The sequence below is a fragment of the Microbacterium sp. CJ77 genome (assembly GCF_002911615.1).
Classification (GTDB): domain Bacteria; phylum Actinomycetota; class Actinomycetes; order Actinomycetales; family Microbacteriaceae; genus Microbacterium.
Genome location: NZ_PQBR01000018.1, coordinates 1 through 56,617, shown reverse-complemented (window position 1 = coordinate 56,617; position 56,617 = coordinate 1). Strand labels below are relative to the sequence as shown.

48 protein-coding genes are annotated in these 56,617 nt (G+C 66.4%); 26 read left to right on the top strand and 22 right to left on the bottom strand.

Annotated features, from left to right (window positions below; all coding sequences use genetic code 11):
• The first annotated feature begins 34 nt into the window (after nucleotides 1-34).
• Nucleotides 35-1,006, top strand: coding sequence for an IS481 family transposase (locus tag C2868_RS10590; RefSeq protein WP_103663303.1), 972 nt, complete (start codon nucleotides 35-37; stop codon nucleotides 1,004-1,006).
• Between the two features lie 91 nt (nucleotides 1,007-1,097).
• Here C2868_RS10590 and C2868_RS10585 read toward each other — a convergent pair whose 3' ends face one another.
• Together C2868_RS10585 and C2868_RS10580 are read right to left on the bottom strand one after the other, a co-directional pair.
• The gene (locus C2868_RS10585; RefSeq protein ID WP_103663302.1) at nucleotides 1,098-2,840 is read right to left on the bottom strand and encodes a phospho-sugar mutase; all 1,743 of its coding nucleotides are present in this window, start codon (nucleotides 2,838-2,840) and stop codon (nucleotides 1,098-1,100) included.
• A complete protein-coding gene (locus C2868_RS10580; protein ID WP_103663301.1) occupies nucleotides 2,837-3,670 on the bottom strand; it encodes a purine-nucleoside phosphorylase in 834 nt (277 codons plus the stop codon). The genes C2868_RS10585 and C2868_RS10580 overlap by 4 nt, the downstream gene beginning before the upstream one ends.
• A gap of 171 nt (nucleotides 3,671-3,841) precedes the next feature.
• On the opposite strand from C2868_RS10580, the gene C2868_RS10575 reads away from it, so the two are divergent.
• Nucleotides 3,842-5,296 (top strand): NAD(P)H-quinone dehydrogenase, encoded by a 1,455-nt coding sequence (locus C2868_RS10575; RefSeq protein WP_103663307.1) that lies wholly within the window; start codon nucleotides 3,842-3,844, stop codon nucleotides 5,294-5,296.
• Between the two features lie 242 nt (nucleotides 5,297-5,538).
• Here C2868_RS10575 and C2868_RS10570 read toward each other — a convergent pair whose 3' ends face one another.
• Entirely contained in the window at nucleotides 5,539-7,305 is a 1,767-nt protein-coding gene (locus C2868_RS10570) for a biotin carboxylase N-terminal domain-containing protein (RefSeq protein WP_100810196.1), read from the bottom strand.
• Nucleotides 7,306-7,383: 78 nt separating this feature from the next.
• Nucleotides 7,384-8,031 (bottom strand): nucleoside triphosphate pyrophosphatase, encoded by a 648-nt coding sequence (locus C2868_RS10565; protein ID WP_103663300.1) that lies wholly within the window; start codon nucleotides 8,029-8,031, stop codon nucleotides 7,384-7,386.
• Nucleotides 8,032-8,090: 59 nt separating this feature from the next.
• On the opposite strand from C2868_RS10565, the gene C2868_RS10560 reads away from it, so the two are divergent.
• The 4 genes from C2868_RS10560 to C2868_RS10545 are packed head-to-tail and all read left to right on the top strand — an operon-like array spanning nucleotide 8,091 to nucleotide 12,485.
• Nucleotides 8,091-9,413, top strand: coding sequence for a class I SAM-dependent RNA methyltransferase (locus tag C2868_RS10560; protein ID WP_103663299.1), 1,323 nt, complete (start codon nucleotides 8,091-8,093; stop codon nucleotides 9,411-9,413).
• A gap of 9 nt (nucleotides 9,414-9,422) precedes the next feature.
• Nucleotides 9,423-10,088, top strand: a complete 666-nt coding sequence (locus C2868_RS10555) for a response regulator transcription factor (protein WP_100810199.1) — start codon at nucleotides 9,423-9,425, stop codon at nucleotides 10,086-10,088.
• Nucleotides 10,078-11,463, top strand: coding sequence for an ATP-binding protein (locus tag C2868_RS10550; protein ID WP_103663298.1), 1,386 nt, complete (start codon nucleotides 10,078-10,080; stop codon nucleotides 11,461-11,463). The genes C2868_RS10555 and C2868_RS10550 overlap by 11 nt, the downstream gene beginning before the upstream one ends.
• On the top strand, nucleotides 11,460-12,485 hold the full coding sequence (locus C2868_RS10545) for a hypothetical protein (RefSeq protein ID WP_100810201.1): 1,026 nt from the start codon (nucleotides 11,460-11,462) through the stop codon (nucleotides 12,483-12,485). Before C2868_RS10550 ends, C2868_RS10545 begins: the two co-directional genes overlap by 4 nt.
• 228 nt (nucleotides 12,486-12,713) lie before the next feature.
• On the opposite strand, the gene C2868_RS10540 is transcribed toward C2868_RS10545, so the two are convergent.
• The 3 genes from C2868_RS10540 to C2868_RS10530 all read right to left on the bottom strand — a co-directional run bounded on the left by C2868_RS10540 (nucleotide 12,714) and on the right by C2868_RS10530 (nucleotide 15,559).
• Entirely contained in the window at nucleotides 12,714-12,929 is a 216-nt protein-coding gene (locus tag C2868_RS10540) for an acyl-CoA carboxylase subunit epsilon (RefSeq protein WP_103663297.1), read from the bottom strand.
• Complete coding sequence (locus C2868_RS10535) at nucleotides 12,926-14,512, bottom strand: acyl-CoA carboxylase subunit beta (RefSeq protein ID WP_181003440.1); 1,587 nt, start codon at nucleotides 14,510-14,512, stop codon at nucleotides 12,926-12,928. Before C2868_RS10535 ends, C2868_RS10540 begins: the two co-directional genes overlap by 4 nt.
• Before the next feature lie 219 nt (nucleotides 14,513-14,731).
• Entirely contained in the window at nucleotides 14,732-15,559 is an 828-nt protein-coding gene (locus tag C2868_RS10530; protein ID WP_103663295.1) for an endonuclease domain-containing protein, read from the bottom strand.
• A gap of 231 nt (nucleotides 15,560-15,790) precedes the next feature.
• Between C2868_RS10530 and C2868_RS10525 the strand changes: the two genes are divergently transcribed.
• From C2868_RS10525 to C2868_RS10505, 5 genes are all read left to right on the top strand, one after another.
• Nucleotides 15,791-16,603, top strand: coding sequence for a biotin--[acetyl-CoA-carboxylase] ligase (locus C2868_RS10525; protein WP_103663294.1), 813 nt, complete (start codon nucleotides 15,791-15,793; stop codon nucleotides 16,601-16,603).
• 61 nt (nucleotides 16,604-16,664) lie between these two features.
• Nucleotides 16,665-17,243 (top strand): PH domain-containing protein, encoded by a 579-nt coding sequence (locus C2868_RS10520; RefSeq protein WP_103663306.1) that lies wholly within the window; start codon nucleotides 16,665-16,667, stop codon nucleotides 17,241-17,243.
• A gap of 84 nt (nucleotides 17,244-17,327) precedes the next feature.
• Nucleotides 17,328-18,461: a 5-(carboxyamino)imidazole ribonucleotide synthase gene (locus C2868_RS10515; RefSeq protein WP_103663293.1), complete on the top strand. Its 1,134-nt coding sequence runs from the start codon at nucleotides 17,328-17,330 to the stop codon at nucleotides 18,459-18,461.
• A 141-nt stretch (nucleotides 18,462-18,602) separates the two neighbouring features.
• The gene (gene purE, locus C2868_RS10510; RefSeq protein ID WP_100810354.1) at nucleotides 18,603-19,070 is read left to right on the top strand and encodes a 5-(carboxyamino)imidazole ribonucleotide mutase; all 468 of its coding nucleotides are present in this window, start codon (nucleotides 18,603-18,605) and stop codon (nucleotides 19,068-19,070) included.
• Nucleotides 19,067-20,506 carry an LCP family protein gene (locus C2868_RS10505; RefSeq protein ID WP_100810207.1) on the top strand — a complete coding sequence of 480 codons (1,440 nt, stop codon included), beginning with the start codon at nucleotides 19,067-19,069 and terminating at the stop codon, nucleotides 20,504-20,506. The genes purE and C2868_RS10505 overlap by 4 nt, the downstream gene beginning before the upstream one ends.
• A gap of 201 nt (nucleotides 20,507-20,707) precedes the next feature.
• Here the strand turns inward: C2868_RS10505 and C2868_RS10500 are convergent, their stop codons facing one another.
• The 4 genes from C2868_RS10500 to C2868_RS10485 form a co-directional block, all read right to left on the bottom strand.
• A complete protein-coding gene (locus C2868_RS10500) occupies nucleotides 20,708-21,850 on the bottom strand; it encodes a glycosyltransferase family 2 protein (protein ID WP_100810355.1) in 1,143 nt (380 codons plus the stop codon).
• 105 nt (nucleotides 21,851-21,955) lie between these two features.
• Entirely contained in the window at nucleotides 21,956-22,702 is a 747-nt protein-coding gene (locus tag C2868_RS10495; RefSeq protein ID WP_103663292.1) for a hypothetical protein, read from the bottom strand.
• A 121-nt stretch (nucleotides 22,703-22,823) separates the two neighbouring features.
• Nucleotides 22,824-23,381 carry a hypothetical protein gene (locus C2868_RS10490; protein WP_100810356.1) on the bottom strand — a complete coding sequence of 186 codons (558 nt, stop codon included), beginning with the start codon at nucleotides 23,379-23,381 and terminating at the stop codon, nucleotides 22,824-22,826.
• Between the two features lie 144 nt (nucleotides 23,382-23,525).
• On the bottom strand, nucleotides 23,526-25,292 hold the full coding sequence (locus C2868_RS10485) for a DUF4012 domain-containing protein (protein ID WP_181003439.1): 1,767 nt from the start codon (nucleotides 25,290-25,292) through the stop codon (nucleotides 23,526-23,528).
• 381 nt (nucleotides 25,293-25,673) lie between these two features.
• Between C2868_RS10485 and C2868_RS10480 the strand changes: the two genes are divergently transcribed.
• A complete protein-coding gene (locus C2868_RS10480) occupies nucleotides 25,674-26,516 on the top strand; it encodes a glycosyltransferase (RefSeq protein ID WP_181003438.1) in 843 nt (280 codons plus the stop codon).
• Nucleotides 26,517-26,545: 29 nt separating this feature from the next.
• Here C2868_RS10480 and C2868_RS17230 read toward each other — a convergent pair whose 3' ends face one another.
• Complete coding sequence (locus C2868_RS17230; protein ID WP_146048042.1) at nucleotides 26,546-27,016, bottom strand: hypothetical protein; 471 nt, start codon at nucleotides 27,014-27,016, stop codon at nucleotides 26,546-26,548.
• Nucleotides 27,017-27,252: 236 nt separating this feature from the next.
• On the opposite strand from C2868_RS17230, the gene C2868_RS10465 reads away from it, so the two are divergent.
• On the top strand, nucleotides 27,253-29,634 hold the full coding sequence (locus tag C2868_RS10465; RefSeq protein ID WP_258034431.1) for a hypothetical protein: 2,382 nt from the start codon (nucleotides 27,253-27,255) through the stop codon (nucleotides 29,632-29,634).
• A 26-nt stretch (nucleotides 29,635-29,660) separates the two neighbouring features.
• Here C2868_RS10465 and C2868_RS10460 read toward each other — a convergent pair whose 3' ends face one another.
• Both C2868_RS10460 and rfbB read right to left on the bottom strand, forming a co-directional pair.
• The gene (locus C2868_RS10460; protein WP_103663287.1) at nucleotides 29,661-31,070 is read right to left on the bottom strand and encodes a bifunctional dTDP-4-dehydrorhamnose 3,5-epimerase family protein/NAD(P)-dependent oxidoreductase; all 1,410 of its coding nucleotides are present in this window, start codon (nucleotides 31,068-31,070) and stop codon (nucleotides 29,661-29,663) included.
• Nucleotides 31,070-32,068, bottom strand: a complete 999-nt coding sequence (gene rfbB / locus C2868_RS10455) for a dTDP-glucose 4,6-dehydratase (RefSeq protein ID WP_103663286.1) — start codon at nucleotides 32,066-32,068, stop codon at nucleotides 31,070-31,072. The genes C2868_RS10460 and rfbB overlap by 1 nt, the downstream gene beginning before the upstream one ends.
• A 68-nt stretch (nucleotides 32,069-32,136) precedes the next feature.
• Here rfbB and rfbA point away from each other — a divergent pair, with 68 nt between their 5' ends.
• The 6 genes from rfbA (at nucleotide 32,137) to C2868_RS10425 (ending at nucleotide 40,145) form a co-directional block, all read left to right on the top strand.
• Nucleotides 32,137-33,009, top strand: a complete 873-nt coding sequence (gene rfbA, locus C2868_RS10450; protein ID WP_103663285.1) for a glucose-1-phosphate thymidylyltransferase RfbA — start codon at nucleotides 32,137-32,139, stop codon at nucleotides 33,007-33,009.
• A gap of 163 nt (nucleotides 33,010-33,172) precedes the next feature.
• Nucleotides 33,173-35,035 (top strand): rhamnan synthesis F family protein, encoded by a 1,863-nt coding sequence (locus C2868_RS10445; RefSeq protein ID WP_181003437.1) that lies wholly within the window; start codon nucleotides 33,173-33,175, stop codon nucleotides 35,033-35,035.
• Entirely contained in the window at nucleotides 35,032-36,975 is a 1,944-nt protein-coding gene (locus tag C2868_RS10440) for a rhamnan synthesis F family protein (RefSeq protein WP_103663283.1), read from the top strand. The genes C2868_RS10445 and C2868_RS10440 overlap by 4 nt, the downstream gene beginning before the upstream one ends.
• Before the next feature lie 11 nt (nucleotides 36,976-36,986).
• Nucleotides 36,987-37,907, top strand: coding sequence for an ABC transporter permease (locus C2868_RS10435; RefSeq protein WP_103663282.1), 921 nt, complete (start codon nucleotides 36,987-36,989; stop codon nucleotides 37,905-37,907).
• A 13-nt stretch (nucleotides 37,908-37,920) separates the two neighbouring features.
• Nucleotides 37,921-39,120, top strand: a complete 1,200-nt coding sequence (locus tag C2868_RS10430) for an ABC transporter ATP-binding protein (protein WP_103663281.1) — start codon at nucleotides 37,921-37,923, stop codon at nucleotides 39,118-39,120.
• Nucleotides 39,121-39,149: 29 nt separating this feature from the next.
• A complete protein-coding gene (locus C2868_RS10425) occupies nucleotides 39,150-40,145 on the top strand; it encodes a glycosyltransferase (RefSeq protein ID WP_181003436.1) in 996 nt (331 codons plus the stop codon).
• Here the strand turns inward: C2868_RS10425 and C2868_RS10420 are convergent.
• Nucleotides 40,030-41,613 (bottom strand): DUF2142 domain-containing protein, encoded by a 1,584-nt coding sequence (locus tag C2868_RS10420; RefSeq protein ID WP_181003435.1) that lies wholly within the window; start codon nucleotides 41,611-41,613, stop codon nucleotides 40,030-40,032. The genes C2868_RS10425 and C2868_RS10420 overlap by 116 nt on opposite strands.
• Before the next feature lie 107 nt (nucleotides 41,614-41,720).
• Here C2868_RS10420 and C2868_RS10415 point away from each other — a divergent pair, with 107 nt between their 5' ends.
• The 4 genes from C2868_RS10415 (at nucleotide 41,721) to C2868_RS10400 (ending at nucleotide 46,032) form a co-directional block, all read left to right on the top strand.
• Nucleotides 41,721-43,571: a hypothetical protein gene (locus C2868_RS10415; RefSeq protein ID WP_146048041.1), complete on the top strand. Its 1,851-nt coding sequence runs from the start codon at nucleotides 41,721-41,723 to the stop codon at nucleotides 43,569-43,571.
• A 61-nt stretch (nucleotides 43,572-43,632) separates the two neighbouring features.
• Complete coding sequence (locus C2868_RS10410) at nucleotides 43,633-44,364, top strand: glycosyltransferase family 2 protein (protein ID WP_103663277.1); 732 nt, start codon at nucleotides 43,633-43,635, stop codon at nucleotides 44,362-44,364.
• Nucleotides 44,361-44,798: a DUF2304 domain-containing protein gene (locus tag C2868_RS10405; RefSeq protein WP_103663276.1), complete on the top strand. Its 438-nt coding sequence runs from the start codon at nucleotides 44,361-44,363 to the stop codon at nucleotides 44,796-44,798. The genes C2868_RS10410 and C2868_RS10405 overlap by 4 nt, the downstream gene beginning before the upstream one ends.
• Complete coding sequence (locus C2868_RS10400) at nucleotides 44,785-46,032, top strand: hypothetical protein (RefSeq protein WP_103663275.1); 1,248 nt, start codon at nucleotides 44,785-44,787, stop codon at nucleotides 46,030-46,032. Before C2868_RS10405 ends, C2868_RS10400 begins: the two co-directional genes overlap by 14 nt.
• Here the strand turns inward: C2868_RS10400 and C2868_RS10395 are convergent.
• From C2868_RS10395 to C2868_RS10370, 6 genes are read right to left on the bottom strand one after another with little or no spacing between them, the layout of a single operon-like run.
• A complete protein-coding gene (locus C2868_RS10395; RefSeq protein ID WP_181003434.1) occupies nucleotides 46,029-46,952 on the bottom strand; it encodes an NAD(P)-dependent oxidoreductase in 924 nt (307 codons plus the stop codon). The genes C2868_RS10400 and C2868_RS10395 overlap by 4 nt on opposite strands.
• On the bottom strand, nucleotides 46,949-47,959 hold the full coding sequence (locus C2868_RS10390; protein ID WP_103663273.1) for a GDP-mannose 4,6-dehydratase: 1,011 nt from the start codon (nucleotides 47,957-47,959) through the stop codon (nucleotides 46,949-46,951). The genes C2868_RS10395 and C2868_RS10390 overlap by 4 nt, the downstream gene beginning before the upstream one ends.
• Before the next feature lie 48 nt (nucleotides 47,960-48,007).
• On the bottom strand, nucleotides 48,008-49,105 hold the full coding sequence (locus C2868_RS10385) for a glycosyltransferase family 1 protein (RefSeq protein WP_103663272.1): 1,098 nt from the start codon (nucleotides 49,103-49,105) through the stop codon (nucleotides 48,008-48,010).
• A gap of 49 nt (nucleotides 49,106-49,154) precedes the next feature.
• Nucleotides 49,155-50,240: an acyltransferase gene (locus tag C2868_RS10380; RefSeq protein ID WP_103663271.1), complete on the bottom strand. Its 1,086-nt coding sequence runs from the start codon at nucleotides 50,238-50,240 to the stop codon at nucleotides 49,155-49,157.
• Nucleotides 50,240-51,376 (bottom strand): NAD(P)-dependent oxidoreductase, encoded by a 1,137-nt coding sequence (locus tag C2868_RS10375; RefSeq protein WP_103663270.1) that lies wholly within the window; start codon nucleotides 51,374-51,376, stop codon nucleotides 50,240-50,242. The genes C2868_RS10380 and C2868_RS10375 overlap by 1 nt, the downstream gene beginning before the upstream one ends.
• 55 nt (nucleotides 51,377-51,431) lie before the next feature.
• Nucleotides 51,432-52,322 carry a glycosyltransferase gene (locus tag C2868_RS10370; RefSeq protein WP_103663269.1) on the bottom strand — a complete coding sequence of 297 codons (891 nt, stop codon included), beginning with the start codon at nucleotides 52,320-52,322 and terminating at the stop codon, nucleotides 51,432-51,434.
• Between the two features lie 56 nt (nucleotides 52,323-52,378).
• Here C2868_RS10370 and glf point away from each other — a divergent pair, with 56 nt between their 5' ends.
• The 3 genes from glf (at nucleotide 52,379) to C2868_RS10355 (ending at nucleotide 55,162) form a co-directional block, all read left to right on the top strand.
• Nucleotides 52,379-53,515, top strand: coding sequence for a UDP-galactopyranose mutase (gene glf, locus C2868_RS10365; RefSeq protein ID WP_103663268.1), 1,137 nt, complete (start codon nucleotides 52,379-52,381; stop codon nucleotides 53,513-53,515).
• A 115-nt stretch (nucleotides 53,516-53,630) separates the two neighbouring features.
• Nucleotides 53,631-54,422: an ABC transporter permease gene (locus C2868_RS10360; RefSeq protein WP_103663267.1), complete on the top strand. Its 792-nt coding sequence runs from the start codon at nucleotides 53,631-53,633 to the stop codon at nucleotides 54,420-54,422.
• Nucleotides 54,422-55,162 carry an ABC transporter ATP-binding protein gene (locus tag C2868_RS10355; protein WP_103663266.1) on the top strand — a complete coding sequence of 247 codons (741 nt, stop codon included), beginning with the start codon at nucleotides 54,422-54,424 and terminating at the stop codon, nucleotides 55,160-55,162. Before C2868_RS10360 ends, C2868_RS10355 begins: the two co-directional genes overlap by 1 nt.
• Nucleotides 55,163-55,171: 9 nt before the next feature.
• On the opposite strand, the gene C2868_RS10350 is transcribed toward C2868_RS10355, so the two are convergent.
• A partial coding sequence (locus C2868_RS10350) for a sugar transferase (RefSeq protein ID WP_103663304.1) occupies nucleotides 55,172-56,617 on the bottom strand: 1,446 nt, incomplete at its 5' end.

Below are 56,617 nucleotides of genomic sequence, written 5' to 3'. Positions count from 1 at the left end.
CTAGTTCTTCAGCTCGAACCCACGGAGGTCTCTCTTGTCTCACGCTAATGCCCGGCTGACTCCGGCCGGCCGGTTGATCATGGTCCAGCGCATCCAGTCGGGGCGTGCGGTCGCGCATGTCGCGGCGGAGATGGGCATCTCCCGCACGACCGCGTGGCGGTGGTGGCGGCGGTTCCGGGAGGCGGGCGTCGCGGGACTGCAGGAGCGTTCCAGCGTCGCTCACACCCATCCGCACCAGACGGGACCCTGCCAGGAGACGCGAGTGAGGATCATGCGTGAACTGACCCGTCGCGGCCCGGTCTTCATCGGCGCACGGCTGGGGATGCACGCGTCCGTGGTCGGTCGGGTGCTGCGCCGCCATCATGTTCCGCTGCTGCGGGACCTCGACCCGGTCACCGGCGTCGTGATCAAGGCAACCCGGCGGTCCGCGAACCGCTACGAGCACGCCCATCCCGGGTCGCTGATCCACATCGACGTGAAGAAGCTCGGCCGGATCCCCGACGGCGGCGGATGGCGCGCTCACGGTCGCAGCGAAAAGGTCCGCGGCCGCGGGATCGGCTACGACTACATCCACACCGCGATCGATGACCACTCCCGCGTCGCTTACGCCGAGACCCATGACGATGAGAGGGGCGTCACCGCTGCCGGGTTCCTCGAACGGGCGATCGCGTTCTACGCCACCCTCGGCGTCACGGTCGAACGCGTCATCAGCGACAACGCGTTCGCCTACCGAAAGTCTGCAGCATTCCACCGCGTGATCGACGCGCACCACATCACGCAGAAGTTCATCAAGCCACACTGCCCCTGGACCAATGGGAAAGTCGAGCGCCTGAACCGCACCCTCACCACCGAGTGGGCCTACGCCCGCCCCTTCACCTCGAACGCCGAACGCCGCGCCGCCTTGCGGGCCTGGCTCGACTACTACAACCTAGACAGAGCCCACCTCGGCATCGGAGGCCGAACCCCATCGACCGAATCACCAACGGTCGAGGTCAGTACAGCCTAGCGCAGCCCCGCCCGTTGAGCGAGCACCGCCCCGCCCGTTGAGCGAGCGCAGCCCCGCCCGTGGAGCGAGCGCAGCGAGCCGAAACGGGGCGTCAGTCCCGCAGCCGGGCGACGAGGGCCCGCGAGGCATCCTCGAGCGCCGCGGTACGCGCCGCGGCATCCTCGGCGGAGTCGCCCCGAACGTCGATGTACACCTTCAGCTTCGGTTCGGTGCCGCTCGGGCGCACGATGAGCCGCGATCCGTCGTCGAGCCACAACCGCACGACATCGCCCGGCGGAAGGGCTGCCGTGCCGTCCAGCAGGTCGTCGATGCGCGAGACATGGATGCCTGCGATGTCGGTGGGATGCTCGGCCCGCAGCCGCGCCATGATCCGCCCGATGACGGAGAGGTCATCGACCCGCATCGACACCTGCGCACTGGCGAAGTGCCCGAACTGCGACGCCAGATCGCTCAACATCCCTCCGAGCGACGACCCCGCCGCGCGCGCCTGGGTCGCGAGCTCGAGGACGGCGAGCGCGGCCGAGAGCCCGTCCTTGTCGCGGACGACGTGCGGATCGACGAGGTATCCGAGGGCTTCTTCGAAACCGAAGACCATCCCGGGCGAGCGCGAGATCCACTTGAATCCGGTCAGCGTCTCGTGGAAGTCCAGGCCGTAGTGGCCCGCGATCGCGGCCAGCCCGGGCGACGAAACGAGCGAGCAGGCAAGGGACGAGCCCTCGGGCGCCCCGGCGGCGCGAGCCCGACGAGCCGCCCGCCAACCGAGCAGCAGGCCGACGTCGTTGCCGCTCAGGCGTCGCCAGGCTCCCGATCCATCGGGGACGGCGACGGCCAGGCGGTCGGCGTCGGGGTCGTTCGCGAGGATCAGTTCGGCATCCGTTGCCGCGGCGGCCTCGATCGCAAGGTCCATCGCGCCCGGCTCTTCAGGGTTCGGGAACGCGACGGTCGGGAAGTCCGGGTCGGGCAGGATCTGCGCATCCACCGTGATCGGTGCCGGATACCCCGCCGCAGAGAGCAGACGGTCGAGTGTGTCGTGCCCGACCCCGTGCATCGCGGTGTACACCCAGCGCAGCGCACCGGTGTCACCCGCGTCCACGGCGCGCGCCGGGGCCGTGGCCGCGGTCTCGGCGACATAGGCGTCGACCACGTCCTCGCCCGCAATCTCGAACCCGAGCGATCGCGGTATGCGCGACACGGGGACGTCGGACGCGACCTCGTCGATCCGCCCTGCGATCTGCGCATCCGCCGGGGACACGATCTGCGCGCCGTCGTCCTCGCCGCCGAGGTAGACCTTGTAGCCGTTGTCCCGCGGCGGGTTGTGGCTCGCCGTCACCATCACACCGGCATCGGCGCCGAGGTGCCGCACGGCGAACGCCAGCACCGGCGTGGGCAGCATGCGGGGGAGCAGGATGGCGCGCAGGCCGGCGCCCGCGAAGATCTCGGCCGAGTCGCGCGCGAACACCGCGGAGTTCTTGCGTCCGTCGTACCCGATCACGATCGTCGCCGTGTCGTTCGCACCCGTCGAACCCGCTACGCGATCGCTGACGAACGCAGCGAGGCCCGCGGCGGTCTGGGCGACCAGCACCCGGTTCATCCGGTTGCTTCCCGCTCCGAGCTCGCCGCGAAGACCCGCCGTGCCGAATGCCAGCCGGGTATCGAAGCGATCGTGCAGGTCGGCGGATGCCTCGGCATCGCCGTCCTCCGCGCGCTCCACGAGCTCGGCCAGCTCGGCGCGGGTTTCGGGGTCCGGATCCTCGGCCAGCCACGCGCGCGCGGCCTCGAGTGTCGGGTCCGGCGGCGACACGGCATCCGAGTCTGTTGCGACGATCTCGGTCATAGTTCGCCGATCACGCGGGCGAGCAACGACGAGATGACCGGCTCGGCTTCACGGCCGGCCTCGATGACCTCTTCGTGGCTGAGCGGGGTCTTCTGGATGCCGGCGGCGAGGTTCGTGATGAGCGAGAAGCCCAACACCTCCATACCCGCCTGTCGGGCGGCGATGGCTTCGAGGGCAGTGGACATTCCGACGATGTGGCCGCCGATCGCCTTCGCCATCTGCACCTCGGCGGGGGTCTCGTAGTGCGGGCCGCGGAACTGGCAGTACACGCCCTCGTCGAGGCTCGGGTCGACGGTGCGCGCGATGTCGCGCAGGCGCGATGAGTACAGGTCGGTCAGGTCGATGAACGTCGCACCCTCGAGCGGCGAGTCCGCGGTGAGGTTGATGTGGTCGCTGATCAGGACGGGCTGGCCGGGGGCCCAGGTCTCGCGAATCCCGCCCGCGCCGTTGGTGAGCACCATCGTGCGGGCCCCGGTCGCGGCGGCCGTGCGGACGCTGTGCACGACGCGGCGGACCCCGTACCCCTCGTAGTAGTGGGTGCGCGCGCCGATCACCAGCACGTGCTTTCCGCCCGGGGTGCGGACGCTGCGGAGTGTTCCGGCGTGTCCCTCCAGCGCGGGCTTGCTGAATCCCGTGACCTCGGTCGCCGGGAAGGAAGCGACGGTTTCGCCGATGAGTTCGGCTGCTCGACCCCAGCCCGACCCCAGGGTCAGGGCGATGTCGTGCGTCTCGACGCCGGTCAGCCGCGCGATGTCGGCGGCAGCGTCGGCGGCGATCGCGAACGGGTCCGCTGCGGGGTCGTCGAGCGGGTGGGGGGTATGCGTTGACATCCCCCCACTCTAGGAAGCTCGGGCCCGGTCGGCCACACGCGGCGCGAGAGAGACCGGCTCGCCTGGCAGGAGGCGCGTTGTCGCGTCGCGGGAGATGGCATCCGCGGCCAGGCGAGCCGGCCTCTCGTGCGTGTCATCGGGCGGGAGGTGGCGGATGACACAATGGGGACCATGTCCGGTGAGTTCGAACGTACGCAGAGAATCGCAATCATCGGCGGCGGGCCCGGTGGCTATGAGGCGGCGCTCGCCGGCGTCCAGCTGGGAGCCGAGGTCACCCTGGTCGAGCGCGCGGGCGTCGGAGGTTCGGCGGTCATCACGGATGTCGTGCCGTCGAAGACCCTGATCGCCACGGCCGACGCGGCCAAGGCGATCTCCGAGGCATCCGATCTCGGCGTTCAGTTCTTCGCGCGGAACTCGGACGGCAAGCCCAGCCGTCCCGAGGTTGCGATCAATCTCGCGGCGGTCAACAAGCGCCTGCTCTCCCTCGCGCGCCAGCAGTCCGAGGACATGCGTCAGACGCTGCTCGACGCGGGCGTCCGCATCATCTCGGGTCACGGCCGACTGGAGGGCGCGGGCGCCGTCGTCGTCTCGACCGGACCCGGTGGCACCGACTTCGACCGTGTCGAGGCCGACACGCTGGTCATCTCCGTCGGCGCCTCGCCGCGAGAGCTCCCGAGCGCCCAGCCCGACGGCGAGCGCATCCTGACGTGGACCCAGCTCTATGACATGCCCACGCTTCCCGAGCACCTGATCGTGGTCGGATCGGGTGTCACGGGTGCGGAATTCGCCTCGGCGTACATGAACCTCGGTGCCAAGGTCACGCTCGTCTCGAGTCGCGACCAGGTTCTGCCCGGCGAGGACGCGGATGCCGCGGCCGTGCTCGAGAAGGTGTTCCGCCGTGGCGGTATGACCCTGCTCTCGAAGGCGCGTGCCGAGTCGGTCGTCCGCGAGGGCGGCGGCGTCGTGGTGACGCTCGGTGACGGTCGCCGCATCGAGGGCAGCCACTGTCTGATGGCGGTCGGGTCGATCCCGAACACCGCCGGGCTCGGCCTCGAAGAGGCCGGGGTGCAGATGACATCGTCGGGCAACATCCGCGTCAACCGCGTCTCGCGCACCTCCGTCCCGAACATCTACGCGGCCGGCGACTGCACGACGTTCGTTCCGCTCGCCTCGGTGGCGTCCATGCAGGGTCGCACCGCGGTGTTCCATGCCCTGGGCGACATCGTGATCCCGATCGAGCGTCGCCGGATCGCGGCCAACATCTTCACGGCCCCCGAGATCGCGACGGTCGGATGGTCCGAGCAGGACATCATGGACGGCAAGATCGAGGGCGTCGTGCACAAGCTGCCGCTCGCCGCGAATCCGCGCGCGAAGATGATGGGCATCACGGACGGGTTCGTGAAGCTCATGGCCCGTCGTGGATCGGGGACGGTGCTGGGCGGCGTGATCGTCGGGCCCAAGGCATCCGAACTCATCTACCCGATCGCCGTCGCCGTCGATCGTCGCCTGAGCGTCGATCAGCTCTCGCGCGCCTTCGCGGTGTACCCGTCACTCGCGAGCAGCATCACGGATCTGGCGCGCTCGATGCACGTCGTCGATCGCGGTCCGGACCTCGACGAGGGCTGAGCCCCCCGTTCGGGTTGAGTCCCTCGCCCCGGGGTGGGTCACTTCGCGCGCGCTCGATCGCTCTGCCCTGTCCGCGCCGCCCTCCCGGACGTCCGGCACCAGGTTGGCGCCACTTCGCGACATCCGCGCCACAGATCGATGTAGCGGATGCCGGGATGTGCAGCCGGCGTGGGGTTCATGCGCGCGCGACGGTGGGCCCGGTTCGCGGATCGGACCGACTCCGCAGAGAGAAGCCCCAGGACTCAGCTGATGGTGAGCAGCTGGTGACCGGCCGAGACCGTCGTTCCCGGGTTCGCGTCGATCCCGCCGACCACGCCGTCCTTGTGCGCCTGGATGGGCTGCTCCATCTTCATCGCCTCGAGCACGACGACCAGGTCGCCCTTGACGACCAGCTGCCCGTCCTCGACCGCGAGCTTGACGATGGTCGCCTGCATGGGGGCCTTGACGGCGTCACCGGATGCTCCGGAGAGCACGGTCTTCGCATGATCGCGGCGTGAGGGCGGCACGGCGACCGGGCGTCCGGCAGTTGTCGAGGACGACACGATCCGGTCGGGCAGGCTGACCTCGAGGCGCTTGCCCGCGACCTCGACGACGACCGTGTGGCGTGCCTCGGGGGGCGTCGGATCGCTCAGTTCGCCATCCCACGGCGCGATGTCGTTGGCGAACTCCGTCTCGATCCACCGGGTGTAGACGCCGAAGTTGCCGTCCTCGGCCGTGAAGGCGGGGTCGCGGACGACCTTGCGGTGGAAGGGCAGCACGGTGGGCAGACCCGCGACCTCGAACTCGTCGAGCGCGCGGCGGGCCCGGCTGAGCGCCTCGGCGCGGTCGCGACCGGTGACGATGATCTTCGCCAGCAGCGAGTCGAATGCGCCGCTCACGGTGTCGCCCGCGGTCACGCCGGAGTCGAGGCGGATGCCGGGGCCGCCGAATGTCTTGAAGACGTGGATCGGACCGGGCTGCGGCAGGAACCCGCGGCCCGGGTCTTCGCCGTTGATGCGGAACTCGATCGAGTGGCCGGTGACCTCGGGGTCGCCGGCCTCGAGCAGACCACCCGCGGCGATCCGGAACTGCTCGCGCACGAGGTCGACGCCCGTGACCTCTTCCGAGACCGGGTGCTCGACCTGGAGGCGGGTGTTGACCTCGAGGAACGAGATGGTGCCGTCCGCGCCGATCAGGAACTCGCAGGTTCCGGCGCCGACGTAGCCGACCTCGCGCAGGATGGCCTTGGACGACTCGTAGAGCGTGCGCGTCTGCTCCGGCGTGAGGAAGGGCGCGGGCGCCTCTTCGACGAGCTTCTGGTGGCGGCGCTGCAGCGAGCAGTCGCGTGTCGAGACGACGACGACATTGCCCGCGGAATCCGCGAGGCACTGGGTCTCGACGTGACGGGGCTTGTCGAGGTACTTCTCCACGAAGCACTCGCCGCGGCCGAACGCGGTCACGGCCTCGCGGGTCGCGGACTCGAAGAGTTCGGCGATCTCATCGAACTCGCGGGCCACCTTCAGCCCGCGCCCGCCGCCGCCGTACGCGGCCTTGATCGCAACGGGAAGCCCGACCTCGCGAGCGAAGGCGATGACCTCGTCGGCGTTCGAGACGGGGCCCGGAGTGCCGGGCGCCAGGGGGGCGCCGACGCGCTCGGCAACGTGACGCGCGGTGACCTTGTCTCCGAGGGCGTCGATCGCCTCGGGCGGCGGGCCGATCCAGACGAGGCCCGCGTCGATGACGGCGCGGGCGAAGCCGGAGTTCTCGGCGAGGAAGCCGTAGCCCGGATGCACGGCGTCGGCGCCCGAGCGGCGCGCGATGGACAGGATCTTCTCGATGGAGAGATATGTGTCGGCGCTCGTCGTGCCCTCGAGGGCGTAGGACTCGTCGGCCAGGCGCGAGTGCAGCGCGTCACGATCCTGATCGGCGTACACCGCGACGGAACCGAGTCCGCTGTCGCGGGTGGCTCGGATGATACGGACAGCGATCTCGCCACGATTGGCGATGAGGACTTTGCCGAATTCGGGCATGGTCGCCAGCCTACCGACGCTCCGGCCCCGGGATTTGACAGGTACCGACAAGAAGCCGCCGGGAACGTGGGCGAACGTCTACAACACCCTCCAGAGGCTCGTCCATTCCACGCCCAGTTCGCGAGCCAGGCGGCGCAGAGTGGGAAGCGACATCCCCACCACGGTCGACGGGTCGCCCTCGATCCGCGTGATGAACGCGGCGCCGAGGCTGTCGATCGTGAACGCCCCCGCGACATGCAGGGGTTCGCCGGTGGCGACATAGGCCGCGATCTCGGCGTCCGCCACGTCATCGGCGAACGTCACCGAGGCGTAGGCGACGGCGTGCGCCTCTCGGGGCTCGAGTCCCGGGACGACGCGGAAGACGCTGTGGCCCGAGTGCAGCACGCCCGTCTTCCCGCGCATCGCGTGCCACCGGGCGGTCGCGTTCTCGGCGGTGTACGGCTTGCCGAGGATCTCGCCCGCCAACTCGAACATCGAGTCGCCGCCGATCACGAGCCCATCGAAGGCCGGGTCGTCCCGGGCGACCCGCGCCGCGACATCCGCAGCCTTCCGTCGTGCCAACAGGAGGACGTGCTCGTCGGGCGAGAGCGTGCGGGCCTGCGCCGTCTCGACGGCGCGGATGACCTCGTCTTCGTCGACGTCGGGCGCCATCGTCAGGGGTTCGATACCCGCCTGGCGCAGCAGCATCAGACGGGCGGGAGAGGTCGAGGCGAGGCAGACGCGCATGCTCCCACGCTAGCGAGCGGCGCGACCGGGTATTCACCCGACTGTGAAATGCTCGGGACGTGGATACCGCCCAGACAGTCGACCTCGAGATCACCGGAGTCGCGCACGGCGGCATCTTCGTCGCCCGCCACGAGGGCCGCGTGATCTTCGTCCCCGACGCGATTCCGGGCGAGCGGGTGCGAGCTCGCATCACGGATGACTCGCGCCCCGCGTTCTGGCGTGCCGAGGCCCTCGAGGTGCTCGAACCTGCCGAGACCCGACGTCCGCACATCTGGGCCGAGGCCGACATCGCCCGGCCGCCGCACGTGCGCCCGGGCGGCGCGGACTTCGGGCACATCCGCCTCGATGCCCAGCGTGAGCTCAAAGCACGCGTGCTGCGCGAGGCGTTCGAACGCTTCGCCCACCTGCCGATCGACGTGACCGTCGAGCCCGCGGGCGCCGACGAGAGCACGGACGGCACGGGCTGGCGCACGCGCCTGAGCCTGCATGTCGGCCCGGACGGCACGGTCGGGCCCTTCGCGGCGCGCTCGCACGACATCGTCCCCGTCTCGTCGCACCCCCTCGCGGCGCCCGCGCTGGCCGAAGCCGCGCTCGGCCTCGGCACCCGGGGCGGCGATCGGGTCGATCTCGTGCTGCCCGCAGACGGACAGGTGCGTGTCATCGAGCGGACGGATGCCTCGGGCCCGCGCCGTGGTCAGCGTGGCGGTGTCCGCCGGGGCGCCGATGCTGCCGACCGCGAGGTCGTCGTCGAGACCGTACGGGGGCGAACGTTCCGCGTCGACGCCGGCGGGTTCTGGCAGGTGCATCGGCTCGCCGCGACGACGCTTGCGGACGCGGTCACGAAGGCTCTCGCGAGTACGGGATTCGATCCGGATGCCCCGAACCTCGACCTGTACGGCGGAGTCGGCCTGTTCGCGGCCGTCCTCGGCGAGGCCGGCGGGCCCGCGACGCGCGTCGCGACGGTCGAATCCGCGTCCCGGGCTACCCACCACGCGGCGCGCAACCTGCGTGAGTGGGGCAACGCCGAGGCGATCACGGCGCGCGTCGACCGTTTTCTCGCGGCCGAAGTGGCCGAGCTGGCCGAGGCATCCGCTCCTCACGCATATCGTGACGCCACGGTCCTGCTCGATCCGCCGCGTGCCGGGGCGGGTGCCGGTGTGGTCCGTGCGATCGCGGCGCTGGCGCCACGGACCGCGATCTATGTCGCGTGCGACCCGGTGGCGCTCGCGCGCGACACCGCCACGTTCCTGACCGAGGGGTACGCGTTGCGTGATCTGCGGGCCCTGGACCTCTTCCCCAACTCGCACCATGTCGAGGCCGTTGCGGTCTTCGAACGCGACGCGCACCGCGCTGCCGCGGGTTCGGCAGGCTCGCGCAGCTAGGCTGTCCCCATGACGCGGGTTGCCCTGATCGACGATCACGAATCGGTACGCCTGGGGCTGGAAGCGGCCCTCGATCGTGCGGGCAAGGAACTCGTCTTCTCGGGTGCCACTGTCGCCCAGTATCTGGGGTGGCGTGCTGGCTCGCGCTCGGCCCCGGCGGACGTCGTGGTGCTGGATCTGACGCTCGGCGACGGCACGACCGCGACCAGCAACGTGAGCCGCCTCGTGTCCGACGGTTCGAGCGTCATCATCCACTCGGTTGCCGATCGCCCGGCAGCCGTCCGCGAGGCGCTCATGGCCGGAGCCGCGGGCGTCGTCAGCAAAAGTTCCCCGATCGGTGACGTCATCTCCGCGATCCGGACCGTGGCGGCGGGCGAGCACCTCGACAACGTGGAGTGGGCGAGCGCCGTCGACGGTGACCGTGCGTTCGCCGATGCGCAGCTCTCGGCGCGCGAACGCGAGGTCCTGCGTCTGTACGCGGCCGGATTGCCGCTGAAGGTCGTGGCCGACCGATTGGGTGTCGCCTATTCGACGGCGAAGGAGAACATCACCCGGGTCCGCGTCAAGTACGTCGAGGTGGGCAGGCCCGCACCGACGAAGGTCGACCTGTTGCGTCGAGCGATGGAGGACGGAATCGTCGAGCAGGCGTCGGAAGATCCGTCCGGTGGCTCCTGAGGTCGATGTCGTGAACGCCGCACCGGAGCCGGCGGCTGCGTGGGACCGGGCATGGGGTCAGATCCCGCAGGGCCGATTGGCTTCCGCCTGGCAGGGAACCTTCACCCGTCGGCGCATCGAACGCATCGCTGCGATCGCCGCGGCGGTGGGATGCTTCGTGCTGGGAATCCAGGCGTTCTTCATCGCCCTCGGAAACAACGCGGGGCTGCGACCCGGGTGGACCGTTCCGCTTCTGACGATCGTCTTCGGCTCTCTCGTCATCATGTGCGGCGCCTGCTTCTTCCGTGCGACGGCCCGGGTCGCCACCGGCGCTTTCGCCGTCATCTACATCGTGATGCTGGCCATTTGGCCGCTGGCCACGGCCGGGGCCGTGCCCGCCGCGACGCCGGAGCCGTGGCCGTGGTACCTGATCAACGTCGCGACGATCGCTGCGGTCATCGCGTTCCCCTTCCCCCTCCAACTGGCGTGGACGATCGCCACGCCCGTGCTGTACGGGATCGTGCGCGTCGTCCAGGGCGGCTTCCAGTTCGAGTATCTGCTCGCCGCGGTCTTCGAAGTGCCTTACTCCCTGATCCTGGGCGGCCTGCTGATGACGCTCGTGACGATCTTCCGGCGCATGGCCTCTGGCGTCGACCGCGAACGTGCGCGCACCGTTGCGGCATACGCGCAGGCCGCCGAGGCGCAGGCTGCCCAAGAGGAGCGGGTCGCCGTCTCGGCGCTCATGCACGACAGCGTGCTCGCGGCCCTGATCGCGGCGGAACGCGCCGACGGCCCGCGCGCTCGGTCGCTCGCCATGTCCATGGCGCGTGAGGCGCTCGAGGGGCTCGCCGACACCGGCACCCCGAGCGGCGGGATCGACCCGCAACCGGCGACGATGAAGTCTCTCGCCCGTGGCATCCAGGCATCTCTCGCCGACCTCGGCTTGCGACTGCAGGTCCGCGTCGAGGCGACGGATGACGAGCCGACGATACCGGGCACGATTGCCGCAGCGATGATCCGCGCGGCGACCCAGGCCGCCGCCAACGCGATCCAGCACGCCGACGGCGTCGGACTCGAGGCGATCGTGCGTCGGCCGGTCGACCTTCCGCGCGAGCCCGTGCTCGGCACGGAAGCTCCGCGATCCATCGACGGAGAGTCGGGCGAGGATGCCTATGCGCCGTCCGACGTCGCCGATGACCTGCCCCGCCTGGCTGCGGTCGAGGTCGTGGTGTCGGACAAGGGGCCGGGATTCGATATCGACGCCGTACCCGACGATCGCCTCGGGATCAGCGCATCCATCCTCGCGCGCATAGCGGCGATCGATGGAGAGGCCGTCATCGATTCCGGACCGCACGGTACCGTCGTGACGCTCCGGTGGCGTGAGGTGCGTCGATGACCGTTCGTACCGTGCTCGCGGCCCTCGCGCTCGCCTTCGCCATCTACCAGGCGGCGCGTGGCCTGCTGTGGACTGTCTGGCCCCAGAATCCGGGCCTCCTGCTCGCCGCGGTCATCATCTACCTCGCGGCGACGGTCGTGACGATCTTCGCCGTACCTCGTCCGCTCGCAGGGTCCGATTCGCCTCGCGAACCGATGCCCCTCTGGGCTGCGCTCGTCGCGGCCGGCACCGTCGTGATCATCCCCTCGATGACCGGCTTCGCGGTGGCAGACGCCGACGGCATCGCCCGCACGGCGACCTACGCAACGTGGTACGTCGGGGGCGGCGGCGCGCTGATGGTCGTGCTGATGGTGCGGCGCAGGACGTGGATCGCCTGGGCAGGCACGGTCGTGCTCTCGATCGGCGCCATGATCTGGATGGGTCCGGTTCAGGCGCTGAGCCAGGGGCTCGTGGGCTCGATCGTCTGGGTCGGTGTCGCGCACCTGTTGGTCTTCTTGATCGATCGTGCCGAGCGCGACGCGGATCAGCTCGCGGAGCTGCAGGCCGTCACGTCCGCGTGGGAGGCCGCGCAAGAGGGGCGTGAGCGCGAGCGGCGTGTGCAACTTCAGCGCGCTCTGGCCGTCGGCGGCCCGGTTCTGGCCCGCGTGATCGCGATGCACGGTCTGCTCAGCGAGGCCGAGCGTCGCGAGGCCGGGATGGCCGAGGCGCGTCTGCGGGACGAGCTTCGCGGCCCACGCCTGCTCGACGATCGCGTGCGAGCCGAGATCGACGCGGCGCGCCGCCGAGGTGCGCAGGTGAGTGTGTTCGACGAGGGTGGCCTCGAGGGTGTGTCCGACGACGACCTGAGCCAGATCCGCGCCGAGCTGGCCGAGGCGCTGCGTGACTCGCAGTCGAACAGGATCATCATCCGAACGTCGCCGGACGACAGCGTCGCGGTCACCGTGGTCGGTCGACTCGTGGTCGAGCAGACCGACGAAGACTCGGTCGACCTCTGGCGCGAGATCCGGCACCCCGGTCGCTGATCGAACTCGTCCGCAGATGAGAGGAGAGGGGCGGCGAAGTCGCCCGCCCCTCTCCGTTGCGGAACGATTACCCGAAAATCGTCCGCGGAGCCGCTGTCCCGAGAATCGGGGGTCGCGGCCATACGCATGAGCGTGTCACGCATATTCAGTATGCGGTGGCCGAAAGATCCATGTCTGTAGGTACTTTGGGGGACAGTTTTGCCGGTTTTCCAGGGTTTTCGACGCGGGTCAGCCCGACCGTCCCCAGGGGAGTCCGCGCTCGAGCGGGGGGCGCAGGCCGCGGGCGCTGCGTGCCCAGGCCGACATCGCCGAGTCGTCTTCGGCGACCACGGCATCCGCCTCTCGGACGTACGCCTCGGTCACGACGGCGAGCAGCGCCGCGAGCTCCTGCTCGTCGGCCGCACCGCGCAGAACCTCGACCGATACGGGCTCGGATGTGCTCACAGCGGGATGTTCCCGTGCTTCTTCGGCGGCAGGCTCGCACGCTTGGTGCGGAGCGACCGCAACGCCTTGGCGACCATCACGCGTGTGGATGCCGGCTCGATGATGCTGTCGAGCTCGCCGCGCTCAGCTGCGAGGAAGGGGGACGCCACGTTGTACGTGTATTCGTTGGCGAGGCGCGTACGAACCGCCGCGACATCCTCGCCCGCCTCCTCCGCGCGCTTGATCTCGCCGCGATACAGGATGTTCACCGCGCCCTGGCCGCCCATGACGGCGATCTCGGCACTCGGCCAGGCGAAGTTCATGTCGGCGCCGAGCTGCTTCGAGCCCATGACGATGTATGCGCCGCCATACGCCTTGCGCAGGATCACGGTCACCAGCGGGACGGTGGCTTCGGCGTAGGCATAGAGCAGCTTCGCGCCGCGACGGATGACTCCGGTCCACTCCTGGTCGGTTCCCGGGAGGTAGCCGGGCACGTCGACCAGCGTCAGGATCGGGATCGAGAAGGCGTCGCAGAATCGCACGAAGCGGCTGGCCTTCTCACCCGCGTCGATGTTCAGCGTGCCGGCCATCTGGGAGGGCTGGTTCGCGACGATCCCGACCGAACGACCCTCGATGCGCCCGAACCCGATCACGATGTTCGGGGCGAAGAGGGGCTGGACCTCGAGGAAGTCGCCGCCGTCGACGACGCGCGCGATCACCTGGTGGATGTCGTAGGGCTGATTGGGCGAGTCGGGGATGACCGTGTTGAGGGCGCGATCGCCGTCGGTCGTCTCCCACTCGAACCCCGACTCGTACACCGGGACGTCCGTCATGTTGTTGTCGGGCAGGAAGCCGAGGAGAGTCCGCGCGTAGTCGATCGCGTCGTCCTCGTCCTCGGCGAGGTAGTGGGCGACGCCGCTGCGCGTGTTGTGGGTGTACGCGCCGCCGAGCTCGTCCATCCCCACGTCTTCGCCCGTGACGGTCTTGATCACGTCGGGTCCGGTCACGAACATCTGGCTGGTCTTGTCGACCATGATCACGAAGTCGGTGAGTGCGGGGGAATAGACCGCGCCGCCCGCCGCGGGGCCCATGATGAGCGAGATCTGCGGGATGACACCCGAGGCGGCGGTGTTGAGGCGGAAGATCTCGCCGTACTTGCCGAGGGCGACGACACCCTCCTGGATGCGCGCGCCACCCGAGTCGAGGATGCCGATGATCGGCATGCCACCGCGCAGGGCCAGTTGCATCACCTTGATGATCTTGTCGCCCGCGACCTCGCCGAGCGATCCGCCGAAGGTCGAGAAGTCCTGGGCGTAGACGGCCACCGTGCGGCCGTGGATCGTGCCGGTGCCGGTGACCACCGAATCGCCGTAGGGGCGCGCCTTGTCCATGCCGAACGCTGTCGTGCGGTGTCGCACGTACTCGTCGATCTCGACGAAGCTGCCCGTGTCGACGAGCAACTCGATGCGCTCGCGGGCGGTCAGCTTGCCTTTCGCGTGCTGCTTCTCGCGCGCGACGAGCTCGGCAGAGACCACCGCTTCGTCGTAGCGGGCGCGCAGATCCGCGATCTTGCCGGCGGTGGACAGGTCGGGCTCATGACTCACGCGAATCACTCTATCCGGGCACCCCGCGCTCGAACGGTTGACGGTCTCGCACAACGACCCGCGACATCCGTTGTGGATTCTGTCTTGCGCGGTCTGGGGAACTCCTCTCGCGCCTGACCCTGACTCCCGCTCCTTGCCCTCGGCCCTGCCTCACTCGAGGACTTCGGCTCGAGACGAGGAGCGTTTGGCTTGAACTTTCCTCTCACCGCCCCGAAGCCCTCATGCGATGTGCAGGTTCTGAGCGACAGCGGCGAGAATCTGGCGCTCAACGAGTGGCCAGCGATCCATGATCTCGACGTAATCGAAGCGCAGTACGGTGAACCCCGCGAGGCGTAGTCTCCGATCGTGCGCGATATCGGCGCGGCGCTGCGCTGCTCGGTGATACGCGAATCCGTCCAGCTGAATGACGAGTCGCCGCCCGATGAGGAGATCGACATCGTGACCCAGCAGCGGGACCTGTTGCCGGGCCAGGATGCCGAGCCTCGCGAGCCGATGAACGACGAGTGTCTCGAGTCCGGAGTCGGACGCGACACCGGCTTCTGATGCGAGTGCTCGCGCGGCGCGCGTCGTCCACTCAACCGCCTGCAGATGTGCGACGGTAACAAGGCGCTTGTTGAGGGCAGACTCCCAGATCGCCAGCGCGTCCAGGTGCGGCAGGCAGGTCGCCACGCGGGCGAGGACATTTTCCATGGCATCCAATGGCGACCTCGGGAGCGCGTTCACCGGACCGATGCTGCGATGGGCCACGAAGCGCGACACATCCCGCCCGGCATGCGGGTGGACCGCCAGGTGTAAACGGTCGGGCGGACGAGGAACCCAAAGCCCGAGCGTCCGTGCGGCGGATACGCACGTCAGACGCGCGCCGGCGCTCATCGCGGCCAGCAGTTCGTCGTCGATGCCCGGTACGTGCAGCCATTTTCGAGCGGTGACGAGGACGAGAGCCGAGCGTAACGCCTGTTCAATGCGGTAGCGCGTCCATCCCGCCTCGATTGCGTCAGCGCGGTGCGCCCACCCACCGCGCGCGCTGAGCCATGACTGAAGATCCATGCCGACATCGTTGCGCTCGCGCCGGGCTGTGATTGCCCCGCGGATGCGAATGGGGGACGATCGACGTCCCGTCGCGAGGGGGAGGGAGCGTGGGCCACTCCCCGGGGGAGTCGATCGGCGCGTGCGCGAAGGAGTTCGGGGTGAGGGGAGGGCTCTTGAGCTGCGATGCTCCTCGCGCCGCCGCGAAGACCTCCGGCCGCGCCGCGTCCTCTGGGCGCCTAGCCTGAAGCCATGACGCTGCACGCAGAGGACTTCCGACGGGCGGCCACGGTCGCCACGCGTTTCGCCATCGCCGAGCGAACGGGTTCCACGAACGCCGATCTCGTGCGCGACCACGCACTCGACCCGTCCGCCTGGCCGCACCTCTCGGTTCTCGTGACGGACGACCAGACCGACGGACGTGGCCGGTTGGGCCGGGTGTGGTCGGCGCCGCCCGGATCCGCGCTCGCGGTCTCGGTCGTGCTCGATGTGGGAGATCTGCGCCCGGCCGACCGGGGGTGGGTGCCGCTCCTCGCGGGTGCGGCGCTCACACGAGCCGTCGCGGCGCAGCTCACGGCACTCGTCGGCCCCATGCACACGGTCAGGATGAAGTGGCCGAACGATGTGCTCGTCGACGGCCGGAAGATCAGCGGCATCCTCGCCGAGGTCGTCCCGGGGATCCCGGACACCATCGTGGTCGGTGCGGGCATCAACACGGCGATGACGGCCGAGCAGCTACCGGTGCCCACCGCGACGTCATTCGCGACCCTCGGGGTCAGCATCACGCCGGATCTCGTCGACACGGTGCTCGCCGACTACCTCGCCGCTCTCGGCGAGCTCATGGGTGCGCTCCTGCTCGAGGACGGAGACGCCGTGCGCGCCGGAGTCCACGCCGAGGTCGAGGCGCTCTGCGGGACGATCGGGAGCGCCGTCCGCGTCCATCTGCCGGACGGTTCCGAACTCGTCGGCGAGGCGCTGCGGCTCGGACCCCACGGCGAACTGGTCGTCCGCAACGGGCCAGACGAGACATCCGTCGTCGCGGGTGACGTCGTGCAGGTCCGCTGACGAAGCGCACGGCACCGCGTGGGATGCGTCCGCCCGCGCTCGCGACCGGCAGAATGAGCGCATGACCCAGCCGACGACCTACGGCAATCGCCTGCCGGCGCCGCCGCCCGGGATCGCCGCACCCGAACGACTGGTCGCACGCACGCGGGGGAGCGCTCGCCGCCTGGGGTGGTCGGCGCTGCTGCTGATGGCGGTGGCGGGCGCCACGGGCTGGTTCTACGACAACCTTCCGGCGCCGTTCGAGAACTGGATGCTGCTCGCGGCCGCCGGAGTCGTCGTCGTGCTGCTCGCGGTGTTGCCGTGGATCGTCTGGCTGAGTCGGACGTACACGATCACGACGCGTCGAGTCATCGCGCGCCGGGGCATCGTCTCTCGCCGCGCACGTGAGCTCTCGCATGCGCGTGGTTACACGATCGGCCTGCGCCGCGGACCGATCCAACGGATGTGGCGGGCCGGCACCATCACCTTGAGCAACGGGGTGGACGAGCCGCTGCGCCTCGTCAACGTGCCCGATGTCGTGCTGCTGCAAGAGGTACTCGCCGACCAGATCGAGGTCAGTCAGATCCTGGCGCATCGCGATGCCCAGGGCATGGCGATCGACGAATCGGCGGCCCCGCCCCGCCCGCCTCTTCCCGCCTGAACGGCCAGCGGGGCCCTGTCGCGTGACGCGGTCCGTCCGGTGACAGGATGGAAGCGCACGTCGAGCCATCCTCGAGGGGGAACCATGACATACCGCGTCGGAGTCGTCGGCGGTGGGCAGCTGGCACGCATGATGATCGCCCCGGCGGTCGAGCTGGGGGTCGAGATCCGCGTTCTGGCCGAGGCGGAGGGGATGTCTGCGGCCCTCGCCGCGACAGCGGTAGGCGACTACCACGACGCCGACACGGTGCTGGCATTCGCGCGAGGGGTGGACGTCGTCACGTTCGACCACGAACACGTTCCGCAGCCGGTGTTGCGCGCGCTCGTCGACGCCGGTGTCGCGGTGCACCCGGGCCCCGATGCGCTGCAGTTCGCCCAGGACAAGATCCTCATGCGCACGCGGCTGGCCGAGCTCGGAGTTCCGCAGCCCGACTGGGCCGCGGTATCGGACGCCGACGGGCTGCAGGAATTCGTCGACGCACACGGAGGGCGCGCCGTCGTGAAGACCCCGCGCGGAGGATACGACGGTAAGGGCGTGCGCGTCGTGAGTCACGGCACGGAGGCCGCCGACTGGTTCGCGGCGCTCGCCGAAGACGCCCACGGCGGCAGGCTGCTCGTCGAAGAGCTCGTGGACTTCCGGCGCGAGCTGGCCCAGCAGATCGCTCGAAGCCCCCGCGGTGAGATCGTCGCGTACCCCGTGGTCGAGACGATCCAGCGCGACGGGGTGTGCTCCGAGGTCCTCGCCCCCGCACCGGGCGCGGGTGGGCGGCTGGAAGATGTCGCGAGCGCGATGGCCGGCGACATCGCGGAGGGGCTCGGCGTGACGGGCATGCTCGCCGTGGAACTCTTCGAGACGACGGATGACCGCCTGCTGGTGAACGAACTCGCCATGCGGCCGCACAACAGCGGTCACTGGTCCCAGGATGGCGCGCTCACCAGCCAGTTCGAACAGCACCTGCGCGCGGTCCTCGATCTGCCGCTCGGCTTGACCGCGCCGCACTCCCCGTGGACCGTCATGGTCAATGTCCTCGGTGGACCCGCCGAGGGCGGTCTGGCCGAGAGGGTTCCCGCGGCGATGGCGGCGCATCCGGGCGCGAAGATCCACCTGTACGGCAAGGATCCGCGCCCCGGACGCAAGGTCGGTCACGTGAACGTCGCGGGCGACGAGCTCGACGAGGTCGCCTACGAAGCCCGCGCCGCGGCAGCACACTTCGGTTGAGCGCGCGGCGCAGTTCGCTTGAGCGCGCGGCGCAGTTCGACTGAGCGCGCGGCGCAACGGCATTCTTGCAGGAGCGGGGCCTAGCCTGGTCGGGTGACCCGGCCGCTGCATTCCTCCGAGGCGCCCATCGTCGGCGTCGTCATGGGCTCCGACTCGGACTGGCGCGTCATGAGCGACGCCTCCCAGGCCCTCTCGGATCTGCTCATCCCGCACGAGGTCGAGGTCGTCTCGGCGCATCGCACGCCCGACAAGCTCATGTCGTACGGGCGCGCGGCGCGGGCGCGAGGCATCCGGGTCATCATCGCGGGCGCCGGCGGTGCCGCACACCTGCCCGGCATGCTCGCCTCGGTCACGTCGCTGCCCGTCATTGGAGTGCCCGTTCCTCTTTCGACCCTCGACGGACTGGACTCGCTGCTCAGCATCGTGCAGATGCCCGGCGGTATCCCCGTCGCCACGGTGTCGATCGGTGGCGCGAAGAACGCGGGACTCCTCGCGGCCCGCATCCTCGGGTCATCCGATGCCGCTCTGGCCCACGCGCTCGACGACTACGCACGGCGTCTGGAGTCCGAGGTCGAGGAGAAGAACCGGCGGCTGAAGGAATCGTTGTGAGCGTCGCCGCCCCCACCCGGCTGCCACGCGCCACGCCCTCGCTGCCGCCGATCGTCAACCAGCTTCCGCTGAGATACCCGGACTCCGGCTCGGCCGACTACATGCGTCGCCGCGCGTGGTGGCTCGTGGTGTTCAACGTGCTGGTCCCGGGCTCTGCCCAGATACTTGCGGGCAGCAGGAAGCTCGGGCGGTTCGCGCTCGGCGCGACGCTGTTCATGTGGTCGGTCCTGGTCCTCGCGGGCGTCGCGTCGCTCCTCTGGCCGTTCCTGCTCCTGTGGGTCGCGACGAACGGGATCGCCCTGTTGCTCATCCAGGGCCTCCTCATCGCGTACGCGGCGCTGTGGGTGATCCTGGCGATCGACACCTTCCGGTTGGTGCGACTGGTGAAGTTGCGCCCGCTCGCGCGTGTCGGTGTGTCGGCCGTGCTCGCCGGACTGCTCGTCCTCACATCGGGCGGCGCTCTCTGGGCCGCGGATGTCACGGGTACCACTCGAGGCACGTTGGGGTCGATCTTCGGTCTGGGCGGACCCGCCGTGCCGCCGTCGGACGGCTACTACAACATCCTTCTGCTCGGTGCCGACAGCGGCGAGGGACGCGACTCGATGCGCTACGACAGCATCTCGGTCGTGTCCATCAACGCGGACACGGGTGCTGCGACCATCACCGGCATCCCGCGCGACATGCCCGGGTTCCCGTTCGCACCGGGACCGATGCTCGACCTGTACCCGGAGGGGCACACGAACCACCCGGACGCGAAATGCGGCTGGGGTTCGGGAATCAACCAGCTGCGCACCGAGGTCGAGGTCTGCCGGGACGGTGACGCCCTGTACCCCGATGCGCGCGCCGCCGGCTCCTCCCCGGCGATCGAGGCGACGAAGGATGCCGCGGAAGGCATCCTGGGCATCGAGATCCCCTACTACGTCTTCATCGACATGCACGGCTTCGCTGCTCTCGTCGATGCGCTCGGCGGCGTGGACATCACGGTCGAACAGCGTCTGCCGAAGGGTGGCGGACCCGCGTATTCCGGGCAGTCGGCCGAGGACTGGGCGATCGGATGGATCGAGGCCGGCCCACAGCACATGGACGGTGATACCGCGCAGTGGTACGCACGTTCGCGGTACACGACGAATGACTGGGATCGCATGAAGCGCCAGCGCGAGCTGCAGGCCGCGATCCTGGCCCAGTTCACGCCGAGCAATGTCCTGAGTCGCTTCAAGGATGTGGCGGTCGCCGGCACCGCGATCGTCGAGACCGACCTTCCCGAGTCGATGCTGCCGTACTTCGCGGACCTCGCCCTCAAGACGAGAGAGCTTCCGATCACGGCGATCGAGTTGACGCCCGAGGGTGGCGTCGACGCCGAGCAACCCGACTACGCCTACGTGCGCGAGCTCGTGCAGTCGAAGCTGCATCCTCCCACCCCGACGCCGACGCCCTGACTCCGCGCCTGCCGAATTCTCGCCGCGTCACTCGGGCCGAACTTCCTCACCTGGGGCGTCAGCATGACGCTGGGGCGTGGGGCCCCACGCCCCAGCGTGTTTCTGACGCCCCAGGTCGGCGCTGAAGGGGGCGACGACACCGCGGGCGCTGAAGCGGGCGACGACACCGACGACACCGACGCTGTGGCGGAGGGGCTCGGGCTATAGCTCGCCGGGCTGCATCGCCTGTTCGTCGAGCTTCTGCGCGAGTGCGCGACGCCGTGACGGCGCGCCCTCGCGCTGCGGTGCGTAGACGACGAGGGAGTGGAAAGCGAAGCGCGCCACGAAAGCGACGGCGAGAGTGATGGCCGCCGCGAGCACGCTCGAGATATGCCACGTCTCGACCAGGAGCGCCAGCACCGGGATGCGAATGAGCGCCTCGGCATTGTTGAAGCTGAAGGACTTGGCGAACCTCAGCCAGCGCGCGGAGGCGTTCCCGAGCATTTCGCGGAAGACGAACCGCTCCTGCAGGAAGAAGTTGCCCAAGATCGTGACCTCGGCGGCGATCACCGCGGCCCACACGTAACTCATGCCCACATGCGTCAGGCCCGCCATGATGCCGATGTTGGCGACGGCCCCGATGGCTCCGATCAGGGCGAAGCCCGACATCTTGCCGAACTTCAGCACCGAGAGCTGCGTGAGAAAACGCAGTCCCTGACGGACGGATGCCTTCGACGATCCGGCCGATCGCTCGGCGAAGTCGAACGGCACCTCGGCCAGGACGACGTCGTTGCGGGCGAGGATCTCCAGGAGGATCTTGAAGCCCCGTGGGCGGAGGCGGTCGAGGTCGAGCTGGGTTCGGTCGACGAGGAAGTAGCCCGTCATCGGGTCCGTCGAGTTGCGCAGGCGCAGCGGGAACATCGCCTTCGTCAGCAGCGTCGCACCGCGCGAGACCGCCGTGCGCATGGCATCCGCCAGCCCCGTCGCATCGCCACCGCCGGTGTAGCGGGATGCGGCGACGATGCCGGCGCCGGTGCGCTGCCGGGCACGGAGCATGTCGGGAATGGTCTCGGGAGGATGCTGCAGGTCACCGTCCATCACGATGCAGATGTCCGACTCCGCCAGACGCAGGCCTTCGAGGACCGCCCCGCCCAGGCCCGCCGTCGGTGCGTCGCGGTGGACGAGCCGCACTGGTATCTGCGTCGCGGCAGCGACGCGTTCGACCGCCGCCGGGGTGTCGTCGGTGGAGTCGTCGACGAAGAGAATCTCGCGATCGAGCCCGTCGGTCGCGGCTTGGATCCGCCGAACCAGTTCAGCGATGTTCGGCGCTTCGTTGAAGGTGGGAACGATGATCGAGAGGTCCACGGCGCACCCCTCGTTCACTCAGCGATCCCCGGACGGGGCCGTCATCGACGATGCAAGAATATCCCGCTGGAGGGACGCCAAACTGGGTCTTTCGTTTGCGTGGGTTCAGCGTCGTCGGGATGCGATCAACAGGACGATGATCACCACGCTCGCGGCCAGGGCGATGGCCGCGAGAAGCAGGAAGATCGCGGGGAATTCTGCGAGGCCGGGCCATCCGGGGGAGTCCGGGGCACCCCCGGGGATTCGGACCTTTCCCTCCCGGTCGGGCGGGGTGGGATGTCCGGCTTGACCTTGATTGTCGGGCACGGCCTGTGGGGGCGTGGTCGCACCCGGCGTCGCCGCCTGCGTCGCGTGGCTTGCTTCTCCCGGCCCTCCCGCCTGTTCATGGGGCAGAAGGTGGGGGATGCCGGGGGTTCCCGGCACATGGGGAGTACCGGGAATCGTCGGGGGGTGGTCCGGCGGGTTTCCGGTCACGGTGACGACGGCGACGAAGTCGCGCGAACCCGAGAAGGTGAGCACGTACGGGCCCGAGCCGAGCAGGGGGGCGACGAAGACGACCGACATCCCCCCGTCCGCGCGGCTCACGAGCTCGGGCGACCCGGTGGCCATGTCGAAGACGAGAGCATCCTCGGAGCGATGGCCCGTGACCTCCGCCCGCACCGTCTCGTTCGGGGTGAAGAACCCCGCCGAGAACGTCGCCACCGCCCGACCCCCGGGCGCGATGACCGCGGGCGCGATCCAGGCGCCGGGCGAGACCACATAAGAGTCATCAACCACGTGAGCGACGGCCCCACCGCCGGGGGAGGTCAGTGCCGCGAGCGCGAGGGCCGCCGCCACGACCAGCTTGATCATCGAACTCCCCGTGTGGCCCAGCTGTCCGGCCACGCGCCTAGGTCTTGCCGACACGTTCGCGCATGGGGCGTCACGCCCCTGCCCGCCGGACGAGGCCGGGGAGGGGCGTGACGCACCGAGATCAGGCGCGCCGGCGGCGCAGAACCGTGAACGCGATCAACGCGGAGCCGACGACCAGCAGAGCCGCGCCGCCGCCGAAGATCCACGGCGACGTCCCGCCACCGGTGAGCGCGAGCGCCCGGTCGACTCCGGGGTCGTGGTCGCACGACGCGGCCGTGTCCAGGCCGTGACTGACGGTGATGGGCGCCGTGTAGCTCTGCGTCGCGCTGGTGAAGGTGATGTCGTAGACGCCTTCGCCATCGACCGGGGGCAGGAAGGTCGCGGTCAGGCTGCCGTCGGCCGCCGCCTGGACGTTCGGGGTGAAACTCGCGCCGCTGACGCGCAGCCCGGACGCCGAGACCTCGACGGTCTCGCCGCCGAGCCAGTATCCCGCGCCGAACACGATGGTCGACGTGTCGCACGGTCCGATGACCGGATTCTCGATCGTGACCGAGGCCGGCAGAACGTACGGAACGTAGTCGTCGTCGGTCTCTGCAAAAGCGGCGGTGGGAGCGGCGAACGCCCCGACGGCCAGAATCCCCAGTGTCACGGCGAGCGCGACGAACTTATTCTTCAGCATGATATTCCCCAGGCTCACGCGAAGCATCCGCGCGCTTCAGCTCCCCAGCGTCATGCGCGCGTTTCGATCGCTGGTCCGAGGACGGACGATCGAAGACTTCCCCAAATTGGTGTCAACTACCCCAGCTGACACTCACACACTACATCATCCGTCACACGATGCCGAGATAAATTCCACGTTCGTAGACCTGGCCAACGGCGTGCTCACGAGGTCCCACAACCGCTCGGGGTCGGACGCGACCGTTCCCGCGAACTCGACGACGAGGGTGTGCGAGCCACCTGCCGTCGTCACGAATTCCGTCTGCAGCGCCGTGCGATCGTCGTACTGCGCGCTCTGCACGCCGGGGCGGGCATCGTCGAACGAGTAGTCCTGCAGGGTCCATCCCTGCGGCCCGACCACCGTGAGTCTCGTCAACGTCTCGCCGATCGGAGTGTCGGTCAGACCGAAGCCGTTGACATAGCTCGGCAGGCTCGTCGCTGCGTCCGCGGGGATCGTGTTGGTCCAGTTGACCGTGATCCGCGCCGTGGGCGTGGCGCCGCATTCGTCGACCTCGAGCGTGACGTTGGGGTCTGCGTAGTAGTCGAGCTTCGCGCCGGTGAGGTCGTTGAAGAAGACCCCTACCCGCGTGACGTCGTCGTCGGGAAGGAGGATGGTCTCGAGCTCAGACCCTTCGATGCGTTCCTGTTCTTCGGGATGCGCACTCCACACGTGCAGGCGGTGTTCGTCGAGCGCACGCTCCACCGACGTGAGGAGGTTCGGCAGGCCGACCTGTCCTGATGTCACGGATTCGAACAGCCGCAGCGTCACGGCGGAGAAGAAGGCATCCAGCACGGTCGGCTCCTGGATCTCGCGGTACGCGACCGAGAGCAGGATGTCGACGGCGTTGCCGGAGTCGAGCACGACCGGGCCGATGTCGAGGGGTCCCGTCGCCTCGAGGAGGTACCCGAGGCTGGTCGTGTCGATCGCGATGACGCCGTCGACGGCGATTCCGGTCGAGCGCTCGAGGAGGGCAGCGGCCGCGCTCGCCCCTTCCGCGAACGGCAGCGGCGACATCGTGTTCTGGATGTATCGGCCCGGCAGATCGGCGAAGAGGGCGATCGTCGACGGGGAGAGCGGAATGACCGATTCCTTCTCGATCACGTAGTCGCCCGAGCTCAATTGGCGCTCGATGCCGACGCGGCCGTCCTCGACGGTGATGACGGCTCCCGCGCCCGGTATGCCACCGTATGTCCGTGCCTCGGCGTTGTTCAGCATCAGGAGCAGATACGTGCGGGGTCCGTCCGCGCCGAGCATGGCCGGGAGCAGAGCCGCAGCCCGGTCGAGCGCGTCCACGGCCGTGGCAGCGGGCAGGAGTACCTCCGTGAGGCGGTCGACAGCCCCCGCGACGAGCGGCACGGTCGGCTCGGGCAGATCGCGCACCGTGTCGACGGATCGCTGAAACGCGTCGTTCGCCTTTTCCAGCACCGGCGCAGCATCGACCAGGGGTGTGAGGTCCAGTCGACCTTCCGTGAATCCCAGTCGAGCGATATCTATGTCGTCTGCGATCGCGACCAGCGGCGAGATCGCGGAGACCGCCAGGTCGTCGGCGATCTCGCTCACCTCGCGCACAGCGGTGAGGTTCGAACCCAGCCACGGCACGAACTCGGCCAGACGCCAGACCGGATCCGAGGTCGCGTCGCGCGCCGTCCGCGCGTCGGCGGCGAACGCGTCGGCGGCGGCTGTGCTGGCGGCCGGGTCGCCCGCTTCGAGCAGCGCAGGGAAGGTTGCGGCGACCTCCGCCGCCGATTCGAGGCTGTCGCGCGCGACCTGCGCTCGCGACAGGGTCCACAATGCGGCGGCGGCGGTCAGCAGGATGAAGATGCCGACACCGACGAATGTCCAGAGGATGCGTCGGCGAGCGGTAGTGGTCACGCTCAGCATTCAAGCATCCCTGACGGTGAAGTTGCTTCGCATCTGTCGTGGTGTGGATAGCGCGCGCCCGGCGCGCCGGGTCCGCACGGGCTTGCGCGAGGCTCGGCGACTAGAGTCGAACGGGTGACAGTTCGACTGCGGGTGGTGCTCGACCGAGTAGCCGGGAACAACGATCCCGACCTCGTGATCGCGTCCACAGAGCTCGTTGCGGCTCTCGTGCACACGGCTCCTCGAGGATGCCGGGTTGCGGGTATCGATGGCCGAGAAACGCCAGACGCCGTCCCACCTGAGGGTCTGGTCGACGTGTGGCGGGCCCCCGTCGGACGTCGCGAACTCGCTGCCGCCTGGCGGATGGGGGTGTCGCTCGGGGGATCCGGCGGGATGATCCACTCCCCGTCGCTCATGGCGCCACTCGTTCGGCACGATCGGACGCACGATCACGATCAGACTGTCGTGACGTTGTGGAGCCTTGAGGCATGGACACACCCGCAGCACCTCGACCGTGGCCATATTGCGCGGCAGCGTGCGATGCTGCGGCGGGCAGTGCGATTCGCGGATGCTGTGGTGGTGCCCACGCATGCGATGGCGGCCGAACTCAGCGAAATCGCGCCTCTACGTAGCAGAGTTCGCGTCATCGCCGGCGCGGCTCCGAGGGGGTTCGCCGCACCTGCCGACGCGCTGGGGCGTAGGCGGAGATGGGGTCTGCCCGAACAGTATGTCGTAGTACTGGGAAGCCGCATCGATGCCGAGAGCCTGTCGTCGGCATTGCATGCGCAGACAGGCGAGGAGGTCCACATCGCGGTTGTGGCCGAGGACGCCAACGCGAGCCGGATCGATGATTTGGCTCGCGCCGGCGAAGGAACCGAGGGGAGGATTCATGCGCCGGTTGTTGCCGATGCGCTCGATCGTGCAGCTATCCTCTCAGGCGCGCTCGCAGTCGTCGCGCCCTCCGTGCTGCCTGCCTTCCCCTGGCGCGTGCTCGAGGCGCTCGCGGTGGGCGCGCCGATTATCGCTGCCGCTACTTCGCAGAACGAGGAGTTATTGGCCGACGCTGCTTGCTATGTTTCGGTCGGCGACTCCGAGGACATGGTCGACGCGATTCACAGCGTGGTGCGGGACGATGCAACCGGTCGACGGCTGCGCTTGCTCTCGATGGATCGGTCGCGTTCGTTCTCCTGGCTTGATGCCAGCGAAAGAGTCTGGCAGTTGCACGCGGAGTTGTAGACGGTCCCGCCCGGGCTCAGGCGCTGAGCCTATCCGAGGCTCGCGCCTATCTGCTCAAGCTGGGAGGGATCGGTGGGTGCGACCGCGAAGTTCCCCACGCGAGCGAAATTGTCGACCGTGATCCCGAACCCCGCTAGCGAGTCGACATAGGTGGCGAACTGCTCCTCATCGGCGAACTCGTATACCCGCACGTCAGATCCGTCGAGGGTACCCTTTCCCCAGCGCACGATATACGGGGATTCCTCGTCGCTGATGGCGAAACCCGCGAGCCCAATGAGCTCGGCGATGCCCTCGACTGAATCGGTCGACGGTGTCGAGGGTTCCGAGGGGGCGCTGCTGGCAGGGGAAGCGCTGGTCGGCGCGACGCTCGTCGGCGACGCGCTGACTACCGACGACGAACTCGCTTTCGGTGTCGGATCGCCTGTTGACGACTCGGGAACGCATCCCGTCAGCAGCAGCAGAGCAGCAGCGGTAACAATTGCGGCACCAAAGCGATACATGCAGGGAGCCTAACCCGGAGTCGCGGAGGAGCGTGGAGATGGCGCGCGCAAACGGGGTCACCACCCTACGGTGCGTTGCTCCCGTGCTACGGCGGTGTCGCGGCGATAATGGGGCCATGCGTCTTCGTCACGTTCGCCCCGCTCAGGCTCTTTGGAAGGGCTGGCGATACGTAGCCACCGTCGCGATCACCGCCCTCCTCGTGTCTGGGGGCGTCGTGAGCGCCGCTCACGGATCTGTGGCACCGATCGGCGCCGATGTCACCCCCACGGAACTCGATGCCGCCGGGGGCGCGCAGCCGCTCGCACTGACAGGTTTCAACCCCACGAACTTGATCAGTGACGACGTCTTCTACGACGGCAACGCGATGAGCGCCGCTCAAATCCAGCAGTTCCTCGATCAGAAGATCGGGGCATGCTCCAACGGCCAATGCATCAACGTCCTGTCGGCGAGTATCTCGTCGCGAGCCGCGGTCATTTCGCAGCGCACGGGGAACCTCGTGTGCAACGCAATCCAGGGCGGCACTATGCGCGTCGCCGAGTTGATTTATCGTGCGCAGGTTGCGTGCGGGATTTCCGCAAAGGCAATCCTGGTGACCCTGCAAAAGGAGCAAGGACTCGTCACCAGTCGTGCTCCCTCGGATCGAAACCTCCGCGCCGCTATGGGACAGGCATGTCCCGACACCGCACCTTGCGATCCTGCCTTCGCCGGAATTGGGCCTCAGATCGTTTCGGGCACAACTCAGTTGAAGACCTATCGCGCAGGTGCATTTTCTCGGCAACCCGGTATTCACTTCATCGGATATCACCCCAACACGGGCTGCGGTGGCACGAGTCTGGACCTGTCTAACTACGCGACAACTGCGCTCTATAATTACACGCCCTATCAGCCGAACGCCGCGGCGCTAAATGCAGGTTACGGCCTAGGGGACGGGTGCTCCAGCTACGGGAATCGCAATTTCTACAACTACTACACCGACTGGTTCGGGTCGACACAGGGTGGTAACCCGTTCGGAAACATCGAACTCATCGAGTCAGTGCCAGGCTCCTTCAGGGTTCGGGGTTGGGCGATCGATCCCAACACGACGGCGCCGATTGAGGTCCACGTATACGCGGGTGCAAATGGGTACCCGACGGTTGCGAACATCAACCGACCAGACGTCGGACAGGCATATCCTGCCTCCGGCAGTCAACACGGTTTCGATGTACGGATTCCTGCTCAGGCGGGCACCCTCAACGTTTGCATTTACGCCATCAACACCGGACCGGGGACGAACGTGCTGCTGGGCTGCGCGCCCCGCACAGGGATGACGGGTTCACCCTTCGGCTCGTTTGAGGCGGCAGCCTCGGCGGAAGGTGGCGTCGCTGTCTCCGGATGGGCGATTGATCCGGACCTTGCCGGTCCGAGCGAGGTTCACGTGTACGTCGGTGCGGCCGGAAAGGCTCTGCGAGCCGACATAGCTCGGCCCGATGTCGCTGCTGCCTACCCGGCTTACGGTGCAGGCCACGGATTCCGTGCGACCATCCCCGCGAGCGTCGGCACGTATCAGGTGTGCGCCTACGCGATCAACGTCGGCGCTGGTGCGACATCGAACCTCGGCTGCCGATCTGTGACTGTCGCTGGCCCGGTCGATCCCGGTCGTGCGCCATTGGGCAACTTCGAGGCATTGACCGTGGCGGGGAATGTCGCGACCGCTACAGGCTGGGCGCTCGACCCCGACACCGGTGGCGCGATCAAGGTCCAACTGAACGTAGCCGGAGCGATCACCGAGTATGTGGCGGACAAGGCTCGCCCGGATGTGGGCGCGGCGTATCCACAGCACGGCGTGAACCATGGTTTCGCGGGGACGGTGACCCTTCCGACGGGTCAATCGCAAGTGTGCGCGTTCGCGGTCAACTCCGGCTCGGGTGGCAACACTGCGCTGGGGTGCCGCACAGCGAACGTTGCAGAGGTTGACCGAGGGCGCGATCCCATCGGATTCTTCGAGTCGCTTTCGGTCTCTGGCAACGTCGCGACCGCCAGTGGATGGGCGCTCGACCCCGACACCTCGTCGTCGATCGCCGTGCACCTCTACATCAATGGCTCGGGCAAGGAGATCATCGCGAGTAGGGCGCGGCCAGACATCGGCGCCGCGTACCCGGCGACAGGGCCGAATCACGGTTTCTCGGAGCAGTTCACCCTGCCTACGGGGACCTCGAACGTGTGCGCCTATGGCATCAACAGCGGCCGCGGATCGAACCCGTTCCTGGGCTGCCGGTCGGTTACCGTCGCTGCGGCGACCGCGCCTCCGCCGCCCGCCGCCGATCAGGGTCGCGCGCCTTTGGGTTTCTTCGAGTCGATAGTGCCGACGGCGGGTGGCGCAGCGATCACTGGATGGGCGCTCGACCCCGACACGACGGCCCCCATTGAGGTTCACGTCTACGTCGGCGCGAGCGGGTGGCCGTTCGTTGCTGACCGGATCCGGCCTGATGTCGGCGCCGCTTACCGTATGGGCGACAACCACGGGTTCAGCGCCACGGTGCCACTCGGACCGGGAACGCATCGGGTATGCGCTTACGCGATCAACAGTGGAGCGGGTGCCAATCCGCTGATCGGATGCCGTGAGGTATCGATTCCCTGACCGACTACCGCGTCAGGCGGTTGGTCTCATTCGGCCAGGTAGGCGCTGAGTGCGAGGGCGACGTCCGCAGGCTCGAAACCCGTTTCGCGGATCTTGTCCAGGCTCAGGACGCTGTTGAGCGGTCTGGGGGCGACAGGTCCGCTCGCTGAGGCAAAGTACTCGTCCGTCGAGACTCCGGTGATTCGGGCCGGGTCGTGCCCGGTGATCTCGAAGACCTGGCGGGCCACGTCTGCCCAGGATGTCGGCTCGCCCGACCCCGTGAGGTTGTAGACACCTGCTGCGGCGGCGGATTCCAGAAGATGACGGATACCGCGGGCGATATCGCGGGTGAAGGTGAGGCGGCCGAACTGATCGTCCACGACCTTGGGGTCGATGCCGCGCTCGGCGAGCGACGCCATCGTCCTCACGAAGTTCTTCCCCTCGCCGATCACCCACGACGTCCGGACGATGTAGTGGTTCGGGGCAGTCGTCACGACGGCGTCGCCGGCCGCTTTCGTCTGTCCGTATACGCCGAGCGGGCACATCGGGTCGCTCTCGACGTATGGGCGATCGAGAGCGCCATCGAAGACATAGTCGCTCGAGACGTGAACGAGAGTCAGGCCGTTGGAGCTCGCGATCTTCGTCAACGCGGCGACACCGGCGACGTTCGACGCCCACGCGGCCCGGCGCCCGTCGGTCGTTTCGGCGACGTCGACGGCCGTGTACGCGGATGCGTTGATGATCGCACCGTAGTCACGCCATCTCCGCGCATTCGCGAGACCGGGGTCCGCGATATCCAACTGGTCTCGTGTGGTGAATTCGACGTGAGCGGCGCCGTCGAACTCCCGGCGCAGCGCAAGGCCGAGCTGACCTCCCGCGCCCACGATGAGGATCTTGCGCGACGGGATGGGTGTGACTTCCGCAAGCCTTGGATGATTCAGGTCCTTCGGCGAGATCTCGACGTCGGAGAGGGGGATCGGCCAGTCGATGGCCGCCGTCTCGTCGGCGAGGTTGAGGAAGGAGTATGAGGCGTTTGGCGACCAGTGGTCGTTGACCAGGTACGTGTAGGCGGTGTTGGTTTCGAGGGTCTGGTATGAGTTGCCCACTCCGCGGGGGACGAAGATCGCGCGTGACGGGTCGAGCTCGGTTGTGAAGACCATCCCGAACGTCGGTCCCTCACGCAGGTCGACCCAGGCCCCGAAGATGCGACCGGTGGCGACGGAGACCCACTTGTCCCACGGTTCAGCATGAATGCCTCTGGTAGTTCCGATTCCGTCATTGAACGAGATGTTGTTCTGGACCGGACCGAAGTCGGGCAAGCCCAGAGCGGTCATCTTCTCGCGCTGCCAGTTCTCCTTGAACCAGCCGCGAGAATCGCCGTGGACCGGCAGGTCCACGACGAGCAAACCGGGGATCGATGTCTCGACGACGGACAACTGTTTGCCGAACTCGACCATCACTGACCCTTCGAGGCGTAGAACGCTTCGACGCCGTCCTTGGCGGGCGCCCACCACGATTCGTTATCGCGGTACCACTGGATCGTGGCGGCAAGCCCGGCTTCGAAATCGCCGTAGGACGGGGTCCACCCGAGCTCCGTTCGCAGCTTCGTGGAATCGATCGCGTAGCGGAGGTCATGGCCCGCGCGGTCGGTGACGTGATCGTACGCGTCGCGCGGTTGCCCCATGTGTTCGAGGATGAGCTCGACGACGTTCTTGTTGTTCTTCTCGCCGTCGGCGCCGATCAGGTATGTCTCGCCGATCTCGCCCTTGTCGAGGATCGTCAGCACCGCAGAGGAGTGATCGTCCGCATGGATCCAGTCGCGCACGTTCTCTCCTGCCCCGTAGAGCTTGGGCCGGACACCTCGAATGACATTGGTGATCTGACGCGGGATGAACTTCTCGACATGCTGGTAAGGGCCGTAGTTGTTCGAGCAGTTCGAGATCGTTGCCCGTACACCGAACGATCGAACCCAGGCCCGGACGAGGAGATCACTGCCCGCCTTGGTCGACGAGTACGGCGACGACGGGTTGTAGGGGGTGTCCTCGGTGAACCGCTCGGGGTCGTCCAGTTCTAGATCGCCGTATACCTCGTCGGTGGAGATGTGGTGGAAGCGTCGATCGTGTCTGCGGGCCGCTTCCAGCAGTGTGTAGGTCCCGATGAGGTTCGTGTCAACGAACGGGCGGGGGTCGTGCAGAGAGTTGTCGTTGTGCGATTCCGCCGCGTAGTGCACCACGGCGTCCGCGTCGGCGAAGAGCGTGTCGACGAGGTCAGCATCCGTGATGTCGCCTTTGACGAAAGTCACTCGGTCCTCCGGCAACCCAGCCAGCGAGCGCAGGTTGCCCGCGTATGTCAGCGCGTCCAGGACGGTGACGGTGTGGGGGGTGTGGTCGATGACGTGGTGAACGAAGTTCGATCCGATGAAACCGGCACCACCGGTCACGAGAAGTCTTGGCATCCCTCCAGGCTATCGCCTGGTATCGAGTGATGTTTGTGAGCTTTCAGCAGGGTGGGACAATGGGGTCTATGCGCGGAATCATTCTCGCCGGGGGCACTGGCTCACGGCTCCATCCGATCACTCTCGGCGTCTCGAAGCAGCTCGTTCCCGTCTACGACAAGCCCATGATCTATTACCCACTCTCGACCCTCATCCTCGCCGGGATTCGGGACATTCTGATCATCACGACGCCGCAGGACTCGGAGCAGTTTCACCGTCTGCTGGGTGACGGCTCGCGGTTCGGCGTGTCGATCACTTACAAAGCGCAGCCGTCGCCGGATGGACTTGCGCAGGCGTTCATCCTCGGAGAGGAGCACATCGGGCACGAGCCTGTCGCGCTCGTGCTCGGCGACAACATCTTCTATGGACAGGGGATGGGCACCCGGCTCCGCCAGTACAACGAGCTCACCGGCGGGGTGGTGTTCGGTTACTGGGTGGACGACGCGACCGCATACGGGGTGGTGGAGTTCGACGTCGACGGTCGCGTTGTGTCGTTGGAGGAGAAGCCGCTGGTTCCGAAGAGCAACTATGCCGTTCCGGGTCTCTACTTCTACGACAACGACGTGATCGAGATCGCGAAGTCGCTGGAGCCGTCGCCGCGCGGCGAACTAGAGATCACGGACGTGAACAAGGCCTACCTCGATCGGGGTGACCTCAAGGTCGAGTTGCTTCCGCGGGGGACGGCGTGGCTTGACACGGGGACATTTGACTCCCTGAGCGAGGCGGCAGATTTCATCCGCACCGTCGAGAGGCGCCAGGGGCTTTCGATCGGCTGTCCCGAGGAAGTCGCGTGGCGCATGGGCTTCCTGAGCGACGAAGAACTCCGCGCCCGCGCGGAGCCTTTCGCGAAGAGCGGCTACGGACTCTACCTACTGAAGGCGCTTCAACAGGGCGCTCACTAATCGCCACGTACACTCGATGTGTGCCCGTGAACCGGGACAGCAGCGTGGGGCGTTGCGCAGGCGGTAACAGAAACTTGTGGAGAAGATGACGGCGACGACACCCCGATCTGTTCTCGGCGATGTGCAAGAGTCCGACGCTTCGCGGCGAGTGATCGTGTACGCCGTGAGTCGCTTGCGTGGGCAGCCGGACGAATACATCTCGCTCGCGCTGCGGGCATTGCGACCGCTCACGATGAGGATCATCGTGGTGGTCTGCGGTGATGTCGATGCCTCCGCACGTTTGCTGCTCGAGGGTCTCTCCGACGAGGTCGTCGTTGACGGCGAGTTCACTCCGGGGCTCTACAAGAGAGTGCTGGACGAGCGGGTCACCCTTCTCGGCAATATCGATGAAGTGGTTCTCACCGGGGACTCGTGGTTCGGTCCGATGGCTGATTTCGCGCCGATCATGAAGCGGATGCAGGGGGGGGATGTCGACTTCTGGGAGATGGTCGAGAACAGCGCAGGAGCTCCGAAGGCTTTTCCTGAGCAGGGCTTTCCCGGCCGCCTCGAGACTTGGACGTGGACGGTCGTGCGGCGCCGGTTGTTCACCTCTCGCGCGTGGAAGGACTACTGGTCGTCTTCCGGCGGGACGCATCGTGCGATCGAGCAGGAGAGCAGGTTTGCCGCTCACTTCCGGGCGGCGGGTTTCGTCGGAGGTGCGGCGTTCGCTTCCAGCGACTTCGGCAACGACGACCCCGGAGTGCTGAGTCCCGACCTTCTCGTGCAGGCGGGTTGCCCGCTCGTCAAGCGGGCTCCGTTCACCCTCTATCCGCCGTACCTGCATCAGCAGGCCGTGATCGGTCGAGATGTCGTGGCGACGATCGCGGCGGCCGGGTATCCGCTCGACACGCTGTGGCAGCATCTCGCGCGCACGGTTCAACCGAAGGCGCTGAACACGATCGCGGGGATGCTGGAGGTGCCCACCGGTACCATGGCGCGATCCACATCGCGCACGGAGAAGATCGTCGTCGTCGCGCACGTGAGCGACGTCGACCAGGCTCCTGACCTTTTCCGGCACCTGGCTTCCCTACCACCGGGATACGACCTCGTCGTGACCACGTCGGACGGGAGGAAAGCGGTGACCTTGTCGCGCATGCTCGAGAAGCGCAATGCTGCGGGCGCCGGGTCGGTGGATGTCCGCGTCACGCCGGCCAACCGTGGCCGCGACATGGGCGATCTCTTCATCGCGTGTCGTGACGTGCTCGTCCCTGGCAGGTACGACCTGGTTGTGAAGGTCCACGCGCGGAATCTGCGACGCAAGACCATGAATGTCCGTCGCTACTTTCGTCGATACCAGCTCGACAATCTCCTCGGATCGCCCGAGCACGTGGCTGGGATTCTGAGTCTGTTCGATCGCGAACCTCGTTTGGGACTCGTGTTTCCTCCGATGATGCACATCGGTTACGCGACCATGGGACGCGCCTGGGGTGCTTACCGCCAGCCCGCACAGAAGCTTTTCGCAGAACTCGGGATCGGCGTCCCCGTCGACCTCATCTCGCCGCTCGCGCCCTACGGCGGAATGTGGTTCGCGCGACCCGAGGCCCTACGGTTGCTGTCTCAGCGCAGGTGGCTCTATCGCGACTACGGCAAGCCCGGACGACAGCGCTACCGCGATCTCGCCCGGCTCCAAGAGCGCGCCGTCACGTACGCCGCCGCCGAGCTCGGCTTCCACAGCCGCACCGTGCTGACTCCCGAGCATGCAGCCATAACGCACACCGCTCTCGAGTTCAAAGCCGATCAGCTGTTCTCGACGACTCGGGGCTACCCTGTCGATTCGATCCTCCTCATCCAGCGCGCGGGCAACACGGGATACGGCGGAGTGGTCGGACTCTCCCGCATGTACTTGCGGATCAACCACCGGATCCTCGCTCGGGTTCTTCTGCCGATCCTCGCCGGAGCCCAGTGGGCGTATTCGTCCGCACGCGCGCTCATGGGCGACGAGCGATTCATCCGTCAGCGCGAAACGTGGAGGGACGAGGACCTGTGAAGACCGCCGAACTGATTCCTTCGCCCGCACGCGACGCAGCGCCGTTCCCGGACGGCGGCCGTCGGTTGCTGGTGTACGTCATATACGACACTCGAGGCGATGTGGAGGACTACATCCCTTACGCGCTCCTGCATCTTCGGGAGCGCTGCGAGCGGATCGTCGTCGTCGTGAACGGTCTGCTGACGGACCGAGGCCGCACGGTGCTCGAGCCCGTCGCCGATCAGATCGTCGTCCGCGAGAACCGCGGTTATGACATCTGGGGCTACAAGGCGGGGCTGGAAGCGGTCGGCGAGACGATCGCCGAGTACGACGAAGTCATCCTCGCCAACGACACCTGGTTCGGACCGGTCCGTCCGTTCGGACCGTTGTTCGACCGGATGGATGCACGCCCCCTCCACTTCTGGGGCATGACCGACCACGTGCGGGTGGAGCCACATCCCTTCACGAATGAGGGTTATCTCCCCTACCACCTGCAGTCGTATTGGCTCGCGGCACGTCGCGATCTCTTTCTATCCGCGGAGTGGATTTCGTACTGGCGTGACCTTCCTGAGATGAACACGTACGCGGACGCCGTCGTCAAACACGAGGGCGTCTTCACCGAGCGCTTCACCGAACACGGTTTCGTCGGCGAGGTCGCTTTTCCGACTCTGACCGATCGTGTCGAGAATCATGCCGTGCTCTACGCCGAGCAGCTGATTGACGCGGGGTGTCCGACGTTGAAGCGACGGCCGTTCTTCCAGTGGCCGCCCTACCTGGATCACCTGGGCGTCGTGCCGAAGTGGACGCTGGATGCGGCCGTTCGACACGGGTATCCCGCGCCCCTGATCATGACCGACCTCGCGAGGAATGTCGCGCCGCACACGTTGAACGCGGATGCCGCGCTGATGAGTGTCCTTCCTTCGCAGGACCTCTCGTACGATCCCTCTCGCCCCCTTCGCACCGTCGTCATAGCGCACATCTTCTACGACGAGATGACGGACGAGATGCTCGATCTCGCCGACAGACTGCCCGGTGAATATGACCTAATCGTGACCGTGCCCGACCCGAAGAAGGGGGAGCGCATAGCGGCGACGATTGGTCGGCGTGCGCGACGCGGTGCTGTCGACGTGCGCGTCGTCGAATCCAACAACGGACGCGACCAGAGCGCGTTCCTCATCGGATGCCGGGACGTGCTCCTCGAGGGCGACTACGACCTGGTCGTGAAGCTGCATTCCAAGAAGACTCCGCAGGACGCCGCCAACGCGGGGCGGGGCTTCAAACGCCAGCAGTTCGAGAATCTCCTCCCTTCGGAACAGTATGCCGCGAGCGTGGTGGCCCTCTTCCAGCAAGACGCCGGACTCGGGCTGGCCTACCCGCCCATGGTCCACATCGGATACGGAACCATCGGCCATGCATGGTGGGCAAACAAGCTTGCATTCGTCGAGATGACCGGTCGTCTCGGCATACGTGTTCCGATCGATGACACGTCGCCTCTCGCGCCGTACGGCTCCATGTATTTCGCTCGGCCTGCGGCGCTTCGGCTCCTCGCGGAGCATAGATGGTCCTACGACGAGTTCGGCGGGACCGACGCGTACAGGGACGGCGGACTCGCTCACGTCCTCGAACGGATGCCGTCCTACGCGGCCGGTGAACTCGGCTACCACACGAGAACTATCGCGAACGCAGACTACTTCGCTTCGAGCTATACGGCCCTGGACTACAACCTCGATCAGATGTCGAGCACCATGCCCGAGACGACCATGCACCAGATCGATTTCCTCCGTCGGCTCGGAGACCTCCGCGCCGGCACGCTCGAGGACTTCGCCTATGTCTTCGCCCGGTTGCGTCGTCCGCACTGGGAGCCGAGGCTCCGAACGCTCTTCGGGCGCGCTCGCAGCTTACGGGGGCGTGCACGGAGGGTCCTCCGCCGCGGCGGGGGAGGCGCCGGTCCCCGGATATAAGATTGGCACCTATGTCTGAATCGAACGCCGCGATCGCAGAGAAGCGGTTCGCGCGACTTGCCGACGTGCCCCTTCGCAGCGTTGGCGCCGTCGGCGGTTTCACTCCGCGCGAAGTCGTTCGCTCGATTCGCGACGTCGTCGCTCAGAAGGACATGCTTGACCTGCTCGTCAAGCGTGACCTCAAGGCGCGCTACAAGGACTCGGCGCTGGGGTTCCTGTGGGCCCTCGCACGGCCCCTCATGCAGCTGGCCATCTACTTCGTCGTGCTTGGCCAGTTTCTTGGCGCGGCCCGGGGCATCCCCGATTTCGCAATCTTCGTCTTCACCGGTCTGACCGCGATGGGCCTGTTTCAGGAGATCGCCGTCGGCGGGACCGGATCGATTATCGCAAACGCAGGACTCGTCAAGAAGGTCTACGTTCCTCGCGAGGTCTTCCCCCTCGCGAGCGCCGGATCAGCCCTGTTCAACTTCGGCGTGCAGCTGGTGGTCTTGATCATCGCCACGATCGCGGTTCTCAAGCCCCCTCTGCACTGGCAGATCTTCTACGCAGTGCCGTCAGTGCTCGTGATCGTCATATACGGACTCGCGTTCGGCCTGTTCTTCGGAGCGGTGAACGTCTACCTTCGCGACATCCAGTACCTCGTCGAGGTCGCGACCATGCTGTTGTTCTGGGCTTCCCCGGTCGTCTACTCGTGGCAGATGGTCAATGAGCTCGTCGACAACCCGGTCCTCGTGGCGCTGTACACCAACAATCCGCTCACTCTCGCCGTGATCGGATTCCAGGAGGCCTTCTGGGTAGCCGGGGACGCGCTCGAACAGCCTTCGAATCTGCTTCTCCGTCTGGCGATTGCCATCCTCGTCGGACTCGTGCTCCTGCTTCTGAGCCACCGAGTGTTCCTGCGCCTGCAGGGCAATTTCGCGCAGGAACTGTGACGGTGCGGACATCATGACATCAGCTACGACGGTGCCGGTGGCCCGCCCAGAGGTGATCCGGATGCAACGGGTCTCGAAGCGGTTCACTGTCCGCAAAGACTCGTCGTTGAAAGAACGAGTCGTCACCCTCGGGCGGGCCGGTCGGCGCCACAAGGAAGACTTCTGGGCCCTCAGTGACCTCAACCTGGACATCCGCGCTGGAACGACGGTCGGCCTGATCGGACACAACGGGTCCGGCAAGAGCACCTTGTTGAAGGTGCTCGGAGGGATCATCCAGCCTACGACGGGCACGGTCGAACACAGGGGGCGTGTGGCGGCCCTGCTGGAACTGGGGGCGGGATTCCACCCCGATCTCACCGGTCGCGAGAACGTCTTCCTCAACGCCTCCGTGCTGGGCCTCAGCCGCTCCGAGACCGAAGCACAGTTCGACGCCATCCTCGAGTTCTCGGGAGTGGCGGACTTCATCGACACCCAGGTCAAGTTCTACTCGTCGGGAATGTACGTGCGGTTGGCGTTCGCTATCGCCGTTCACACCGATCCCGACATCCTTCTCGTCGATGAAGTCCTTGCCGTCGGCGACGAGCGGTTCCAGAAGAAGTGCCTCGACAAGATCGAGGAGTTCCAACAGCAGGGGCGCACGATCATTATCGTGAGCCACGCGCTCGACCAGATTCTGTCGCTCTGCGACCGCGTCGTTGTGATGAACCGCGGGAATCTCGTCTACGACGGGGTTCCCGAGAGCGCGGTCGCGCGCTTCCGGGAACTCCTCGGTGCAGACCCGGTGGGTGGTGGCCAGAACGTCGAAGCGAGCAGGGCGATCGAGATCGACCGCATCGAGGTTCTTGACACCGCAGGCGCCGTCGCGAGCGAGTTCAAGGAATCAGAACCTCTTGCGCTTCGGATCCATGTGACGATGCTCAGGCCGATGGCGTCATGGGCGATCGGGTTCAGCATCGACAATGCCCAGGGTCAGTTGGCGCTTGCTTCGAACACAGATCTGCTCGATGTCACGCTCGCGCCGCTGACCGAGTCTCGCTTCGTGGATGTCACGATCGATGAGGCTCGGTTCATGCCGGGGCTGTACTACGTCAACGCGAATGTTGCGGGCCTCAGCGAAGACTCCTCGCACGCGCTCATGCAGGGGGCGGCCTTCAGCGTCGTCGGCGCCCAGCCAACCGTGGGCCCCGTGGTCGGCACCGTGACGATCCGTTGAGCAACAGAAGTCATCCAAGGAGTCACCGAGTGAACGCTCCCACGGTGTCGATCATCGTGCCGGTGTTCAACGCCGAACGTCATCTCGAAGCGTGCGTGAAGTCGATTCTCGCGCAGGACTATACATCGATCGAGGTTGTGCTCGTAGACGACGGATCGACAGACAGTTCGGGTGCGCTCTGCGATGCGCTGGCAAGCCTCGATGACAGGATCATCGTTGTGCACCGTGCCAATGGCGGCATAGCGGCGGCTCAGAACACTGGCCTTGACGTTGCGACGGGCGACCTCGTCACATTCTGTGACAATGACGACCTCATGAGCCCGCGGCTCGTCGGACGTCTGGTCGAGATCCTCCTGGAGACGGACTCCGATATGAGTTGCTGCCGCTGGCTGAGCGTCGGCGAGACCGCCGCGGCGAGCTCGATGCGCGCGCACGCAGCTGATCCGTCCGGTCGGGTGATCTCGTTTACTGACCCCGGGCGCTCGTATCAAGGGGAGTTCAGTCTTCTGCTGCGAAAGCTCCGCGGCTCCGAGTTGCGGTATTTCAGCGAGGCGAACTGGGGCAAGCTCTACCGGCGCGAGTTGTTCGATGGCATCCGATTCCCCGAGGGCCGCTTTGCTCAGGACGTCGCTGTGGCGATGGACCTCTATGGTCGTATGCGGCGGGTCGCATCGTGCGAGGACGCCTTGTACTTCTGGGTTCAGCATCCGAGCAGCGTTTCGCACCGCGAGAGGCAGGCTCGCTATTTTCACGACATCGTGCGTGCGCACGGCCGATGCTTCGATCTGGCTCTCGATCAGGGCATCACGCCAGCGCGCGCGTACGGGGGCCTGAAGACAATAGACCTCGAGCGTAAGAGTGTTCGAACGCCCGAAGACGCCGAACTGCACCGTTTGGACAGTGCGTATGTCAGGGCGCAGGTGTCGCGGCTGACGATCCGACAGCGCCTTTCTTGTTGGCTGCTTCATCGTATTCGGCGCGCGGAGGTGTTGGTGTATCGCCTAACCGTTCATCGACGGCGATGACGGTGTCGGCCCCCGTTCTCGTCTGACTCCTCGCGGGGAGGGCGAACCACAGCCCGACGAAGATGCCCGCGAAGGCGAGTGTTCCTATGATCCACACAACCGGGGGCGCGGGGGCGAAAGCCCACCACCATTCGGCTTCCGCTCCGGGATCGACGGACAGCGAGTCCAGGCCGGTCGTGTAGCGCTGGATGTTGGTGCGAAGGGCTACCCCGAACGCGAACGTCAGCGCGATGGCAGCCAGAATGAGCCGGGGTCCCTTCCACGCTCGTTCGGCGTCGTAGCGGACCGATGCCACGCCCACGGTGATGATCATGAGAGGCAGTAGATAGCGAGGCTGGATCAACTCACCGACGAGCATCCGTGACTGCCCGAGCAGCACGACGGGTACGAGCCACATTGCACCTAGCGATAGCGCGACCGCGACGCCTCGGCGGATCGTCATCCGAGAGAGCCCCACGAAGATCGCCCCCCAGAACACCGCGCCGGCGAGGACGGGGACGGCGGGCACCATGGGCGTGTCGAGCCACCCGAGCCCCCAACCACCGAAGGCACCAGTCCACAGGCTGGGTGCCGAGAGGAAGTTGGACAGATGCTGCGAGCCCGACAGCGGCAGACGGTCGCTTTCGAGTCCGCCGACGATGGACGCACCCTGCCATGCGGTCAGGTAGAACGCGACGCTGAGGATGAAGACGGCAACCGCGGTGGTCAGCGCGATCCACTGTGAGCGACGGAATCGGGCCCCGAGAATCAGGGCAACGACGACCCCGAAGGCGGCGTACACAGCCGAGTCCGCGCGAGCCCCGGCGCCGATGATCGTTCCCAGAACGGCGAGGCCAGCGAGGACCAGGCGCCGGCGACCGGTCGTCTGCATCGCGCCGTATAGCGTGATCCACACCGTGGCGCCAGACAGCAAGGCCCACGATGAGGGATTCGTCGATCCGTAGATGAATACACCGAGTGGCACAGCGGTCGCGATGACGGAGATGACCAATGCGGGTCGCAGCCGGCGGGGGAGGGAGAAGAAGACCGCGGTCAGCAAACCTATGGCGAATGCCGAGTTGAAGAGCTTCATCGACATAACCGAAGCAGCGACGTTCTCACTCGCGAAGATTGACATCGTGCCGTAGAAGACAGGGGGATAGAGCCTGTCGACATTGGCGCGCTTGACCTCGCTCATGCCGTCGACTTCGCCGTTCCAGCACGCCGCGCTCTCTTGGGGATCGAATGCGAAGCACGTCGCCGTCGTCACCGTTGTCGGTACGAAGCGTTTGACGGGATCGTCACCCGGGTTCTCACAGAGACCCTCGCGATCACCCAGCCCGCACCAGATCGACGCGAGATGAAAGTCATCGTCGGGTGTCGCGCCGACCGGTGAACTGAGTGACCATGCGGCGAGTGAGACGAATGCGAGCACCGGAACCAGGATTGCCAGGGCGATCTTCTTCGCAGACAGTCGAGGGCGGGGCACCTCGACATTGTATCGTCGGGCGCGCATTCACTCGGGATGCCCGCGCGGCGGACTATCCTTCCAGAGGCGACTCGTGGACAAGAGCGTGCCGCGAAGGAGAGGCCTCAGTGCCGCGATCATGGGTGGTGAATCGAGCGCTGCTCGGCGTCGTCGCGTACATGGTGGTGCTCGCGGGCGTGTGCGTGTGGACCGTTTTCGGGGGGTCACTCCTTGTTCTCATTGCGGTGGCACTGCCCCCCGCGCTCGCGCTCGTCCGTTCGCGTCTTCCCCTGAGCGCGAGCCTGGCGCTCTTGCTGGTGGTGTTCGCGTGGACGATCCTCGTGTTGTTCATCGTTTCGCGATACACCATGATTTCCCCGATCGTTCTCGTGGTGACGCTCGCGGCGACTGTCGGGGCGCTCAGTGTTGTTCGCCTCGCGACCGCCGGCTCGCCCTTCACGAAGTCGGACGCGGTCGACCTTGGCTTCGCAGGCACGGGCGGGCTCGTTTGGTGCTCGGTCATCCTCGCGGCTGCCGTCCTGCCTGGCGGCACCCCCGTCTCGTGGGCGATGACCGGCGATGCGGCGAACAATGTCCTCTTCGCGCGTACCCTGATCGAGCAGGGTGGCGTCAGCGTCGGCATCGGCCAGAACCCTGTCCCGCTCACAGCAGCCATGATCGCTCTCTTCACCCTGCCCGCGGCAGTGTTCGGTCCGCCGACGGTCGGCTCCGAGATCACCGCGCTCGCCGAGATGTGGTCTTTCGGAATCGTCGCGGCCTGCATCATGTGCGGCGCGCTCGCGCTCAGCCTGACAAGGCGGCGATCAGCACTGGGCCTCGTCGCGGTAGGGGTCTCCTCGTTGCTCCCGCTCGGCTGGTTCCTGTTGTCAGGACCGATCTTGCTCGGCTTCGTGAACTTCCATCTGACGATTGCCGTGCTTGTTGCGAGCCTGGTGGGCCTTCTCAACGCCAATCGCGCGATGCTGTCATCGTTCGTGACGATCTCGCTGTCGCTGGGCGCCGTGCTCGCGCTGTGGGCGCCGCTTGCGGGGATCCCCGGAACCGCACTGCTGCTCGTTGTGATCCTGCACGGCAGACGTCTGCTGGCACTGCGGCGTGGCCGGCTCGTCATCGCCGTTGCGGCGCTCGCTCAGCCTCTCGGCCTGTTCTTTGCGCTTTCTGTGCCGAGTGTCTTCGGACAGGGGCAGGCATTGCAGGAGTCCTCCGGGGCGGTCTTCGAGTTCAAGAAGGTCATCCTCGTCGTACTGCTCGCGCTGGCGGTCATCTTCGCTCTCTCGCATGTGCGCGCGACCAGGTCAGCCGGTATGGGATGGGTGCTCATCGCGGTCGCAGGCGGCGGAGGCGTGTGTCTTTCGGCGCTGTTGTGGCTTCGTCGCGACGAAGCCAATATCTGGAACTACTATCAGTTGAAGTTCCTGTGGTTTCTGATGGCGATGCTTCTGATCATCGGCGTCGCCGCCGGACTGGCTTTCGCTGCATCGATCGTCGGACGGCGCTCGCTGGCCGGGCTCTCCGTCCTCGTCGTCTTGGTGACTGCGTCGGGTGTCAGCGAGTTCGGCAAGGCCACGGTGCCGACGTTCAACAGGGATGCGCAAGCGCTTCTGAGTCCGATTTCGCGGATTCTCGCTGGTGACTTCTTCTCGGTCGGAGAAGATGACCGCGTCTTCCACCGCGTCGTGGAGCTGATGGGCTCCGACGAGAAGAAGATTCTGTGGGAGTCGAGCGATCCCGACGAGGATTCGATCATGTTCTGGGTCGTCCAGATGTCCGCGGCAAGCGTCGACGACGTCGATCTGCGGGCCTATGCCTACTATCACGACGGCCAGTCGATGGACGATCTTTGCTCGCTGCGTGAGCTCATGGGGCCGCCGGTCGCTCTCATCACAGCCGACGCGGAGATCGCACGGCGTGCGGAGGAATCGTGCGGGGAGCTAGGTCCGATCCGCATCGAGCAATGACCGCGTCAGTCCCTTACCGCGACCCAGGGTGCCGATCTCGCCGTTGTAGGATGAGGGCACCATGCTTGAGCCCACTGTGAGAACGCTCATCATCGTGCCCGCATGGAACGAGTCCCGCAACGTCGGCAACACCGTCCGCGAGATCCTCGATCAGTTCGCTGAGTACGATGTGGCCGTCGTGGACGACGGGTCAACGGATGATACGGCGCAGGTCGCCCGTGATGCCGGGGCCCGCGTGCTGGTTCTCCCGTTCAATATGGGTGTCGGAGGCGCGATGCGCACGGGATTCACCTACGCGCAACGCCACGGGTACCACCGCGCCATCCAGGTGGACGCCGATGGACAGCACAATCCGCGCGACATTCCCCTCGTGCTCGCCGGTCTCGAGCACGCCGATATCTCGATTGGCGCTCGCTTCGCCGATGTCGGCGACTACCAGGCCAAGGGCCCGCGCCGATGGGCGATGATGTTCCTCGCGAGCGTGATCTCGCGCGTCGCGAAGACCCGCCTCACCGACGTCACGAGCGGCTTCCGCGCCGCGAACCGTCGGGCGATCGATCAATATGTGCGCTACTACCCCGCTGAGTATCTCGGCGACACGGTCGATTCTTTGGTCAGCGCGATCCACTCCGGGCTGACCGTGACCCAGGTGCCCGTAGCAATGCGGGCACGCGTGCACGGCAAGCCAAGCCAGAACTTCATCGGTTCCACGATGTACCTCTTGCGTTCCGTCTTCGCGCTGACGCTGGCCCTCATGCGCGGGCGCCGACGGCCGACGGAGGCTCCCGCATGATCGTCCTCGCGGGCATAGGCCTCGCCCTTCTCGTGCTCGTCATCATCGTGTCGCTGCTGTTGCGCCGCCAGCTGCGTGAGAAGTACGCGACGTTGTGGATCGTTATCGGCCTCGTCATCCTTGTTCTGGCACTCTTTCCGGGCCTGCTGCTGTGGCTGTCAGGGACGCTCGGCGTCGAGGTGCCCTCCAACCTGATCTTCGCGCTTTCTCTCGTATTGCTTATCGGTGTTGCGCTCCACCTTTCGTGGGAGCTCTCACAAGCGGAGGACGAGGTGCGTCGCGTCGCAGAGGATGTGGCGATCCTCCGTGCAGATGTCGAGGAGCTCAGGATTGCCGCGTCCTCAGAAATCGACACGGGAGGCGTAGGGCAGGCCTTCGTCCTGCCAGCCGAGGCCCAGCACGCTGATCCTCGAGCCGGCGATGACGAAAGCTGAGTCCGCGGCATCCGGACTACGCACTATCCTCATCGCGACAGCGGTCGCGGGGGTGTTGGGCTACGCTATCCAGCTACTCGCGCCCGCACTTCTGCAGGACGACGCATCGTACGTCACCTTTTCGGTCTACTGGTCGACGCTGTACTTGTGTGTCGCCGCGCTGTCCGGTGTCCAGCAGGAGATCACGCGTGCGTCCCGCCCATCAGTCGGCCAGCTTGAGACTGGTGTCCTCCGGAAATTCACACTCATCGCCGTCGCCGCTGTTGTCCTGGTCCTTGCAGTTCTCGCGCTCCTGTTCGGCCGAGCCATACTGCCAGGGTCGACCATCCTTCTCGCGTTGTCGCTGATTCTCGGCGTCGTCGGCTATCTGTTTGTCGCCGTGCTCAGCGGGGTGTTTTATGGGCTTCGCCTGTGGCGCGATGTCGCTTTACTGACGATCGTGGACGCGGGCCTCCGCGCGGCTCTGGTACTCACGGCGTTGGCGGCGAACTGGTCGCCTGAGTTGGTCGCGTTAGCCGTTTCGTTGCCGTTCGGTCTGGCATTCGCCGCGACGTGGTGGCGCACTCGTCGATCGGTCGTGGGCGCATTCCGCCTAGACGTGGGGCTCTCTCGCCTCGTCGCCAACACCGGCGGCACGATTGCCGCGGCGGCGGCGATGGGCGTCATGATGAACGGCTTGCCGATGCTGCTGGGTATCGCGGCTGATGGTGCTGCCACGGCACAGCTTGCCGGCTTGATCCTGGCGATCACCATCACCCGCGCCCCGATCGTCATTCCCCTCCTTGCGATGCAGAGCTATTTGATCTCGTTGCTTCGAGGTGCCGATGAGGTCGTTCGACGTCGAGTGCTCATTTCGCTCGCTGCCGGCTTCATTGCCGTGGGGGTGTTGGCAGGTGCTGCTGCGCTGTTCGGGCCGTGGGTGATCGCTTTTGTCTCTGCCGGGCGGTTCGATATCGAATCATCGATGATGGCGGCGATCACCGCGAGCGCCGGACTGGTCGCACTGATGTGTATCACCGGGCCTGCCCTGCTGGGAGAATCACGCCATGCCCCATACGCGGCAGGCTGGGTCGTGGCGGCCGCGCTCACGGTCGCCACCCTATTCCTGCCGCTGGCGCTGGAGCCCAAGTTGGCGTTGTTGCTTCTCCTGCCTCCGTTCGGGGGCCTGATCGTTCACCTCGTTGCTCTGTGGCGACGCAGGCCACTCGTCCTGCAGCAAGCAGATGGTATCTAGGCCTTCGAGCTCTCCACGTACTCGCGCACGGAGGTCGCCCAGTCGACGTGCGGCTCCCATCCGAACTCGTCCCGCAAGCGTGCAGCAGAACCGACGATCCGCGCAGGGTCACCGGGGCGTAGCTTCGCCTCGTCGACAACCACGGGCGGGAGGTCTCGACCGAGGGCGCTCGCGATGACCGAGAGCACTTCGCGCCCGCTGCGCGCCGCCCCCGACGCCACGTTGTACACCGCGTGCTGATGCTGAGGTGCCGCGGCAAGCGTCAGATAGGCGCGAGCGACGTCCCGTACGTCCGTATAGTCGCGTGCGGTTTCGAGGTTGCCGACCCGGAGCGGCTCGTCGCGTGCCGTCCTGCTCAACGACGTCGTCAGGTCTGGAACGAGAAAGCCAGGGCCCTGACCGGGCCCGATGTGGTTGAAGGGGCGCGCGACCACCGTGTCTAGTCGCCGGTGGGCGTAATACTGAGCCTGCGACTCGATGAGGAGCTTCGATACCGCATAGGGAGAACTCGGTGATGTCGGTGCAGATTCATCGATGGGAGCATCCAACCCTTCGGCGCGATAGACAGAGCCCGAGCTCACCACCACCACTCGTGTCGACGGCGAGTTCAACAGAAGGGATTCACACATCGCGGTCATGATCGCGCTATTGGTTTCGATGTATCGCTGTGGCGCGGAGAATGATGGGCCCACAGCCGCGAGCCCGGCAAGATGTATCACGGCATCCACCTCGACGTCGATCGGCCATCCCTCCGACAGATCGGTCTCGATGTAACGCTCGCACCACGGTGCAACACCCGGCGGGGCTTGTTCCTCACGTCCGATTGCCCACACCACGAATCCCTCGTCGTGCGCGAGCCGGGCCAGGTGGCTACCGACGAATCCGCTGGCGCCCGTGATGACGAGCGTTCGCGCGTTCACGGGGTCCGGGTGCCGGATTCTTCGGACTGAACCGCGAGGTCGTGAGCGACCATGCGGCTGACCAGTCCGGGGAAGTCGACATCTCGTCGCCAACCGAGCACCGACTCGGCTTTGGAGGGATCTCCGAGCAGGATGTCGACTTCGGCGGGCCGCAGCTGCGCGGCGTCCTGCCGGACATAGGGCCGCCAGTCCTCGATGCCCACCTCGGCGAAAGCGAGCGTGAGGAAGTCCTCGATGGAGTGGGTCTCGCCTGTCGCCAGGACGAAGTCGTCAGGCTCGGAGTGTTGCAGCATCTGCCACATCCCCCGGACGTAGTCGCCCGCATAGCCCCAGTCGCGTTTGGGCCAGAGATTGCCCAGATCGATGTGGCTCTGGCGCCCGAGACTGATGCGGGCCACAGCATCCGTGATCTTGCGCGTGACGAACTCCTTGCCACGGCGCTCACCCTCGTGGTTGAACAGGATGCCACACGAGATGAACATGCCATAGCTCTCGCGATAGTTCTTCGCGATCCAGTGGCCGTACAGCTTGGCGACGCCATAGGGGCTGCGCGGGTGGAACAGGGAGTCCTCGGTATATCCGTTGCCAGGCCGGTTGTAGTCAAGCCCACCGAACATCTCGCTCGTGGAGGCTTGGTAGAAGCGGGTGCGCTCGCTACGGCCCGTGATACGAATGGCTTCGAGGAGATTGAGTACCCCTTTGCCCGTCACGTCTGCTGTCAGGGTCGGGTTGGCGAATGAGAATCCGACGTGGCTGACGGCGGCGAGGTTGAAGACCTCGTTGGCATCCGAACGTTCGAGTGCCCGCACGAGGGATGCTGGATCGGTGAGGTCGCCCTCGATGACGGTGAGTGTCGGGAACTCCGCCTGTAGCTGGGCGCGACGCGGGTTGTTCTGGCCCCGAACCAGCCCGTAGACCGCGTACCCCTCCGCGAGAAGCAACTCTGCGAGATGCCCGCCATCCTGCCCGGTGACCCCGGTGATGAGGGCGCGTTTTGGTTCTGCCATGTCTGTCCTTCAGTGGAGGGTGTGCGCATTGGGCGACACGGTTCGATCTTACGAAGAGGCCAGGACGCGCTCGAAAACAGCCAGCGTTTCTCGGGCGGTGCGATCCCAGGTGAATGTGCGCTCCTGCTCGTACCCGGCGGCGGTCATCTCCGCCAGCAGCTCGTGGTCGTCGATCGTCGTGGCGATGAGTTCTGCGAGCGCGGCGTCGTCGTTGGCGCGGAAATAGCGCGCAGCGTTGCCACCGACGTACCGATGCACATCGATGTCGCTGAGCAGTACCGGCACACCCGCGCTCATCGCCTCCAGTGCGGGCAATGAGAATCCCTCCGCGAGCGAGGGAATGGCCAGCACACTTGCCGTCGAGTACAGATGAGCGACTTCGGAATCGTCTACCCATCCGCGCAATTCGACCCATTCGCCGACATCGAACTCTTCGACGATCGGTTGCAGTGGATCGTCGCCCCGGCCGCCGGTGATGACGACCCGAGGGCGCCGCTCGCGAGGCAGGAGCGCGATCGCTCGAGGCAGCGAAGCCCAGTTCTTGTGGGGGCGACGATTGCCCATCGCGAGGATCATCGGTCCCTCAGAACCGGCCAGGCTTCGATCGACCCCCTGCGGATGTCCGCCCGCGAGGGGTACGACATCGATCAGCCCCGGGTCTGTCGACAGGTACTTGACGATCTCGCTGGCCGAACCGGGGCTGTCCGTGATGATGCGTGCCGCGTTCCGCGACACAACCCGTTCCATCCACTTCACCGGTGCCGTATAGAGCGGGGTGGACATGAACTCTGGATGACTCCAATACAGCATGTCGTGCATCGTCACGACGTGGGGCATCTTCGTCCGACGGGGACCCAGGGTCGCGGGCGAGTGAACGAGATCCGCCCCTGCCTTGTGCGCGGCGCGCGCGACCGAAAAGAGCTCGCCCCATGCCCAGGCGAATCGGTTCTCGCCGCTGATTCCCGAATCGATCGTCTCGCCGGGGAACCACGTGCGATCCAACCGATAGCCTTCGGAACTGAAATAGCCGATGAACTCCCAGTCGGGCGCGACGTCGCCGAGGCGGCGGTAGGTCTCGCGGGCGTAGACCTCCATGCCGCCCTTCGTGCCCGTGTACGACAAAAGATCGACCAGGACACGGGGCATGATCCCGAGTCTATCAATCGGTTCCGTGCACCCCGCGGCGATGCCAGCTCTATGCGACCCGTTGTTCCGCCGGGGCGCCCGCTGATCGACGCCCTCGCGTCGCCCGCATGATCGGTCGCTCGACCAGAAGCCAACTCGCCGTCGCGAACACGAGCGTCACGAGCACATTGATCCCCATGAATGCCCCGATTCCCCACCCCGCCACGCCGAGCAGCACGAGCAGCTGCGCGGTCGGCCACGCGTAGATGTAGAACCCGTACGACACGTCATGCTTCGCGATGATGTTCGGTTGTCGGATGATCGTGCTGAGCCACAGCAATCCGTAGGCCAATAGGGGTGCCGCCAGTTGCCCGCCGAACCCGGGGATCAACGCGATCGGCACGAGCGAGCCCACCAGGCAAGCGATTCCGATCGACGTGCGCATGCCCCAGCGGTCGAACACGACATAGGCGACGACGCCGCCCAGAAAGAAGGGCAGGAGCTTGAACAGGAGCGTGAAGTCGAGGTCGAGCCCGAGTCGTCCCCAGAAGCTCTGCGTCGCGTGGATGGCGACCGCAAGGACCCAGAGCGCGACGGGGAACCAGATCGTCTTACGGAAGATGGCGAAAAAGCCGAGCACCCACACGATGATGTAGCAGAAGAACTCGTAGTAGAGGGTCCACAGGGATCCGTTCCAGGCGCCGGCGTACGGCACGGTCTGCAGGGTCCACGACACTGTGTATGACTGCACGTGGAGCCCGATGTTGCCCCAGATGTACTCGAGTGGCGTGATGGGGGTGGTGAAGAATCCGCCGAGATCTCCACGTTCGAGCAGGCCGGCAATAGGCGCGAACACGAACGCGGTCACCACGAGCACGACGATGAAAGCCGGGTAAATACGCGCGATCCGGTGGACGAGGAATTCCCCTGTCGTGTGGCGCATCCGGCTTCCCATGATGAGAAACCCGCTGAGGACGAAGAAGCCTGCCACGGCCCAGCCGCCCAGGTTTTCTCCGTGCAGCATGGGCCCGGTGCCGTTGCCGGTGATGTAGAACGCATGCGCGAACAGCACCGCGGCTGCGAGAATCAGGCGGAACAGATTGAGACTGTTGCGGCTGTGCGGGAACGCGCGGCTCGACGCGGGGGCTGTGACCATTACTTGAGCAGGCTTCGCTCGGCCATCTCTTTGAGGGACCGCTCGTAGCCGCTCTCCTCGATCGGCTCTGCGGACACCCACTCGACGAAGCGCCCGAGCCCGGTACGGAAATCGGTTCTTGGCTCGTAGCCGAGCAGTTCGCGCAACCGTGTCGTGTCTGCGGTGTTGTGTCGGATGTCGCCGAGTCGGTAGTTGCCGGTCACCGTCGTCGGAACGCTGGTGCCGAATGCAGCGAAGAGCGACGCGACGACTTCGTTCACTGTTGTCGCAACCCCACTGCCGACGTTGATCGTGTGACCCGCGGCTGCAGCAAGCGTTGAGGCGAGGAAAGTGGACTCGACGACGTCATCGATGTAGACGAAGTCGCGACTTTCGAGACCGTCCTCGAAGATGTTGATGCTCTTGCCCTGTCGGATCAGTGTCGAGAAGATCGAAAGGATGCCGGTGTAGGGGTTCTTCAGAGATTGACCGGGGCCGTAGACGTTCTGGTAACGGAGTGCGACCGGCTCGATCCCGATGGTCGGCGCGACAGTCATGATGAGCGATTCCTGCATCTGCTTCGTGATGCCGTAAACGGAAGACGGATGCAGCTTCGCATTCTCGTCGGTCGGAATCATCTCGAGGGCTTCCTCCCCCGACATGCTGACCTCGAAGTCCCCGGCTGCCATCGCCGCATCGGAGCGGTGGGGGGGATAGACCACCCGACCGTCGACGGTGCGGTAAGCGCCCTCACCGTAGATCGACCGTGACGAGGCGATCACGACTCTCGTCACCGAGTGCTGTTCGTTGGCCAGGATGTCCAGGAGCTTCGCTGTTCCGCCTACGTTCGCCTCGACGTAGCGGTCAATCTCGTACATTGATTGACCGGTGCCGGTTTCGGCAGCCAAGTGCACGACGATGCCGGCGCCTTCGAGCGCCGATCGCAGATCTTCGGCAGACGTGACGGTGCCCTCGATGACGGACGCAACGCCGTCGAGTGACCGCAAGAGCGGTGAGGTGAGTCGCGGGTCATCGCCGTGTACCTGAGGGATGAGGGAATCCAGCACCGTGACTGTGTGCCCGGCATCGACGAAGCGCCGAGCAAGGCGCGTGCCGATGAAGCCCGCGCCGCCGGTGATGAGCACATGATCGGGCATACGTGTCTCCTGTGTGAATGGATGCCGCTCGGGCTCGTGACGTCAACGTGCGCGACTAAAGCGCGAAGATGTGCGCCAGCGTAGATTGTAGCCCGGCGCGCGTTCCGTGCCGTAGGACCCCGGGTAGCTCAGCAATGGCGTGCAGCCTCGACATGGCGCGTAGCCGTGCCGCCGTAGCAGTGCGCCTCCACCCCTTCCGCGCCGCGAGGTTTCGCGCTTGCCGGTAGTACGTGCGTTCGTCGTGGAATCGACGCCCGTCTAGCAGTGTCTTCTGCGAGGCACTTCCGCCGTGACGGCGGTAGGAGAACGCGAGTTTCGGGTTGTACGCGAGACATCCTCCTTCGAACGCCACGTCCATCAAGAGTGCGAGATCCTGGATGATCGGCAGACCCTCGCGGAAGTCGATGCGTCGCAGCGTGTCAGTCCGGAACGTGAGGGACGGCCAATACAGCCAATCTCCCCTGATCAGACTCGTCGCCATCGCCTCGGCCCGGAGGACCGCGATGCCGGGTCCGCCGCGGGGGGCGAGCACGCCTTGTTTGACCCGATCGACGAGTGGACGGATGAGGGTGCCGTGTTCGTCGATCACCTCCACGCCGGGCTGGACGACGTCGGCGTCCGGCACCGCTTCTATCGTCGCGAGGACCACGTCGACATAGTTGGGATGGAGCAGGTCGTCGCACCCCAGAATCGTGATGTAGTCGCCGGTGGCTCGACGGATGGCTTCGCGGTAGTTCTCGGTGATGCCGAGGTTTTCTTCGTTGCGCGCGTAGGTGATGCGGTCGTCGTTCAGCGCTTCGAACCATTCGCCCACGGACGCGTCGGGGTAGCAGTCGTCGATCACGATGAGACGCCAGTCGTCGTTGCGCTGCGCGCGCACGGAGTCGACGGTCAGGTAGAGCAGCTCGGGGTCACCCCAGAACGGAACGAAGATCTCGAGAGTCATAGAAGCCCCAGCCTACGAGATCGTCCGTAAAGCACGCGCGGATAGGATCGAAGCCCATGGATCTCCTCATCGTCGGCTCCGGATTCTTCGGGCTTACCATCGCCGAGCGCGCCGCAGCATCCGGTCGCAAGGTGACCGTCATCGATCGTCGTCACCACATCGGCGGAAACGCCTACAGCGAGGACGAACCCGAGACGGGCATCGAGGTCCACCGCTACGGCGCTCACCTCTTTCACACGTCGAACCCCACCGTGTGGGAGTACGTCAACCGCTTCACGACCTTCACCGACTACGTGCATCGCGTCTACACGAACCACCAGGGCGTCGTGTACCCGCTGCCGATCAATCTCGGCACGATCAACCAGTTCTTCCAGGCGGCGTACTCGCCGTCCGAGGCGCGCGCGCTCGTTCACGAACTGGCGGGCGAGTTCGATGTGAAGGATGCCGCGAACCTCGAAGAGAAGGCGATCGCGCTGATCGGTCGGCCGCTGTACGAAGCGTTCATCCGCGACTACACCGCGAAGCAGTGGCAGACGGACCCGACCGACCTGCCCGCCGAGGTCATCAGCCGGCTTCCCGTGCGCTACACCTACGACAACCGGTACTTCAACGACACGTGGGAGGGCCTGCCGACCGACGGGTACACGGCGTGGATCGAGCGGATGGCGGATCACCCGAACATCGAGGTCAAGCTCTCCACCGACTTCTTCGACGCGACGCAGCCGCTGAACAAGGCGGCCACCGTCGGCCGGCTGCCCATCGTCTACACGGGACCGGTCGACCGCTACTTCGACTACGCCGAGGGTGCGCTGTCGTGGCGCACACTCGACTTCGAAGAGGAGGTCCTTCCGATCGGCGACTTCCAGGGGACGCCGGTCATGAACTATGCCGATGCAGCCGTGCCGTACACCCGCATCCACGAGTTCAAGCACTTCCACCCCGAGCGCGCCGACCGGTACCCGACGGACAAGACCGTCATCATGCGCGAGTTCTCGCGCTTCGCCGAGGGGCAGGACGAGCCGTACTACCCGGTCAACACCCCGGAGGACCGCTCCGAGCTCCTGGCCTACCGCGAGTTGGCCAAGGGCGAGAAGGACGTGTCGTTCGGCGGCCGCCTCGGGACGTACCAGTACCTCGACATGCACATGGCGATCGGTGCCGCGCTGTCGATGTGGAACAACCAACTCGCCTGACTGTCGAGCGGCCCCGCAGACGCTATACCCGGAAGCGGGACCGAGTGCCGGCACGGCGTGTCGCATCCTTTCGCGGCGCGAAGGCCGACCCCGGCCCGGAAGTAGACTCGCATGCGTGACCACCGCCGCCGTCGGCAGCCCCGGCTCCGCCCGGCGATACCTGCACTCCCTCTGGCTGCTCTCGGCCCGCGATCTGAGGGTCCGGTACGCCACGAGCGCCCTCGGTTACCTGTGGTCGATCCTCGATCCGCTCGTGATGAGCGCGATCTACTGGTTCGTCTTCACGCAGATCTTCCAGCGGACGGTCGGGCACGATCCGTACATCGTGTTCCTGATCACCGCTCTGCTGCCGTGGGTGTGGTTCAACTCCGCCGTCTCGGATTTCACCCGCGCGTTCAACAAGGACGCGCGCCTCGTCCGGTCGACGGCGATTCCCCGTTCGATCTGGGTCAACCGGATCGTGCTCAGCAAGGGCGTGGAGTTTCTCTGCTCGCTGCCCGTGCTGGTCGCCTTCGCCATCATCGCGGGGGCGCCGGTCGGCTGGGGACTTCTCTGGTTCCCGGTCGCGATCATCCTGCAGACGGCTCTCCTCGTCGGTCTCGGCCTACTGGTGGCTCCGTTGTGCGTCCTGTACACGGACCTCGAGCGCACCACGAAGCTGATCCTCCGCGTGCTGTTCTACGCCTCGCCGATCATCTACAGCGTGGGCGACCTGCCGGGCATCTTCCCGGAGCTGGCCGCGTTCAACCCGCTGTCGGGCATTTTCACGCTCTACCGAGTCGGGTTTTTCCCCGAGGTGTGGGACACCCTGAGTATCGTCGTGGGTGCGCTGATGTGCCTCGCCTTCCTCGGGCTCGGAATCCTGGTGTTCCGCAGGCTCGAACGACCCGTGCTGAAGGAGCTCTGATGAGCGGGGCAGCCATCGAGGTGCGCGACCTCGGCATCCGGTTCCGGCGCAACCGCCGCGGACGTCGCAGCTTCAAGGATCTGTTCGCCGGGTCATCCCGTCGCGTTCGCCCGAACGAATTCTGGGCGTTGCGCAACGTCTCGTTCGACGTGCAGCCGGGGGAGTCGATCGGTGTCGTCGGCCGCAACGGTCAGGGCAAGTCGACCCTCCTCAAGCTCGTCGCGCGGGTGCTGATCGCCGACGAAGGCAGCGTGCGCGTCAATGGCGGCGTCGCACCCCTGATCGAGATCACGGGTGGCTTCGTCGGCGACCTGACGGTGCGCGAGAACGTCCGCCTGACGGCGGGACTGCACGGGATGTCCCGCGCCGAGGTCGCGCGCCGGTTCGACGGCATCATCGACTTCGCCGAGCTGCACGACTCGGTCGACACGCCCTATAAGCATCTGTCGAGCGGCATGAAGGTGCGGCTCGCGTTTGCGGTCGTCTCGCAGCTCGAGGAGCCGATCCTGCTGGTCGACGAGGTGCTGGCGGTGGGGGACAAGGCCTTCAAAGAGAAGTGTTACCGCCGGATCGACGAGCTGCTGGCGGAGGGTCGCACGCTCTTCTTCGTCTCGCACAACGAACGCGACCTGCGCCGCTTCTGCACGCGCGGTCTCTACCTCGACAAGCATCGGCTCGTGCTGGACGGCCCGATCGACGAGGTCCTCGACCGGTACAACGCCGACCACAACGCCAGGTAGCCTTCGGGCTTAATGAGCCGACGATCCTGGTTGGGCTACCGCCTTGATGGTCCGGAAGAGGATGAGCAGATCCTGCGTGAACGACCAGTTCTCGATGTAATAGAGGTCGAAGCGGAGCGCGTCTTCCCAGGAGAGCGCGGAGCGACCGTTGACCTGCCATAATCCGCTCATCCCTGGCTTCACGAGCAGACGTCGATGTGCTTCGTCGTCGTACAACGCGACTTCTGCTGGCCGCTGAGGACGTGGGCCGACAAGACTCATCTGTCCTCGCATCACATTGAGGAGTTGGGGGAGTTCGTCCAGCGAGTACTTGCGGATGAACTTGCCCACCGGCGTGATTCGCGGATCGTTGGTGACCTTGAAGAGGGGCTGGTCGGAGGTTCCCTGTGCGTCCAGGAGGCTCGCAAGTTGGTCGTCGGCGTCCTGCACCATGGAACGGAACTTCAGCATTCCGAAACGCTTGCCCCGGCGTCCCACCCGCTCCTGCCGGTAGAGGACAGGCCCGGGGCTCGAGAGCTTCACGGCGATGGCAACCGCAAGGAGGGCGCCGGAGAACAGGGTGATGAGGAGAGCGGAACCGATGATGTCGAACGTACGTTTCGCGACACGCCGACCGCCTTCGAGGGTCGGGTAGGTCACATGGATGAGCGGCAGCCCGGCGACGGGCCGAGAGTGGACTCGTGGGCCGGCGATGTCGGTGAGTGCGGGGGCAACGACGAGCTGAACATCGCGATCAGCGAGTTGCCAGCCGAGCGATCGCATCGTCCGTGGATTGAGATCGTCCGACCCGACCAGGATGAGTGTGTCGATGCGGTGCTCATCCATCACAGAAATGAGGCGAGAGAAATCTCCGAGCACCTGCAGCTGCCCGGAGTCAGATACTGCCCGGCCCGAGGGCGTCACGGCCCCGATGAGGTCGAATCCCGTGCCGTGGGTTCGAGCAATCGCCCGCGCGGTGTGGTCAACTTTGCTCCGCTCACCGACTATGAGCGCCCGATTGACATAGCGATGGTCGGCTTGCTGGCGGCGTAACCATTGGCGCCACAGCCATCGCGAGAACAACAAGAGCGCGAGACCAGCGGGTAGAACGGTGATGAACATCGGTCGTGACATCTCGGTCCTCATGAAGAAGCCCACGGCGATGATGAGTGAGAACGCTCCTACGGATGCCGCGACGATTCGTCGATATTCCAGAACACCGTGCCCGACGTAGCGCTCGTCTCGCGTGTCGAAGGCATCCAGACATGCGATCCAGATGAGCGCCACTGCGAGCATGAAGGTCATATATCCGACGTCGGGCCCATTGGGCCATAGTGACGCGACGAATCGCTGCGCCGTCAGTATCACGCCAAAGGTCAGACATACGACGAGCACGATGAACACGTCGGAAAAGAAGAGTCGTTGCGCATAACGGCGTGGCCATCGGCGGTCTGCGGGCGCACGGTGGGCCGACCG

Bases quoted from the DNA above. Each gene is read 5' to 3' on its own strand.
- C2868_RS10525 (WP_103663294.1), top strand. From the start codon at position 15,791: ATGACGCTGCACGCAGAGGACTTCCGACGGGCGGCCACGGTCGCCACG.
- C2868_RS10405 (WP_103663276.1), top strand. From the start codon at position 44,361: ATGATCGTCCTCGCGGGCATAGGCCTCGCCCTTCTCGTGCTCGTCATC.
- C2868_RS10400 (WP_103663275.1), top strand. From the start codon at position 44,785: ATGACGAAAGCTGAGTCCGCGGCATCCGGACTACGCACTATCCTCATC.
- C2868_RS10385 (WP_103663272.1), bottom strand. From the start codon at position 49,105: ATGCCCCGTGTCCTGGTCGATCTTTTGTCGTACACGGGCACGAAGGGC.
- C2868_RS10565 (WP_103663300.1), bottom strand. From the start codon at position 8,031: ATGCGCGTCTGCCTCGCCTCGACCTCTCCCGCCCGTCTGATGCTGCTG.
- C2868_RS10380 (WP_103663271.1), bottom strand. From the start codon at position 50,240: ATGGTCACAGCCCCCGCGTCGAGCCGCGCGTTCCCGCACAGCCGCAAC.
- C2868_RS10520 (WP_103663306.1), top strand. From the start codon at position 16,665: ATGACCCAGCCGACGACCTACGGCAATCGCCTGCCGGCGCCGCCGCCC.
- C2868_RS10355 (WP_103663266.1), top strand. From the start codon at position 54,422: ATGAGCGGGGCAGCCATCGAGGTGCGCGACCTCGGCATCCGGTTCCGG.
- C2868_RS10495 (WP_103663292.1), bottom strand. From the start codon at position 22,702: ATGATCAAGCTGGTCGTGGCGGCGGCCCTCGCGCTCGCGGCACTGACC.
- C2868_RS10555 (WP_100810199.1), top strand. From the start codon at position 9,423: ATGACGCGGGTTGCCCTGATCGACGATCACGAATCGGTACGCCTGGGG.
- C2868_RS10575 (WP_103663307.1), top strand. From the start codon at position 3,842: ATGTCCGGTGAGTTCGAACGTACGCAGAGAATCGCAATCATCGGCGGC.
- glf (WP_103663268.1), top strand. From the start codon at position 52,379: ATGGATCTCCTCATCGTCGGCTCCGGATTCTTCGGGCTTACCATCGCC.
- C2868_RS10545 (WP_100810201.1), top strand. From the start codon at position 11,460: ATGACCGTTCGTACCGTGCTCGCGGCCCTCGCGCTCGCCTTCGCCATC.
- C2868_RS10460 (WP_103663287.1), bottom strand. From the start codon at position 31,070: ATGGTCGAGTTCGGCAAACAGTTGTCCGTCGTCGAGACATCGATCCCC.
- C2868_RS10410 (WP_103663277.1), top strand. From the start codon at position 43,633: ATGCTTGAGCCCACTGTGAGAACGCTCATCATCGTGCCCGCATGGAAC.
- rfbB (WP_103663286.1), bottom strand. From the start codon at position 32,068: ATGCCAAGACTTCTCGTGACCGGTGGTGCCGGTTTCATCGGATCGAAC.
- C2868_RS10430 (WP_103663281.1), top strand. From the start codon at position 37,921: ATGACATCAGCTACGACGGTGCCGGTGGCCCGCCCAGAGGTGATCCGG.
- C2868_RS10390 (WP_103663273.1), bottom strand. From the start codon at position 47,959: ATGGCAGAACCAAAACGCGCCCTCATCACCGGGGTCACCGGGCAGGAT.
- C2868_RS10580 (WP_103663301.1), bottom strand. From the start codon at position 3,670: ATGTCAACGCATACCCCCCACCCGCTCGACGACCCCGCAGCGGACCCG.
- C2868_RS10370 (WP_103663269.1), bottom strand. From the start codon at position 52,322: ATGACTCTCGAGATCTTCGTTCCGTTCTGGGGTGACCCCGAGCTGCTC.
- C2868_RS10570 (WP_100810196.1), bottom strand. From the start codon at position 7,305: ATGCCCGAATTCGGCAAAGTCCTCATCGCCAATCGTGGCGAGATCGCT.
- C2868_RS10375 (WP_103663270.1), bottom strand. From the start codon at position 51,376: ATGCCCGATCATGTGCTCATCACCGGCGGCGCGGGCTTCATCGGCACG.
- C2868_RS10530 (WP_103663295.1), bottom strand. From the start codon at position 15,559: ATGGATCTTCAGTCATGGCTCAGCGCGCGCGGTGGGTGGGCGCACCGC.
- C2868_RS17230 (WP_146048042.1), bottom strand. From the start codon at position 27,016: ATGTATCGCTTTGGTGCCGCAATTGTTACCGCTGCTGCTCTGCTGCTG.
- purE (WP_100810354.1), top strand. From the start codon at position 18,603: ATGGGCTCCGACTCGGACTGGCGCGTCATGAGCGACGCCTCCCAGGCC.
- C2868_RS10490 (WP_100810356.1), bottom strand. From the start codon at position 23,381: ATGCTGAAGAATAAGTTCGTCGCGCTCGCCGTGACACTGGGGATTCTG.
- C2868_RS10480 (WP_181003438.1), top strand. From the start codon at position 25,674: ATGATCCACTCCCCGTCGCTCATGGCGCCACTCGTTCGGCACGATCGG.
- rfbA (WP_103663285.1), top strand. From the start codon at position 32,137: ATGCGCGGAATCATTCTCGCCGGGGGCACTGGCTCACGGCTCCATCCG.
- C2868_RS10515 (WP_103663293.1), top strand. From the start codon at position 17,328: ATGACATACCGCGTCGGAGTCGTCGGCGGTGGGCAGCTGGCACGCATG.
- C2868_RS10435 (WP_103663282.1), top strand. From the start codon at position 36,987: ATGTCTGAATCGAACGCCGCGATCGCAGAGAAGCGGTTCGCGCGACTT.
- C2868_RS10585 (WP_103663302.1), bottom strand. From the start codon at position 2,840: ATGACCGAGATCGTCGCAACAGACTCGGATGCCGTGTCGCCGCCGGAC.